Source organism: uncultured Chloroflexus sp. (assembly GCF_937951745.1).
Lineage (GTDB): Bacteria > Chloroflexota > Chloroflexia > Chloroflexales > Chloroflexaceae > Chloroflexus.
The window spans coordinates 1-57,671 of sequence record NZ_CALFBQ010000016.1 but is presented as its reverse complement, the minus strand read 5'-3'; the positions used below and the strand labels follow the sequence as shown (position 1 = coordinate 57,671).

At 59.2% G+C, this 57,671-nt stretch carries 45 protein-coding genes and 1 pseudogene (1 of these 46 running past the window's edge); 14 read left to right on the top strand and 32 right to left on the bottom strand.

Annotated elements, in window-relative coordinates; all coding sequences use genetic code 11:
- The 3 genes from nuoL to Q1A59_RS05220 form a co-directional block, all read left to right on the top strand.
- On the top strand, positions 1–1,047 hold the 3' portion of the coding sequence (nuoL, locus tag Q1A59_RS05230) for an NADH-quinone oxidoreductase subunit L (protein WP_298401113.1). 882 nt of this gene lie to the left of the window's left edge; the window shows 1,047 of its 1,929 coding nt (coding positions 883–1,929); its start codon lies off the left edge, out of view; the stop codon is at positions 1,045–1,047.
- A gap of 585 nt (positions 1,048–1,632) precedes the next feature.
- Positions 1,633–3,210 (top strand): NuoM family protein, encoded by a 1,578-nt coding sequence (locus Q1A59_RS05225; protein WP_299644221.1) that lies wholly within the window; start codon positions 1,633–1,635, stop codon positions 3,208–3,210.
- A gap of 362 nt (positions 3,211–3,572) precedes the next feature.
- The gene (locus tag Q1A59_RS05220) at positions 3,573–5,045 is read left to right on the top strand and encodes an NADH-quinone oxidoreductase subunit N (protein WP_298401119.1); all 1,473 of its coding nucleotides are present in this window, start codon (positions 3,573–3,575) and stop codon (positions 5,043–5,045) included.
- Between the two features lie 21 nt (positions 5,046–5,066).
- Here Q1A59_RS05220 and Q1A59_RS05215 read toward each other — a convergent pair whose 3' ends face one another.
- Both Q1A59_RS05215 and Q1A59_RS05210 read right to left on the bottom strand, forming a co-directional pair.
- Positions 5,067–5,423: a hypothetical protein gene (locus Q1A59_RS05215; protein ID WP_299644218.1), complete on the bottom strand. Its 357-nt coding sequence runs from the start codon at positions 5,421–5,423 to the stop codon at positions 5,067–5,069.
- 60 nt (positions 5,424–5,483) lie between these two features.
- The gene (locus tag Q1A59_RS05210) at positions 5,484–6,266 is read right to left on the bottom strand and encodes an enoyl-ACP reductase (protein WP_299644216.1); all 783 of its coding nucleotides are present in this window, start codon (positions 6,264–6,266) and stop codon (positions 5,484–5,486) included.
- 256 nt (positions 6,267–6,522) lie between these two features.
- Here Q1A59_RS05210 and Q1A59_RS05205 point away from each other — a divergent pair, with 256 nt between their 5' ends.
- From Q1A59_RS05205 to ybeY, 5 genes are all read left to right on the top strand, one after another.
- Complete coding sequence (locus Q1A59_RS05205) at positions 6,523–7,467, top strand: peptidylprolyl isomerase (RefSeq protein ID WP_298401126.1); 945 nt, start codon at positions 6,523–6,525, stop codon at positions 7,465–7,467.
- Between the two features lie 163 nt (positions 7,468–7,630).
- Entirely contained in the window at positions 7,631–9,340 is a 1,710-nt protein-coding gene (locus tag Q1A59_RS05200; protein WP_298401379.1) for a hypothetical protein, read from the top strand.
- 118 nt (positions 9,341–9,458) lie between these two features.
- Positions 9,459–10,010 carry an inorganic diphosphatase gene (locus tag Q1A59_RS05195; protein ID WP_012259161.1) on the top strand — a complete coding sequence of 184 codons (552 nt, stop codon included), beginning with the start codon at positions 9,459–9,461 and terminating at the stop codon, positions 10,008–10,010.
- Between the two features lie 11 nt (positions 10,011–10,021).
- Positions 10,022–10,480, top strand: coding sequence for an NUDIX hydrolase (locus tag Q1A59_RS05190; protein ID WP_298401144.1), 459 nt, complete (start codon positions 10,022–10,024; stop codon positions 10,478–10,480).
- An 80-nt stretch (positions 10,481–10,560) separates the two neighbouring features.
- The gene (gene ybeY, locus Q1A59_RS05185) at positions 10,561–11,022 is read left to right on the top strand and encodes an rRNA maturation RNase YbeY (protein WP_298401147.1); all 462 of its coding nucleotides are present in this window, start codon (positions 10,561–10,563) and stop codon (positions 11,020–11,022) included.
- A 44-nt stretch (positions 11,023–11,066) separates the two neighbouring features.
- On the opposite strand, the gene Q1A59_RS05180 is transcribed toward ybeY, so the two are convergent.
- The 12 genes and pseudogenes from Q1A59_RS05180 to Q1A59_RS05120 all read right to left on the bottom strand — a co-directional run bounded on the left by Q1A59_RS05180 (position 11,067) and on the right by Q1A59_RS05120 (position 28,810).
- Positions 11,067–11,252 (bottom strand): hypothetical protein, encoded by a 186-nt coding sequence (locus tag Q1A59_RS05180; protein ID WP_298401150.1) that lies wholly within the window; start codon positions 11,250–11,252, stop codon positions 11,067–11,069.
- Positions 11,253–11,255: 3 nt separating this feature from the next.
- Positions 11,256–12,398, bottom strand: a complete 1,143-nt coding sequence (locus Q1A59_RS05175) for a methyltransferase domain-containing protein (RefSeq protein WP_298401152.1) — start codon at positions 12,396–12,398, stop codon at positions 11,256–11,258.
- Positions 12,399–12,478: 80 nt separating this feature from the next.
- Positions 12,479–13,576, bottom strand: a complete 1,098-nt coding sequence (locus Q1A59_RS05170; RefSeq protein ID WP_298401154.1) for a M20 family metallopeptidase — start codon at positions 13,574–13,576, stop codon at positions 12,479–12,481.
- 354 nt (positions 13,577–13,930) lie between these two features.
- A complete protein-coding gene (locus tag Q1A59_RS05165) occupies positions 13,931–14,722 on the bottom strand; it encodes an SDR family oxidoreductase (protein ID WP_298401156.1) in 792 nt (263 codons plus the stop codon).
- Positions 14,719–15,612 (bottom strand): R2-like ligand-binding oxidase, encoded by an 894-nt coding sequence (locus Q1A59_RS05160; protein ID WP_299644209.1) that lies wholly within the window; start codon positions 15,610–15,612, stop codon positions 14,719–14,721. The genes Q1A59_RS05165 and Q1A59_RS05160 overlap by 4 nt, the downstream gene beginning before the upstream one ends.
- A gap of 117 nt (positions 15,613–15,729) precedes the next feature.
- Positions 15,730–19,389, bottom strand: a complete 3,660-nt coding sequence (locus Q1A59_RS05155; protein WP_299644206.1) for a HEAT repeat domain-containing protein — start codon at positions 19,387–19,389, stop codon at positions 15,730–15,732.
- 38 nt (positions 19,390–19,427) lie between these two features.
- The gene (locus tag Q1A59_RS05150; RefSeq protein WP_298401164.1) at positions 19,428–19,646 is read right to left on the bottom strand and encodes a Franean1_4349 family RiPP; all 219 of its coding nucleotides are present in this window, start codon (positions 19,644–19,646) and stop codon (positions 19,428–19,430) included.
- A gap of 1 nt (position 19,647) precedes the next feature.
- Positions 19,648–23,976, bottom strand: coding sequence for an adenylate/guanylate cyclase domain-containing protein (locus tag Q1A59_RS05145; RefSeq protein ID WP_299644204.1), 4,329 nt, complete (start codon positions 23,974–23,976; stop codon positions 19,648–19,650).
- A gap of 130 nt (positions 23,977–24,106) precedes the next feature.
- Positions 24,107–25,279, bottom strand: a complete 1,173-nt coding sequence (locus Q1A59_RS05140; RefSeq protein WP_299644201.1) for a radical SAM protein — start codon at positions 25,277–25,279, stop codon at positions 24,107–24,109.
- Positions 25,280–25,317: 38 nt separating this feature from the next.
- Entirely contained in the window at positions 25,318–26,850 is a 1,533-nt protein-coding gene (locus Q1A59_RS05135; protein ID WP_298401173.1) for an aldehyde dehydrogenase, read from the bottom strand.
- Between the two features lie 352 nt (positions 26,851–27,202).
- Positions 27,203–27,752, bottom strand: a pseudogene (locus Q1A59_RS18140) (hypothetical protein).
- A complete protein-coding gene (locus Q1A59_RS05120; protein WP_298401182.1) occupies positions 27,749–28,810 on the bottom strand; it encodes a homoserine dehydrogenase in 1,062 nt (353 codons plus the stop codon). Before Q1A59_RS05120 ends, Q1A59_RS18140 begins: the two are co-directional and overlap by 4 nt.
- Positions 28,811–28,975: 165 nt before the next feature.
- On the opposite strand from Q1A59_RS05120, the gene Q1A59_RS05115 reads away from it, so the two are divergent.
- Positions 28,976–30,433 carry a leucyl aminopeptidase gene (locus Q1A59_RS05115; RefSeq protein ID WP_299644194.1) on the top strand — a complete coding sequence of 486 codons (1,458 nt, stop codon included), beginning with the start codon at positions 28,976–28,978 and terminating at the stop codon, positions 30,431–30,433.
- Positions 30,434–30,800: 367 nt separating this feature from the next.
- On the opposite strand, the gene Q1A59_RS05110 is transcribed toward Q1A59_RS05115, so the two are convergent.
- Positions 30,801–32,993, bottom strand: coding sequence for an ATP-binding protein (locus Q1A59_RS05110; RefSeq protein ID WP_298401189.1), 2,193 nt, complete (start codon positions 32,991–32,993; stop codon positions 30,801–30,803).
- Positions 32,994–33,101: 108 nt separating this feature from the next.
- Between Q1A59_RS05110 and mce the strand changes: the two genes are divergently transcribed.
- Together mce and Q1A59_RS05100 are read left to right on the top strand one after the other, a co-directional pair.
- On the top strand, positions 33,102–33,521 hold the full coding sequence (mce, locus tag Q1A59_RS05105; protein ID WP_298401192.1) for a methylmalonyl-CoA epimerase: 420 nt from the start codon (positions 33,102–33,104) through the stop codon (positions 33,519–33,521).
- Between the two features lie 140 nt (positions 33,522–33,661).
- On the top strand, positions 33,662–34,642 hold the full coding sequence (locus Q1A59_RS05100) for a DinB family protein (protein ID WP_298401194.1): 981 nt from the start codon (positions 33,662–33,664) through the stop codon (positions 34,640–34,642).
- A 44-nt stretch (positions 34,643–34,686) separates the two neighbouring features.
- Here Q1A59_RS05100 and Q1A59_RS05095 read toward each other — a convergent pair whose 3' ends face one another.
- From Q1A59_RS05095 to Q1A59_RS05040, 12 genes are all read right to left on the bottom strand, one after another.
- On the bottom strand, positions 34,687–35,697 hold the full coding sequence (locus Q1A59_RS05095) for a rod shape-determining protein (protein ID WP_298401196.1): 1,011 nt from the start codon (positions 35,695–35,697) through the stop codon (positions 34,687–34,689).
- 287 nt (positions 35,698–35,984) lie between these two features.
- Positions 35,985–36,404, bottom strand: a complete 420-nt coding sequence (locus Q1A59_RS05090) for a F0F1 ATP synthase subunit epsilon (RefSeq protein ID WP_298401199.1) — start codon at positions 36,402–36,404, stop codon at positions 35,985–35,987.
- 68 nt (positions 36,405–36,472) lie between these two features.
- The gene (gene atpD, locus Q1A59_RS05085; RefSeq protein WP_298401201.1) at positions 36,473–37,888 is read right to left on the bottom strand and encodes a F0F1 ATP synthase subunit beta; all 1,416 of its coding nucleotides are present in this window, start codon (positions 37,886–37,888) and stop codon (positions 36,473–36,475) included.
- Between the two features lie 18 nt (positions 37,889–37,906).
- Positions 37,907–38,779: a F0F1 ATP synthase subunit gamma gene (locus tag Q1A59_RS05080; RefSeq protein WP_298401204.1), complete on the bottom strand. Its 873-nt coding sequence runs from the start codon at positions 38,777–38,779 to the stop codon at positions 37,907–37,909.
- Between the two features lie 63 nt (positions 38,780–38,842).
- Positions 38,843–40,411, bottom strand: a complete 1,569-nt coding sequence (gene atpA, locus Q1A59_RS05075) for a F0F1 ATP synthase subunit alpha (RefSeq protein ID WP_298401207.1) — start codon at positions 40,409–40,411, stop codon at positions 38,843–38,845.
- Positions 40,412–40,468: 57 nt separating this feature from the next.
- Positions 40,469–40,942, bottom strand: a complete 474-nt coding sequence (atpH, locus tag Q1A59_RS05070) for an ATP synthase F1 subunit delta (RefSeq protein ID WP_298401210.1) — start codon at positions 40,940–40,942, stop codon at positions 40,469–40,471.
- 44 nt (positions 40,943–40,986) lie between these two features.
- The gene (locus Q1A59_RS05065; RefSeq protein WP_298401213.1) at positions 40,987–41,481 is read right to left on the bottom strand and encodes a F0F1 ATP synthase subunit B; all 495 of its coding nucleotides are present in this window, start codon (positions 41,479–41,481) and stop codon (positions 40,987–40,989) included.
- Between the two features lie 30 nt (positions 41,482–41,511).
- The gene (gene atpE, locus Q1A59_RS05060) at positions 41,512–41,742 is read right to left on the bottom strand and encodes an ATP synthase F0 subunit C (protein ID WP_012258898.1); all 231 of its coding nucleotides are present in this window, start codon (positions 41,740–41,742) and stop codon (positions 41,512–41,514) included.
- An 82-nt stretch (positions 41,743–41,824) separates the two neighbouring features.
- The gene (gene atpB / locus Q1A59_RS05055) at positions 41,825–42,754 is read right to left on the bottom strand and encodes a F0F1 ATP synthase subunit A (protein WP_299644184.1); all 930 of its coding nucleotides are present in this window, start codon (positions 42,752–42,754) and stop codon (positions 41,825–41,827) included.
- A 298-nt stretch (positions 42,755–43,052) separates the two neighbouring features.
- The gene (locus Q1A59_RS05050) at positions 43,053–44,216 is read right to left on the bottom strand and encodes a response regulator (protein WP_298401232.1); all 1,164 of its coding nucleotides are present in this window, start codon (positions 44,214–44,216) and stop codon (positions 43,053–43,055) included.
- A gap of 104 nt (positions 44,217–44,320) precedes the next feature.
- Positions 44,321–45,454, bottom strand: coding sequence for a hypothetical protein (locus tag Q1A59_RS05045; protein ID WP_298401237.1), 1,134 nt, complete (start codon positions 45,452–45,454; stop codon positions 44,321–44,323).
- Positions 45,455–45,641: 187 nt separating this feature from the next.
- Positions 45,642–46,772 (bottom strand): L,D-transpeptidase, encoded by a 1,131-nt coding sequence (locus tag Q1A59_RS05040; protein ID WP_298401240.1) that lies wholly within the window; start codon positions 46,770–46,772, stop codon positions 45,642–45,644.
- Positions 46,773–46,926: 154 nt separating this feature from the next.
- On the opposite strand from Q1A59_RS05040, the gene Q1A59_RS05035 reads away from it, so the two are divergent.
- Positions 46,927–47,826, top strand: coding sequence for an NADH:flavin oxidoreductase (locus Q1A59_RS05035; protein WP_298401243.1), 900 nt, complete (start codon positions 46,927–46,929; stop codon positions 47,824–47,826).
- Here the strand turns inward: Q1A59_RS05035 and Q1A59_RS05030 are convergent.
- The 4 genes from Q1A59_RS05030 to Q1A59_RS05015 all read right to left on the bottom strand — a co-directional run bounded on the left by Q1A59_RS05030 (position 47,813) and on the right by Q1A59_RS05015 (position 51,447).
- Positions 47,813–48,982: a sodium ion-translocating decarboxylase subunit beta gene (locus tag Q1A59_RS05030; RefSeq protein WP_298401246.1), complete on the bottom strand. Its 1,170-nt coding sequence runs from the start codon at positions 48,980–48,982 to the stop codon at positions 47,813–47,815. The two genes, Q1A59_RS05035 and Q1A59_RS05030, sit on opposite strands and share 14 nt — an antisense overlap.
- Positions 48,982–49,389: a biotin/lipoyl-containing protein gene (locus Q1A59_RS05025; RefSeq protein WP_298401249.1), complete on the bottom strand. Its 408-nt coding sequence runs from the start codon at positions 49,387–49,389 to the stop codon at positions 48,982–48,984. Before Q1A59_RS05025 ends, Q1A59_RS05030 begins: the two co-directional genes overlap by 1 nt.
- Positions 49,390–49,476: 87 nt before the next feature.
- Entirely contained in the window at positions 49,477–49,839 is a 363-nt protein-coding gene (locus Q1A59_RS05020) for an OadG family protein (protein WP_298401251.1), read from the bottom strand.
- Positions 49,840–49,863: 24 nt separating this feature from the next.
- The gene (locus Q1A59_RS05015; protein ID WP_299644177.1) at positions 49,864–51,447 is read right to left on the bottom strand and encodes an acyl-CoA carboxylase subunit beta; all 1,584 of its coding nucleotides are present in this window, start codon (positions 51,445–51,447) and stop codon (positions 49,864–49,866) included.
- Between the two features lie 205 nt (positions 51,448–51,652).
- On the opposite strand from Q1A59_RS05015, the gene Q1A59_RS05010 reads away from it, so the two are divergent.
- Positions 51,653–52,876, top strand: a complete 1,224-nt coding sequence (locus Q1A59_RS05010; protein ID WP_298401256.1) for an MFS transporter — start codon at positions 51,653–51,655, stop codon at positions 52,874–52,876.
- Between the two features lie 147 nt (positions 52,877–53,023).
- Positions 53,024–53,218, top strand: coding sequence for a hypothetical protein (locus Q1A59_RS05005; RefSeq protein WP_299644173.1), 195 nt, complete (start codon positions 53,024–53,026; stop codon positions 53,216–53,218).
- A 303-nt stretch (positions 53,219–53,521) separates the two neighbouring features.
- On the opposite strand, the gene Q1A59_RS05000 is transcribed toward Q1A59_RS05005, so the two are convergent.
- Complete coding sequence (locus Q1A59_RS05000; RefSeq protein WP_299644171.1) at positions 53,522–57,247, bottom strand: right-handed parallel beta-helix repeat-containing protein; 3,726 nt, start codon at positions 57,245–57,247, stop codon at positions 53,522–53,524.
- Positions 57,248–57,671: the final 424 nt, after the last annotated feature.

The window sequence follows — 57,671 nt, the reverse complement described above, 5'->3', positions numbered from 1 at the left end:
ACCCAAGGCTGGGTAGCATGGATCGGCGCGCTGACAGCGCTGCTGGCCGGCACCGCCGCTATGGCGCAGTGGGATATTAAGCGGGTGCTGGCTTATAGCACCGTCTCGCAGTTGGGTTTTATGGTGGCGGCCTGTGGCATGGGGGCGTATGTGGCCGCGATCTTCCACCTGCTGACCCACGGTATCTTCAAGGCGCTGCTTTTCCTCGCCGCCGGTTCGGTCATTCACGGTACCCACGACACGCAGGATATGCGGCGAATGGGTGGGTTGAAGGATGCGATGCCAACCACCTTCCGCACGTATGTGATCGGCGCGTTGGCGCTGGCCGGTATTGTGCCGTTTGCCGGCTTCTGGAGTAAAGACGAGATTTTGGCCCATGCGATCAGCCACGGCCACACGCCGATCTTTGTTCTTCTCTTCCTGACATCGCTGCTGACCGCCTTTTATATGGGCCGGCAGGTAGCGCTGGTCTTTTTTGGTACGCAGCGCGATCCTAGCTATCATCCGCACGAAAGCCCGCAGGTGATGACCGTACCGCTGGTGGTGCTGGCGGTTGGCGCAACCATTGGCGGCGCGATCAATGTGCCGGCGCTGCACTGGTTGACCGATTGGCTCGAACCGGTGTTGCATGAAAAGGCCGGCGAATTTAACCTCTGGTTGGCGTTGATCGCGACAGCCGGTGCGGGAGGTATGGGTTATCTCGGCTGGTGGGTGTACACCTCCAACGCGGCCAAGATCAAAATTGGCGGCAAAGATCCGGCCTACCGCTACAGCGGCGATATCTGGAAAGGGATGGAAGAAGCATGGTATTTCGACCGGCTCTACCAGCGCACGGTGGTAGTCGGCTTCGAGCGGCTGGCCGATTTTCTGGCTCGCGTTTTCGACCCGCAAGGGGTTGATGGGTTGGTGATGGGAGTTGGCCGCTTCTTCGGCGGCTTGGCCAACGGCGTGCGTGCCTTGCAAACCGGGTATGTGCGCACCTACGCTCTGGTCTTTACAGTTGGGGTCTTGATTGTGCTGGGGGTGATGTTGTGGTTTGCCCGCTAGGCACAGCCCTCACTCCAACCCGCCCCCGCTGCGGGAGGGAGAAGACAGCGCCCTCTTCTCCAATGGGGGAGGGGGACGGAGGGTGGGGGTACGAACCAGCGCCTGCCCTCCGGCTGTGGTTACGCAGACGCCGCTCGACTGCAGCAATCTCCCGCTGGGGCGGGAGGTAAGGCTGAGGGGGATCGGGTCGTGCTCGAAGGCGATGACTTCGCCGCGCGCGGGCAGCACCTCGCTCTACCCCTGTGCTCAGCGCGCAATGACAATGGGGGAACGGGCAAAGGTGCCCGTATGTCATTGCGAGGGAGCAATGGCTGCCAACCGCGTTGGGTGCCGCCCGACCGCAGCAATTTCCCGCTGGGTCGGGAGGGAAGGCTAAGGGGGATCGGGTCGTGCTCGAAGGCGATGGCTTCGCCGCGCACGGGCAGTACCCCACTCTACCCCTGCGCTCAGCGCGCAATGATCACGGGTGCTGGTGCAACGCGGTGCAAACGTCCTACACAGACGGTCAAGGGTTCTCTGGTACGGGAAGGCCGGAGCGGCGGCTGGCGGTGATCTAGCCGGCACGTCGCTCCACGAGGGAGTGCTATGAATCAGCTAGGCTTTCCGCTCCTCTCGCTCGTCCTCTGGCTGCCGGCAGCCGGGGCGTTGGCGTTGTTGTTCGTGCCGCGCGCCAATGTCGAGTTGTCCCGCCGGATATCGCTTGTGACGATGGTGGCCGTTTTTCTCATTTCGCTGCTGTTGCCGCTGCGCTTCGAGACCAATCCGATGCAGATCGCAGTGGTGGGCGCGCCGCCAGTCATGCAATTTGTTGAAGAGTTGCCGTGGTTGCCAATCGTTGGCGCAACGTATAGTTTGGGGGTTGATGGCATCAGTCTCTGGCTGGTGATGCTGACTACCTTTCTCGGGCCGATTGTGGTGCTGTCAACGTGGGACTCAGTGCATAAGGATGTGCGTAACTTCCAGATTCTGCTACTCATTTTGCAGACAGCGATGCTCGGCGTCTTTCTGGCGCAGGATTTGCTGCTGTTTTATCTCTTCTGGGAGTTTACGCTCATTCCGATGACCTTTCTCATTGGGATCTGGGGCAGCCAGAACCGCATCTACGCTGCGCGCAAGTTTTTTCTCTACACGTTTGCCGGTTCAGTGCTGATGTTGCTGGCTCTGATTGCGTTGCACATTCTGCACCGCGACGCTATTGCCGCCGTCGAACCCGGTTTTCGCGGCACGTTTAGCTTTGGCCAGTTTGTTAGTGATCTGCGCTCTGGCCGGTTTACCCTTGATACATTAACCGAGCGGCTGCTGTTTGGCGCGTTTTTTCTGGCCTTTGCGGTGAAGGTGCCGCTTTGGCCGTTTCACACGTGGTTGCCCGACGCACACGTCGAAGCGCCAACGGCTGGTTCGGTGGTGTTGGCTGGGGTGTTGCTCAAATTGGGCGGCTACGGCATGATCCGCTATAACTTGACCCTTTTCCCGGCAGCGTCGCAGTGGGCGGCGCCGGCCTTAGCCGTACTAGCTGTGATCGGGATCATCTACGGCGCGGCGGTGGCCTTTGCCCAGTCAGACATGAAAAAACTGGTGGCTTATTCATCGGTTAGCCACATGGGATTTGTGGTGCTTGGCATCTTCGCGCTTAACACTGAAGGGATCAGCGGCGCGGTGTTGCAGATGGTCAACCACGGTCTTAGCACGAGTGCCCTCTTCTTGATGGTGGGGGTGCTGTATGAACGCCGGCATACCCGCGAGCTGGCCGAGTATGGCGGCTTGTGGAAGGTGATGCCGGTGTTTGCCGCCTTCAGTCTGCTAGTGGCGCTCTCATCGGCGGGCTTGCCGGGCCTCAATGGCTTTGTCGGTGAGTTTACCATCATTGCCGGCGCTTTCCGGTCGCCATTGCTCGGTTGGGTCTATGTTGCCATTGCCGTTGGTGGCGTAGTGTTAGCGGCGGCGTATCTGCTCAAACTCTTCCGGGCCGTCTTTATGGGCGATGTCTCACAGCCGGCCAATGCTAATTTGCCCGATCTCAATCAGCGTGAACTCACGACTTTCACTTTGTTGAGCATTCCAATTGTCGTGATTGGCATCTATCCCGCGCTCTTCTTTGCTGGCATGCAGCACAGTGTTGCAGCACTAGTAGCCGAACTAATGGCGCAGGTGGCGGGCGGGTAGCGATCTGCTAGATCCGGCGCGCTCACGCTGGCGCGAGGATAGGCACATAAAGCAATGAGGGGTGGGTGCGCCAGCCCACGAGAGCGGCAAGCGCTTCCCTGCTCCCCAGCAACGGGGAGCAGGGCCGGTGATAAGGGTGAAAAGTATTGTTACGTTCGCCAAAGCTAATTGCGGGCACGCTCGGCGATGCGCTGCCTTGGTCAACCCGCCCTCGTACTGGCATAAAAACTGCTTAGGTGTTAGCACAAACGTGAAATGATATCACCGCATACACGCATAACCCAAATGGCGCATCTGGCCGGCGCACAAAGTGACGTGGCAGAAACAAGCGGTATCGCCGGCGCAGGCGAGGAGGAGATCAGATGGATTCATTGATGATCCCGCCGGTGGATCTGACGTTAATGGCGCCCCTCTTGGTGGTGATCACGTGGGCGACCGTCTTGCTGTTGGTTGACGTGTTCTTTATTCCCGATGGTCGCAAGAAATTGACCGGTTACCTTGCGATCGGCGGTTTGGTGGTGGCCGGGTTGGTTGGTCTTCCCCTCTGGGGAGTGACCGGTACTACCTTCGACGGGATGCTGCGGCTCGATCCGTTTGCCCTCACGCTGACGTGGGTCTTCTTGCTAGTCGGCATTCTCAGCATTACGATGTCGCTGGAGTATTTGCCTAGCCAAGGGATCGAGCAAGGAGAGTTCTATCCGCTGATCATGTTTGCTGTCAGCGGCATGATCCTGCTTGCCCAAGGCACCGATCTGATCGTGTTGTTCCTCGGCATCGAGACGCTCTCGATTACGCTCTACGTTTTGACCGGCTTTGCCTACCCGCGTCTGACCTCGGAAGAGGCGGCGATGAAATATCTGGTGTTGGGCGCGTTTGCCGCCGGATTTTTCGTCTATGGCATTGCGTTGGTCTTTGGTGCCGCCGGTTCGACCCGACTGGCTGAGATTGGCGCATATGCAGCCAGCCGCGGGTTGGGCGATCTCAATCTGACCCTGTTGCTTGGCGGCGCGGCGATGGTGCTCATCGCTTTTGCCTTCAAGGTGGCGTTGGCACCGTTCCACATGTGGACACCCGATGTCTACGAGGGGTCGCCGACGCCGGTAGCAGCGTTTATGAGTGTTGGCACCAAAGGCGGTGCGCTGGCTGCTTTGGTGCGGCTGCTCTTTGAGGGCTTGCCGACGCTGAGCGAGTACTGGTTACCGGTGCTGGCCGGTCTGACCGCGCTGACGATGGTGGTCGGCAATTTGGGTGCCATTGCGCAGACCAACGTGAAGCGCATGCTGGCCTACTCGAGCATTGGCCATGCCGGTTATGTAATGCTCGGTGTGATGGTCGCCGGCGAGCAACGCGGGCCAGAAGCGTTTATCTTCTATCTGCTGGTGTATGCGCTGAGCAATCTAGGGGCGTTCGCAGTGCTGATCGCGCTTGAGCATCAAGGCGAGAATGCGTGGCGGCTCGACGATTTTGCCGGCTTGTACCAGCGCCAGCCAATGCTTGCGGTGGCAATGGCAATCTTTATGTTCTCGCTGGCCGGCGTGCCGCCGACTGCCGGTTTTATGGCCAAGTTCTACGCGCTCACCGCAGCATGGGAGGGGGGGCTTCCGTGGTTGGCGTTGGTGGGGGTGCTTACGAGTGCCGTGGCTGCTTTCTTCTACCTGCGCGTTATCATCCGCATGTTTATGACCGAGCCGGCAGGCGAGCCGGCCCCTGCCCTCAATCGCGGTCTTACCGTTGATATTGTGGTGGCAGCGATCGGCACGATAGCTATTGGCCTCATCCCGGCGCCGGTGTTCGCACTGGTTGAACGCTCGTTGGTGGCGTTAGGCGGGTCGTAACGACCCGCCCCTGCTACACAATCATCCCTTGCCTAAGAGGAAATTGATCGTGTCGATTAATACCTTCGCCTCGACTGGCTCCGGCACGATCGCGATCGTCCAATCGCTGGCGTAGGGAACCGACTGCAACTCGTTCATCGGCAATGCGCTCGCAATCACAATCGGGATGTTCGCCGTCGCCTCATCAGCGCGGAGGCGCTCGATCACCTGTTCTTCGGGCGAAGCCAGCACCGGCATCGCTACGATAAACAGGGCTGGCAGTTCTGCGGGTAGCGTATCAGGAGTATACGTCGTGACGCGGAAGTCAAGGTTAGCGATGAGCGCCGCTAACCGTTGCGCCGTTACGCCATCGGTTGAGACAATTGCAATCTCTACCATGCTTTCCTCCGCATTGCAGTGCGCATGTTGCCCCATTGTAGCACACTGCCACTCGATCCGCTACTCTTCGCTGCTTCCGGGTACGATGGCGTTAAAGCCGGCATCGACATAATGAATTTCGCCGGTGACGCCGGCAGACAATGGCGAGCAGAGGTAAAGCGCAGCATTACCGACGTCCTCGATAGTCACGTTGCGGCGGAGCGGTGCATATTCGGCGAAGTGCTTGTGCAAGCTGCGGAAGTTTGAGATGCCGCTAGCAGCGAGGGTGCGGATCGGGCCGGCGCTGATTGCATTGACCCGGATCCCGCGCGGGCCGAGACCGGCAGCGAGATAGCGCACGCTGGCTTCGAGCGCAGCCTTCGCGACTCCCATCACATTGTAGCTGCCGATCACCTGCCGCGCGCCGTGGTAGCTGAGCGTCAGCACAGTCGCGTTGGGTGCAAAGATCGGTTCGGCGGCCTTAACTAGCGCAATCAGCGAATAGGCGCTAATCTCAAGCGCAATACGGAAGCCTTCGCGGGTCGTGTTGAGTATCGTGCCACTCAATTCCTCTTTGTTGGCGAAGGCGATCGCATGGACGAGAAAATCGATCTGACCAAACGTCTCGTGGGCGCGTTCCATCAATGCGGCGATGTCTTCATCTTTTGATACATCGCACGGCTCGATCAAGGGCGCGTTGAGACTCTCGGCCAACGGGCGCACGCGCCGCTCAAGCGCTTCGCCAAGGTAGGTAAAGCCAATCGTCGCCCCTTCGCGATGCAGGGCCTGTGCGATGCCCCACGCGATCGAGCGGTCGTTGGCCACGCCGAGAATCAGGCCCTTCTTGCCTTCCATAAGGCCCATAGATTGTTCCTCCATCTCATCAGTTGGTGTAGCGCAGCTTGTAATCTAGGCAAACGTTGTTTCGCCTCACTAGCGCGCCATCTTACCACACTTTGATGCAAAGGTTTTGTTGCGTATGATCGCCGGGGCGCGTTGTCGTTCTGCATGAAATAGCATCCTTGTTCGTTTTGGTCTGCAATATGTGGTAGGATGAGAGCACACTGCGGCGTATTGCTTGTGATACGTCCACGACGTGGTTTTGGAGAGGAGTCTATTTGTGAGGCTAGATTGGTTTGTTCGTCGCGCTGCGTGGCTGGTCTTGGCCGCGAGCCTTTTGCTAACCGCCTGTGGTGGGTCGTCGGGGCCGACGGTGGCCGGTTCGCCAACGACCAGTGCGCCACCGGCGCCAACCGCTGCAACTACTTCAGCGCCGGAAGGGGTGATTGCGCGAGTTGGCGACGGATTTATCTTGCGGCGAGATTTTGATCGTTTTTATTTACCGGGAGCTGATCCAAAAACATTGCTTGATCAGATGATCGATGTTGAGTTAGTCGTGCAGGCCGCTATGCAAGAGGGCGCTACCGTCGATGAGACCAAAATCGACGAGCAAGTGACCCAGTTGCGGCTGGCGCAAGCTGGTGGCGATGAGGCGCAATTTATAGCGTTTCTGCAAAGCAACAACATTGCCGATGAGGCAGAGTTGCGCCGGTTGCTACGGCGTGATGCCTTGATCGAGCAGATGTTGCTCAAGCATACGACGGCCGAGCAGGTGCGTGCGCGCCACATTTTGGTGTCGGCCACGCCCGAAGAAGCTGAGAGCCGAAAAGCTACGGCTGAAGCGATTCTGGCTGAATTGCAAAATGGTGGTGATTTCGCTGCACTGGCCCGTACGCGCTCGGATGATCCGGGGTCGGCAGCCCAAGGTGGCGATTTGGGTTGGGCGCCGCGTGGTTTGTACGTCGCACCGTTTGAAGAGGCGGTGTTCAGTATGAAGCCGGGTGAGCTGCGCTTGGTGCAGACCGATTATGGCTGGCACATTATCGAAGTGACCGGCGGGCCAGAGGTGCGTTCGTTTGATGACCGGATGCTGCTCGATACGCCTGCCGGCCAAGAGGCGTTTAGCACTACCTTCTTGCCGTGGGTGACCGAGTTGCGCAGCGCAGCCCAGTCAGCCGGCAAAATTGAAATTCTGGTTGATCTAACAACGTTAACGCAGCCGTAACCGGTAGTAGGGACAGAGCAACGCTCTGTCCCTGCCGCTACCGCGGGAACTAACGATCGATCACGTTCATCTTTATAGTAAAAGGGATTGTTGCGTGCGTTCGGTGGTTGCCGCAACTCTCCAAGATGAGGATGTGTCTGCTTGCAGGAAGGACGTGATCCCGATGTTGCACCGTCTCTGGCTGCTCTGGCTGCTCGTTCTTACCGGGTGCGGCGCAGCGTCGCTGCCGCCAACACCAGCGCCGACTTCGCCGATTGCTTCACCCACCGCTGTGCCGGCGACCGCAACGGTCACGTTGCCGACGGCTGTGCCAACCTTGACGCCGACCATTTCAGCTACGCCAGCGCCGGTTTCGCCCACGCCGTTGCCTCAAACGCACGTTGTGGCGCCGGCCTATCCGGCTGAGATTCTCTTTTTGCGGAATGGGTCACTGGTGGCGCTCGATCCGGTGAGCGGGCGTGAGCGGGTGCTGGCCGCTGAGGTGCGCGATGTCGCCGTTGATGCTGCTGGCCGGCAGATTGCAATTGCGCATGGCCAAACTATTAGTGTGATCGATCGCCAAAGCGGTGAGGCGCAGGTGCTGGTGCGGGGTCGCGCGGCGTATGGTCTAAGTTGGACGCCTGATGGCTTGTCGCTCGCCTATGCTGCTGCCGCCGAATCGCCGGTTTTGCCGTTCGATTGGGAGCGCTGGAGTCGCTGGTGTGCAGCGGCGACGGTCACTATTGTCGATCTGCCCACCTTTACTGAACGCGCCATCGGCCCCGGTTGCGATCCGGTGTTCGCCTCTGATGGCCGTCGGTTGGCATATACGACGCCGCCAACTGCGCAACCTGACTTTTTGCCTTTCCCCGGCCAAACCAACACGATCCGGCTAGTGAATCGGGCTGGCGCCAATGCGTGGGACTTCGCCAGTGCCGATGGCTCGGTTGAGGCGGGCTATCTCGTCTATGGGCCGGCGTGGTCGCCCGATGCGCGTGAGGTGGCCTATCAACGGTTTCTCGGCTATCAGGCACTGGTTGATATTAATCTGACGATGATTGCCGGCAGCAGCGAGGGTGGCGGCATGCCCACACTGGCTGGCGCGGGTTGGCACCGTCCGCCTGTGTTTGCCCCCGATGGTCAGCGCTTGGCGCTGGTGGAGTATAACTTTAGCGATGCCCGTGGTTTCACCGGTTACGATATCTGGGGGCTGGCGCTGGTCGAGCTGCGCGGTGAGCGGCGCGAGACATTGCCGGGTGGTGATCTGACGCTGCGCGGCCAGTTCGTGGCCCGTATTCCGCGCGTGGCGGCGGCGGCATGGTCGCCTGACGGCAATACGTTGGCGGTGCTGGTACCCTCTGGCTGGAACCCAACCGCTGATCGCAATCAGCCACTCTATGCTGAGGCGACTGCCGGTGAGTTGTGGCAACTCTCGCCCACTGGCGAACCGCAACGGCGGTTGACGACAATCGTTGATTACGCCAGCCCGCTGATCTGGGCGCCAGTTGGGTTGGCAACGGCCCAGATCGATACCGGCGCAATCATGGTTCCGGCGGAATGGGAAGTGCTACCGGTCGCGCAACCCGGCGAGTTGGCGGCGACCGGCAATGGCCGGTTGGTGGGCCGGCGCGCGGTGGCCGATCCGGCAGTGCTAAGCGAGGCGGGATGGTCGCAAGCGGTCGCTGATTGGGTCACGGTTGCCCAAGCTGAAGCGCCGTACCAGCTCCCTGACGGTAGCCGCCTGATCACCTTCACTGGTCAAGCGGCCAACGGCAGCGCCATCGCCGGGGTCGCGCGGTTGGCGGCAAACGCGGTTATCATCAGCTACGCGTCACAAGCCGAATGGCCGCGCTATCGGGCCAGCGGGATTGCGCTGGCGCTGGCTGCTCGATAAGGGAATGAGCACAGCGGAGAGACGTTGTGGAGCCGGCGTCTCTCCGATTCTTTGCTGCCATGACGTGTTATAATCTTGCGGTAATGGGTCAAGTTACGTTATACGAGTGAGGCTACCAATGCAGAACCTGTGGCACGATCTGGAGCCCGGCCCAGACGTTCCGAATGTGATTCACGTCGTGGTTGAAATTCCAAAGGGATCGCGCAATAAGTATGAGTTCGACAAGCGGATCGGCGCGTTTCGCCTCGACCGGGTGCTCTATTCGGCGGTGCAATACCCCGGTGATTATGGCTTTATGCCGCAGACCTACTACGACGACGGCGATCCGCTTGATGTGTTGGTGATGACCAACCTGCCGACCTTCCCCGGCTGCATTGTCGAAGCGCGCCCGCTAGGTCTGTTCCGCATGCTCGATAAGGGTGAGCCGGATGATAAGGTGCTGGCAGTGTTGCAGTACGATCCCTTCTTCGCCGATTACCACAACTACACCGCCTTGCCGGCGCACTACTTGCGCGAAGTCGAACACTTCTTTACCGTGTACAAAGACCTTGAAGGCTCACGGGTCGAGCCGGTCGGCTGGGAGTCGGCGGATGTCGCTCGCGAGCGGATTCAGTACTCGATCGATCGCTATTGGGATATGCGGGCCGGTCGTGTGCTTAAGCGTGCCTGACTCGGACATCCATGACTTCACGCCGTTCTTTGTCACATCGCACAGCTTATTCGGCTGGCGGTGTTATTTACCGGATCGTCGCCGCGCAGATCGAAGTGGCGCTGATTGCCACCGATCGCGGCGAACGCTGGGGGCTGCCCAAAGGGCACGTCAATCGCGGTGAGACCGCTGAGGCCGCCGCCGTGCGTGAAGTTGCCGAAGAGACCGGTTTGGAGGGTGTAGTTGAGCGGCATCTGGCGACAATCGAGTATTGGTTTCGGTCGGGCGCGGGCCGGGTGCATAAATACGTCGATCTCTTTCTGCTGCGCTACGAACGGGGCGAGGTGCGGCCACAAGCGGGAGAGGTTGATGATGCCCGTTGGTTTCCGCTTGACGAAGCGCTGCGCCGCGTTTCGTTCGAGCGCGAGCGCGACGTGCTTTTGCTGGCGCAGCAGGCATTACAGCACGCTGCCGATGAATCAAAACCGTAAGCTGGCTTAGACGGCAGAGGGTCGCAGCCGTCAATAGCGCGATCCTCTGTGTCGTTTTTTTTGCGAGGGACGCGCGGGCTATGAGCTATACCATTGAAGTGCTGATTGATGAGGGGATCGAGGTTGATGCGACGTTGGTCGAACGGGCTGCGCACACGGCGCTGGCCAATGAACAAGCGCCTGCCGGGTGCGAGCTTGGCATTCGCATTACCACCGATGCCGAATTGCACCGGCTCAACCGTGATTTTCGCGGGGTTGACGCGCCAACCGATGTTCTCTCCTTCGCCGATGACGGTGATCGGGGGCCGTTTGTGGTTGCGCCCGATCAGCCGCGCTATCTCGGCGATATTGCGATCTCATACCAGCGCGTGTTGGCGCAAGCCGCAGAGTATGGTCACAGTCCAGCCCGTGAATTGGCCTACCTGACTGTGCATGGCGTGTTGCACCTGCTCGGCTATGACCACGAGCGCGGCCCCGCTGACGAGGCCGCTATGCGCGCCCGCGAAGAGGCGGTGATGGCGACGTTGGGATTGCCACGGTAAAGAGCGGCGGTAGGGTCATAGCGTCGCTATGCTCTACCTTGCCTTTACCGCCGTCGGCCAAACACCTGATCGATCCCGTAATCGATCACCAAATAGATCCCGATTGCCAACAGCAATAATCCCCACCACGGCATTTGCACCCAGATCACAATGTGCAGCCGCGACCAGATCAACCAAAAGACGAACACAATGATCAACGTGCTGGTCAGCGAACGGATTCGGCGCGTCATGTGTTACTCCCAGTCGTCATCTTCAGGGGACAGCAGTGGTGGCGGCGGAGTTGCCGTACCGGCCACGCGAATATGTTCGCAGATGGTCGCGCGGTGGCCGAGCACCAGCACCCGGTGGCGGGCGATAGCGCGCAAGACCGGTGCTGCCTGAGCGCGAGCGCGATCGAGCAGTTGTTGATCGGCGACGAGCGTCACCAGTCTTCCTCCCGGCTTGAGCACGCGGGCAATCTGATACAGTACATCACGGTACAGATCTTCAAGGTCTTCGCCCTCGCCGATCTGGGTGCCGAAGGGCAGATTCACCGCCACCTTGGTTACGCTTGCGTCAGGCAATGGTAACTTCGTCGCATTCCAGCGCCGTACTTCGATCTGGCCCCGCACGCTGCGCAAATTGGCCTGCATCGCCGTCACTGCCGCCGGGCTGATGTCACCGCCGTACAGCGCGGTAAACGGTCCCGCTGCCGCTCGTTCGAGCAACAAGGTGCCAACGCCGGCCATCGGGTCGAGAAAGATGTCATCTTCAGCCGGATGGGTCAACATCACCATCGCTGCCGCTAGGGCTGGGCGCAGCGAGGCCGGCAGGTGGGCAATCTTGCCGCGTAGGCGCAACGAGGCGTCAGAGAGCCGGATCGCTACGATCAGTTCTTGTTCGAGCAACGTTGCCCACACTTCCAGATCGGCCTCCTCCTCGATGGGCTGCCAGCGTCCCGGCCAGCCATCGCGCATTGCGTCGGCGACGGCGCGGCCCAACTCGCGGCGCTGAAAGCTGTGCTTGCCAACGATGCGCGTTACGACGCGAAAGGTGCCGTTGCGTTTGCCGCCATTCAACCGCCGCCAAACGTCGAGCGCTGGTTTAACCGCCTCTTCATTACGGGTGGCAGCATAGATCTGGCGCAGGCCGCGATCATCGGGCGCGATTTTAAAGCCGCGGGTGGCAACGACAAAGACATCCTCGATCGTGCGCAACGCCAACAGCGGGCGCGGTGAACCTTGATGGTCGAGCAAGATGAGGTCGTTGCGAGCCGGTACGCCACGGATGCCGACTTGGCGCGGCGCTGGTCGATCAGAGTCAGGCCGGATCTTTTGTTCAACTTCGCGCCACGTGAGCGCGGCAAGGCCGGGTAGGGTTTGTAATAGGTAAAGCATAGCTGGTGTGAACTTCTGATTCGATACGTTGTGAATTCGCTCTCTGTGGCAGCGCGAGCCGGTGGGAAGGCATTGTGCGTTTACCGCTCGTGCAGAGTGTCAATATAGCCGGTAATGATCTGATAGAGGGTCACCAGACTCGCGATTTCGACCCATTCTTCTGCTGAATGCAACCCTTTCCCCACTGGGCCGAGGCAAATGGCGGGCACGCCGATATGCGAATAGTAGCGCGCATCGGTAGCGAAATGTTCGCGGTAGAAGCGCGGCGGCTGGCCGGTGTAGCGCTCGATCAACTCGGCGATCTGACTGACCTCGTGGTGTTCGGGGTCAGTGCGGAGACCGGCGCTGGCCATCACGCTGACCAATTCGGCGGTAGGGAAGGCAGCTTGCAGATCGGCTTGAATCGCCTCCGGCGTCGTATCAGCAGTCCAGCGGATATCAAACGTCACCAGCGCTTCAGCCGGCACCTGATTACGTGAACCAGCCCCAACCCGAATTTCGGTCGGCGTGACTGAGGTGCGCCAATCGTGCGGGCCGGTTGGCGGCGGATAACGTTCGGTGATGGCGGTAATACCTTGGGTCAGGCGGTAGATCGGGTTATCGCCTTCCCATGGCCGCGAACCGTGGGCGGCGCGACCGGGGAGGCGCAACTGGGCCCACATGCCGCCTTTGTGCTCGAATAAGATACCGAGATCGGTCGGTTCAAGACAGAGCATAAACGCGCACTGCCAGCCTTCATCGCGCAGCCGGCCAGTGCCGTTGCGTCCACCAATCTCTTCATCAGTCACGAATTGAAAACCAACGTCGGGCGGGTTAGGGCGGGTGGCCAAATCGCGGATCAGGCGCATCATCACCGCCACGCTCCCTTTCATATCTTGGCTGCCGCGTCCATAGATCCGGCCATCGCGCACCTCCGGCGCGAATTGGTGCGGCTGACCAACCACCACGTCCAAATGGCCGTTCAGCATCAGGCGCGGCGTGCGGGTTGGCTGCAACGTGACCACTAACGCCGGTTTGCCTTCGGCGCTGCTTTGTTCGAGATAAATGCCCGGCACATTGGCCAAATAGTTAGCAACGTAGTTAATCGCTGCCTGCAACTGATCAGGCCGTCCGGCGATGGTCTCAAACCGGATCAGGTCGCATGTCAGGCGGGTGAGTTCTTCGGCAAGCTCGCTCATACACTCAATCCTGATGATGAGGAGCGCGCAGACACTACGTACCCAAGCGTTGGGGCGTCTGCGCGCTAGTACGTCTTGGTACTCTCCCTAGTGTACCACAGACACAGCGCAATACGGTGCTGTTAAGATGTTTTGCCGGCAACAATGCGAGTGATTTCCGCTTGTCATGGCGAGCACGGGTGGAGCCTGCTCAGGGGCTTTGGTCGCTCGCTGCTAGGGAATAGTCCTACCCTCCGTCACCGCCCCTAGCGGGGGTCTGGGTGGAGACTGCGCTCTCTCGTAATCACTGCGGAACGTATGGCGTGCGGCAGTTTAACTACCGCACGCCAACATCGGTTGCGCATTGTATCTGCTTCATCCTGCGACCAACCGGCTGAAGGGCGGTAAGATATCAGGCGCGATGGCCGCGACCACTGCGTAGAGTCGCGCTTTCCAACTGGGGTAGATTTGGCGGCGGCGGGCAGCGATACCGGCGAGGCTAGCCCGTACTACTGGCGGCGGCTGATCGACCAACCATCCCGGCACGCGCCGCTTTGGCCCGCCACCGTACTGGGGTGCATCGAGAATATCGGTTTGGGTGAAGAAGGGGTAGACGGTACTAACACTATACCCCTCGGCGGTGAGGCCGCTGGCAAAACCGCGCAAACCGAATTTGGCCGCACTGTAGACGCTAATGTTAGGGAGCGCGGCCCGGCCAAGGATCGACGAGATGAAGACGATTTGGCCGTTGGGCCGGTTGCGCAAGACGGGCAAGAGCGCTGCTGTTAACCGGATTGGGGCATGCAGATTGATACGCAGCAGCCGGTCGGCGGCGTCAGCCGGTATGGTGTTGAGCGGCCCGTAGAGGCCGATGCCGGCGTTGTGAATGATTAGATCAAGATCGGGAGCGACTTGTATAACCTGTTGGGCCAGCCGGTCGCAACTTGCCGGATCGCTCAGATCGGCGGGCAACAGCGCGCGGATGCGGCCGGCCTTCCCGCTAGATTGGCCGTGAGCGGCAAACTCAGCCGCAGCAGCCAAACGCTGTGGGCTATGGCTGCTCAAAATGAGTTCAGCGCCGGCGGCCAGCAACTGGTGGGCAAACTCGCGCCCTAACCCGCCGCCGGCACCGGTCAGTAACACAACCCGCCGGGCAAATGCACTCATACGGCATCCTCGTCGTCAGTCGCCAGCCCTTCAATCTCAGCGAGGCTCTGCTGACACGCCATCTCAAGCCGGTTCAAACGGCGCTGGAATTGGTTGAGGGCGAAATTGCTGAACATTTCTACTTGCAAGCCGAATGGCATCTCGTTGTAACTGGCAAAGATTTCGTCGATCACACCCATCGCATGCAAAAGCAGCTCGTTCATCCGTTCGACAATGTGATCCCAAATCCGTTGATCGGTTGCGATCAGGCGCGAAAGGAGATAGATGCCGTAGGCGATATGGCGTGATTCGTCTTGCTTGAGCAGGCGAATGCCCTCGCGTATGCCGGGCATGAGGTTGTGGGTGTCGAGAATGGTAAAGTAGCCGTGGTAGCCGGTCTCGGCCAGCACTCCTTCGACGATCATGTTGTAGGTCAGCGACGCTTCGGCGAGGTTGAAGGGCGAAGGGTCTCGCTCAAGCCGGTGCATCGCTGTCGGCAGCGCCTCGTAGATTAAGGCGCGGTAGCTTGGCGTGTGGTAGCGGCTGAGATCGGGGTTGGCGCGCGCCACTTCGTCGATAAAGCGGGCGAAGAAATCGGTATGCTTCGCCTCTTCAAACAGAAATGTCGTGAGGTATAACTCCTCTTCCAACCGGCCATCGCGGGCGACAGCGCTGATCAGCGGCAGCAAGTCGAGGGTGACGGCCTCTTCACCCGCTTGGAAGAGTGCGGTCAAGCGCAGCAGCAGGTCGCGCTCTTCGTCGCGCAATTGCTCCCAGTCGTGGCGATCGCGGCTGAGATCGATGAGCGAGGGGTTCCAGATGCCAAACTGTTTGGCCTTCTCAAACAGGCGCATCGGCGGGCTATTGCGGCGCAAGCCGCGGCTAGTGGTGATGAAATCGGTGTGGGACATCCCGTTCTCCTCTCATTGCAACGGCATTGGTGCGGCGGGATCCATCGCAAAGGTATGATGGCAGGCTTGGTCGCCATTATACCGCTGCCCGCTCAGCATGCTTTTATGTCGTTACGTTTACAAACTCGCGCTTGCTAACCGATCCAGCAGTGCTTCGCCCGCCCATAGCGCCACCTCCGGGTTAGGCGCAGTAGCCAGTGCTGCTAGTGCCTGCAATGCAGCGACGTTGGTCAACTCTGCGCAGTGCTGGTCGAGCGCCGTCACCGCGACGTGGCGCACCTTAAGCGGTTGGCCGCTGGCCACAGCCAAATGGGCCAAGCACTCGATGACATCGTGATCGGTGTGCTGGCTCAGCGCGACAATCGCGTGGCAACGGAGTGGTTCTGCGGCGTTTGGATCGATTGCCACCGCGCGAATAAGCGGATCGGCCGGCGCCACGCTTCTGAGATGGTTCAGAGCGAGCAATTTCAATACATCAGGGGCATGCGGATCGATGAGTAGTTGCCGGAGCGTCGGGTGGTACGGATCGGCGGCGGCGAGCAGCGTGAACGCTTGCGTTTGCAGGGCGGGGTATGGCGTGAGCAATGCTTCGACCAAGACCGGTATCGTGTCATTGACGGCGGTTGGGTTGAGTGCAGCGGCAGCGGCGAGGCGCACAGCCAGATCGGGATGACTCCGCATAACGCGGGCTAAAATGGGCGTTGTAGTTTCGGCTTGGCTGGCGAGCGCGTTGACGGCAGCGAGCGCACAAACCCGATCAGCGTCAAATGCTAGCCGGTGCAGCATGTTGGCTGGAACTGGGCGATCGCTCCGGCTAAGCGCGCGCAGCGCCGCGCTGCGAATGGGGTCGGGTTGCATGGTAATACATTCGATGATCTGTTCTACCGGTGGGGCGACTGCAGCATCGAACGCCGCGGCACGGATGGCTGGCGGCTCCTGTTCGTTGGTGGCGATGGCCATCAGCGCCGGCGTTGCAGCGGGGTCGGCGCTGCGGCCCAACGCTTGCAACGCTGCCAGCCGCACCGGTTCGGTGCTGTCTGCGCCGGCAAGGCACAACAGCCTCTCGATCATCGGTGCGGAGCATGGCGGCCCAATGCGGTCAAGCGCGGCACAGGCAAGGTCTGCCTCAGTTTCTTCTGCGAGGCGTAGCAACAGAGCTGCACCATCAGGCCATTCGGCAATCGCTTGCAGCGCCGCAGCGCGCAAGGGGGTATCGTACTGGGCGTTACGCGCAATGGCGGTTAGATCAGTGGATGGATCGGCAGCCAATAGCTCACCCAGCGGGCGCGGCGCGCTGGTGTCGTGTAAAGCGACGCTGATCAAAGCGTTGATGGCTGGGGCCAGTGTGGGTTGATTGCGTCCGATCATCCCGATAGCGTGTGCTGCTGCGCTGGTAATTCGTAACACGTGGCGGGTGATTAGGGCCGAAGGCCGGTCGAGCGGGATTGCCATTGCACCGGCTAAGGTGTCGGTTGTCACTATCACATCGGCCAAGAGGGCGCGCGTGGCCGGCTCTTCAGCTTGGGGCAGCCATTGATCGGCTGGCCCGATCAGCGCCGGTAACGCGGTGATCCACGTTTCCAACAAGTCGACGCCATACGTGGGCGCGAGCAAGCGACCCAGTGCGGCCAACGCATGCTTGCCACCGTGTTGGCCAAGCGCCATGATGATGGTCGTGGTTAACGTGGCGTCAAGATCGGGTCGATCGAGCGCAGCGAGGAGGGTGGTGCGCGCGGCTAGCACTGATGGATGGTTATGTGTAGCCAATGCGCTCAGCGTGTGGGCGACTGCCCGGCGCACCAGCGGTGGGTGTTGCTGGCCTAAGAATGGGCTGATCAGCCCAACGGCATGTGGATAGTGAGCCAATTGGCGAGCCGCAGCAGCCCGGATAATTGCCGGTTCATCGACTGCGTGCAACAAGCGGGTGAGCAGGTCAACACCGTGTGGCAAGCGATGCAGCCGGCTAATAGCGCGCAAGCGCAGATCAACCGGCAAACGGCTGCTCAATGCGAACCCAGCTAGAAGTGGATGGCCGGCAGGGGTTGCAGCCAGATCGGCGAGCGCTTCATCACGGGCCAGCCACGGATGATTCGGTTGAATGACAAAGCGGGCTAGTTGATCAAGATGGCCGGTGCGCAACCAGACTGCGCGGGCCGCTTGTCGCACCTCGGCGGTTTGATCAATGGCGGCCTGTGGCAATTCGGCGAGGGGTAGCGCTGCTGGCGCAAGTGCGCGCAGGCTGGCTGGCAGGGTTGTTTGCCGCAGCACATAGTGCGCAATGAGCTGTTGCCGCTCCTCACCGGCTGCGCCGCTGAGGAGCAAGCGCAGGCCAAGATGCACTGCCGGATCGGCTAACTGATCAATGGTGCTGGCGCGACTCACAGCGAGGAGGCAGCGACCGGCTTGGCTGATCAGATCGGCATAGGCGGGCAGGGGCGGTGGTAAAATCTGTTGCCGGCAGAGTAGATCGATCGCGTGCCAGCGCAAGGTCGGCGGGGCATCACTAGTGTCGAGCAGAGTAATCAGCAACGCTATGCTATTCGCCGGCGCGAGCTGGCTTACGATCCGTTCCAATAATGCGTTACGCTGATCTGGTTGGGTGCGGCTAATATCTATCAGGATCACCGGCAATGCTGGCGCAAGCATGTTCAATGCCTCCCCGCCGTGCTGGCAGATCTCGTCGATCAAGGGCCGGCTCAGGGTTGGATCGAGCCGTGGCCGTTCACGGAGGGAGCGGGCCAATAACAACAACCGTTCTGCTGGCGCCAGATCGCTGTTATAGAGGCTGGTGATTAGGGGGCGCGGATCCGGCGCGGCGCCAAATGCTAATGGCACAACCAGCGCGTGCTGGTGCGGGCCGGCATCGGAGAGGGGGGTGGGGTCGAGGCGCGGTCGGGCCGCTAGTTCGATCGCCTGTTGGTAATGCTGATAGGCGGTGCGCCCAATGCGCCAGCTCTCCTGATCGGGGAGGGTAGCCAACAATGGCGCGGCAAAGGTTGCCGCTCGTTCATACAGCGCAGCGCGCGAGACGGGCCAACCACTGAGCGGCTGAGTCAGCGCCAACAACAGCAATTCAGCCGGACGCTCACGCAGCAAGATCAGCGGATCGCGATCAAACAAGGGCAGGATGGCTTGTGGATCGCTATGGGGAAAGAGGTGCCGGATCCACCCAATCAATCGCTCAGCGGGCAATGGTGCGATGGCGTGATGGCGAAATCCCGGCCACAATTCGCCCGGCGGCAACGCAATGACCACTCGTGCTTGCGGCCAACGTTCGGCGAGGCCGGTCAAGAAACGTTGCCAGATTCCGCGCCGAGCAGGCGGCAAATCTTCCCAATCATCGATCAGCAGCAGACAAGGTAGGTTGTGTTCGAGTGGATTCGGCGCCAGATTCAGCTTGGTCAACGCGCGCACCGTAATCGCGCGCGGCGTCAAGCTCGGTGTGTCAAGCGCAGCGAGCAATAATCGCACGAGCGGTACGCTTGGCTGATCGTTGAGCCAACGCTGGGCAATTTGCGCAAGGACAAGGCTGCGCCCGCTGGCCGGCGGCCCGACGATCGCGAGCTGGTTTGGCTCAGCAAAGATAGTAGCTAGATCGAGATCGAGTCTGAATGGTGCCTCCAACGCTGCCGGCAGCAATTGCGCCAATGGTTCGCCCTTGAGCCAATGTTCGACGGCTGCGCGTATGTTACGCGGCATCCGGCGCGGTAAAAATAATTCACGGAGCGCGCGCGGCACAAAATGGAGTTCAGGACGTTCGGCGCTCCGCTCGTGCATATCGTCATTCCTTGACAGTGGCACTCACCTTGGATTGTTTAGAAAAAGCCGCGACCGGCGCTCTTCGACAGGCGCGGGTCAAGTTTACCGGCAAAGGCTTGCAAGCTCTCGGCATCAAGCCGTTCCAGCGCTTCCAACTCTTCTTCCGTGAGATCATAGCCGGCGCAGGCTACACGGGCATCAGCGATCAGTTGGGCACGAAACTCAGCATCAATGACAGCGCGACCAATTACCTGCTCAACGGCTGACTGTGACATGTTACACCTCCCCTGCTTGTTTGGCCAGCCGGCGAAGTTCACCGTTGGCGCCAATTGTGGTCAATTCATTTCGGGCCAATTCTAGATACGGATGAGCTGCTGGAAGGTTGCGACGTTGCAAGGCATTGCCAAAGCGGGCCGCAGCGCAGGCGTGTTCAAAGCGACAATTAATCGTCGCAAAGATATCCATCGCGCGCGTGAAGTAGTCGCTAAATGGTTCATTGCGTTCAGCGGCAATTTCACCGCTCAGGCGCAAAGCTACCGCATGATCAAACCGGCTACCAATCTGTTCGGCGAGTGCCGCTGCACGTGCCGCATGATCGGCGGCGGTTTGCAGCAATTGCTCGCGTTCATCGCTCTGCCCAGCTTGGCAGGCTTGGGCCAAGAGCGCTTCCCCCGTTGCGCAGAGGGCTTCGACCGTTAACTGCGGCACTTGAATCTGATTGCCGATGTGGTAAGCCTGATTGGCGTAAGTAAGACCGGTTGCGGGATCGCCGTTGGCAATGGCGGCCAGCGCCGCCATTGCGAGCGTATTCCCGTATTGGTACTGGTTGTCCTGTTTGGCATAGATGGGTAATGCTTGCTGATAAACCTGTAGCGCGCGCTGATAATCGCCGCGCGCATAGGCAATAATGCCGAGCGTATCATCGGCTTGGGCCATCCCTAGCTGATCACCCATCTCTTCGCACAGCGCTAGCGCGTCGTGGCACGCTGCTTCGGCGGCATCGTAGTTGGCCAGCCGGTAATGAGCGTAAGCCACATTTAATAACGCGCTGGAAAGGGCGTATTTCGCGCTGACCTTGCGTGCCAGCTCTTCAGCGTGGGCATAGAGTTCGACCGCTGCCGCATAGTTGCTCTGCAACTGCTCTAAGTAGCCGAGATTGTTGTAGGTGCGAGCGCAGCCGTAGATGTCGTCAATCGCTTCTTGCACGCTTAACGCATTCAAAAAGTGGTAGCGGGCCAGATCGTAGCGTCCGCGCATGCCATAAATCACACCCAATTGCTGCTGAAGTTCCGCCTCGATCCGTTCATCCTCGATGCTGCGTTGATCGTTGCGGATACGGGCCAAACCGGCTTCGCACATCGCCAGCGCTTCGTCAAATGCTGACAGCCGGGTGAGGGTCTGGGCCAGATCGGCGGCAATCGCCGCTAGCAACAACGGCGGCGTGTGGTTGATCGCCGCGCTAGCGATCGCTTCTGCGCTACGCAAACGCTCCAGCGCCTCTTGATAATGTCCTTGCTTTTCGAGCGCCGCTCCCCACGAACGCAACGTCTCAGCCTGTACGACTGGCGGCAAGCGATCGTTGCCTAACGCTAGTAAACGTTGGTACGTCTGCTGTGCTTCATCGTACTGGCCAATCGCCGCCAAGGTGTCGCCGAGCGCCTCCATCGCTTCCCACAGCCGCGGATCGTCGCCCCGTTCACCAATAATGTCAAGCGCCCAGCGATAATAGGTGATTGCTTGTTCGTTGGCGTATTCGTCGCGGGCCAAATGACCGGCTAGCAAGAGGTATTGAATCGCCCGTTCCGGGGCGTCGCTCAACCGGTAGTGATGTGCCAACAGGAAGATCGGGCTCGCAATAGCGCGGACGGCGCGGGTCGCCATCGGTCCGTTGCGCCCGATCTGCACATACTGGAACTGGCGCGCGTTGCTCACATCGTGCCGGAGCTGGTTCAGCTCACGTGCATACCGTTGTTCAAGATATTCGCCGATTCGCCGGTGCAGTTCACGCCGGCGAGCGAAGAGCATACTTTGATAGGTGACTTCGTGCAGCAACGCATGGCGGAAGGTGTGAACCCGTTCAGGAGCTTCGCGTTCGAGCAGGGTCAATTCTTGCGCGTCGAGCTGGCTGACATGTTCGATCAGCCAGCGCGTGTCTTCGCCATAAACCGATTGCAGTACCGGCAGTGGAAAGCGCTGGCCGACCACGGCGGCCACCCGCAGCAATACCCGTGAACGTTCGTCAAGCTGGTCGATGCGAGCTAATAGCAAGCCGCTCAAGCTGTCGGGCAGCTCGTCGAGCGCTGTGTTACCGTGTTGCACGGCCCGCACCAATTCTTCGATGAAGAGCGGATTGCCGGCGGCGCGGGCGATGATCTGCGCTTGCACCTGCGGATCGATCTGAGCGCCGGCGGGAATAGCGGCAATCAGCGCTGCGCTATTGCTGGCCGGCAGTTCGGTCAGCGTGAGCACCTCGGCTTTGTCGGCTAGCGGATCGTTATCCCAGTACAAGGTGTCGCGGTGTAAGCCGAACAAGAAGATCGGCGCTTGCGCTACCGCACTTGCGATATAGCGCCAGAGATCAAGTGAGATCCGGTCGGCCCATTGCAAATTGTCAAACACGAGGATCAGGCCGCGTGTAGCAGCCATAGCGAGGATGATGGAACGGATAATCTCAAATCGGCGTTCCTGCCGTTGTTTTGGGTCAAGCGTGCGCGTTAACGGGTTGTCATCAATATCCAGCTTGACCAAATCGGCTACAATCGGCATCCAATCATCGGCGATTGCAGCGGCGGCGAGGGCCTGTCGCAACTGGGCGGCCCGCGTTGCCTGATCGGCGCCGGCGGGGATCGAGCACAGCGCCTGCATCGCATCGCTCCATGGCGCGTATGGTGTGCTTTGCTGGTATGATAAGCAACGTACCGTCACGATCTTGGCCGTGCGGGGTGCCCCTGTCACCAATAGCTCGGCGGCAAGTCGCGTTTTGCCAATGCCTGCTTCGCCGCTGATACGCACGACACGGCCGTAACCGGTTAACGCCAGTTCTAGACGTTCGCGCAGCCACACCAGTTCGTGCCGCCGGCCAACAATCGCATGGTGGAATTGCGGCGTAGGCGCTTCACGTTCGCCGATCAAGCGCAATAGTTCGAGCGGTTCGCGTTTGCCGCGCGCGCTGACCGAACGTGAGTCGGCAAAGACCATCGTGGTGCCGATGCTAACCGCAAATGGAGTTGTCGCTCGGATTTCACCCCAATTGCTATGTGCCATCACCCGCGCCGCGACATTCACCGCGTCACCCATGACGGTGTATTCTTTGCGCTCAACATCGCCAACATTGCCGGCAAAAACGGTTCCACTATTCAAGCCGATCCGTAGGCGCAAGCGATTGAGCGCGATGCCGGCCGGTTGGGCGGTGGTCAGGGTATGGAAGGCGCGCTGCAAATCGAGCGCAGCCCGCGCCGCGCGTTCGTGATGATCTTCTTGGGCAACTGGCGCGCCAAAGGTAGCCAGCAGCTTGCTGCCTTCGGTCGCTAAGTCAATTTTATTGACAGAACCGCCGTAATGTTCGATCGCCGTGAAACAGACGCGCCAAACGGCGTCGATGACCTGCGCCATGGTGGCGGGCGGCAACGACTCGACCAGTGGCGCTAAGCCTTCAATCTGCGCAAACAAGATTGAGACTGGACGCAGATCGGCTTCCAGTTGAGGCCGCCGTGGTTCTATCATGATCCGGTCAACCAGAGTCGGCGGTAAGTATGGACTGGGCCGTTCCAGCGTCCAGATCAAATGAAGGGCGGTATCACGGCTCGGCGGCGGCGGATTGGCATGGGAAGGCGGCGGTGTGTGGGGTGTATCGCCACTAATCGCATGCAATTTTGCATAACCGTCGGTAAGCATCTCACCTTGGGCGCGCCCCTCAATCATCGCCCATGCCTGCGGGCCGAGCACAATCTCACCGCGTCCACCTAACTCCTCAGCGCGAGCAACTCGCTCAACGCAGGCTCCCATCGCGCTATAGCGCAGCGACTCTGGCCGTCCGGCGCTGACGAGCGCCACCCGGCTACTCTCGACCCCGATGTGCATCGTGAACGGAAACGATCCGATTCCCGGCACTTCGCGCACGAAGCCGGCTTGCGCCTCTAGCATGTCACGGGCTACCACCGTTGCCGTGTTGGCGTGATCGGGGCCGGTAAAGAGCACGAGCAGCGCATCGCCGCCAAACGTGATCAGATCGCCGCCGGCCTGTTGGATGCGGCGAATCAAGGCCCCGAAGTAGGTGTTGAGCGTGTCGGTGACAATCTCGGCCCCTTCGCGGCCAAGGCTGCTCAGTCGTTCGGCCAAGGCGGTGGAACCGCTCACATCAGCGAAGAGCAGCGAGCCGTCAACCCATTCTACCCACGGTTGGTCATCAGTCGTGGCTAACCGATACGCAACTAACCGGCGCGGGAGGTAGGTCGTCAGAGCGTATTGGACATTAGCAAGGTAGGCGCAAGCGGCATACAGTTCGTGGGGCCGCATGTTGCCATCGAGCAGCGCCTGTGCCTGCGCAGCGCCGAGGTAGCGGGCAATGCGGTTGCGATCGATCTGGATGAATCGGTGCTCAGACATCGGCAGGCCGATCCTGTGTATGGATAGCTTAGTTAGCAAGCGATCATTACTGCGTATCGCTTTCATTATAGCAGAGGCAAGCCGGGATTGGCAGCCCAATTGGTGAGTTGCAGTAATACGCCGATGCTTGTCAATACACAAATTCTTCGATATGGTAAATCACTACTTTTGTGCCGGGGCTGACCACCGCGCGCGCGCCGCGTTTGAGTTCTTCGAGTTGGCGGTTGATGGCGGTTTCGGGCAACGGGGAGCTGCCATACGCCTGTAGTTGGGCAAGGTACGGGCTGTCAGGCGGGACGATCAGGGGTGAAAGATAGACGATATCATCCGGGCCGAGCGGCATCGCTGCTAGTACCGCTAGCGAATGCTGCACGTGTTCGGCGGCAAATCGTTCGCCGCCGGCCCCGACCAGCAAGATTATGCCGACCGCAATCCCGGCAGCTTTGATCGTGCGCACCGCTTCGATCGCTTCCGCCGGTGAGCCCGGTTTGTTCAAGAGGCGAAAGACCGTCTCGTCACCGCTCTCTAGCCCAAGGTAGATCCGGCGCACGCCAGCGGCGGCCAGTTCGCGGTATTCGGCCAGCATTTTGCGTTCTGCGCCAAAAATGTCGAGAAAGGCGTAAATGCCTTTGAAGTTAGCCTCAGGGCCGATGGTAAATTCCTCATGCACGACCTGCAACAGCTCGCGCAGGCGCGGCTGCGGGATAATCAACGCATTGGCATCACCGAGAAAGATCGCCATCCGTAACCCTAAACCGGCCCCGACAAACTCTTTCACCCGCTGAATATGGTCGCGAAACGAGGCCGGTGCATGAATGCGAAAGGCGCGATCGCGGTAAAACGTGCAAAAATGGCAGCGGTTCCAGCTACAACCCTCAGTCGCTTGCAACACCAGTGCGCGATACTGATCCGGCGGCAAGATACTGATTGGCTTGTAGACGGAGCGAAACCGCTCGCGCTCAGCTTCGAGCCGCTCAACATCCCAGCGCCGGATCCGCTCAAGCCAGTTGCACGCCTCCAGCGGCGCTGTGGTTTCGATCTGCTCGATCATCCGTTCGGTCTCAGCCAGCAGTTCAGCCAAGATCGTGCGTCGCTCGGCGTCGTCGAGCTTGCGCCGTTCTTTTTGGCCGGGGGCGAGCACCCGCTTGCGCAAGACCTCGCCGCTGAGACCGCGCATGTAGTTGGCGCCGTGGCGAAACGCCACGATCGGGCGGCCCTCGCCATCGAATGAGATAATCGTGCGCATGTGCTCGGCGATGGTGAGATAATGGCGTTGCAAGTTGAGGGTGATACCCGTTGTCATGGTGATATGATTACCTCAATTGAGCGTGACCGTCGCGGTCATTCGGGCAACAACGTATCCCACCATAGCCGGCCTTGCCGCCGTTGCATCAGATCGACGTGAATATGCTTCACTTCAGTATACTCATCGAGACCGTATTGGCCCATTTCGCGACCAAACCCGCTCTGGCGATAACCGCCGAACGGCGCACGCGGGTTGAGCACGTGGTGCTCGTTGATCCAGACGGTGCCGGCGCGGATGCGTTGGGCGACGGCTAGCGCCTGTTGCAGATCACGTGACCATACCGAGGCGGCAAGGCCGTAGATACTGTCATTCGCGATCCGGATCGCCTCGCCGATCTCGTCGTAGGCGAGCACGGCTAGCACCGGCCCAAAAATCTCTTCGCGGGCAATACGCATCTCGGGCTGCACGCCGGTGAAGATGGTCGGTTCGACATAATAACCGTTGACAAACACTTCACCCAACGGTCTACCACCGCCGATCGCGACCGTCGCCCCCTCTTCGCGGCCAATCGCGATGTAGCGCTCAACCTTCTCACGTTGCCGTTCGCTGATCAGCGGGCCAATGTCGGTCTCCAAATCCATCGGATCACCAATCTTCATCCCCCGCACCCGCTCAACCAACCGTTCGACCACCGTGTCGTGCAGGCTGCGCGGCAAAAGCAGGCGTGAACCGGCTTCGCACAATTGGCCAGAATGGTAAAACGCACCCCACAACACGCCATCAACTACTAGATCGAGGTCAGCGTCGGGCAGCACAATCATCGCGTTCTTGCCGCCCAATTCGAGCGTCACCCGTTTGATCTGCGGCGCTGCCAGCGCCATAATCTTGCGCCCGACTTCGGTGCTACCAGTGAAGGCGACTTTGTCAACCGCTGGATGGGCGGCCAAGTACTCGCCAACTTCGCTGCCGGGGCCGAGTACGAGATTGACGACCCCTTTCGGCAGTAGGTTCAGTTCGTGAATGGTCTGGAAGATGGCGATGGTACTGAGCGGGGCTAGCGACGAGGGCTTAAAGACGACGGTATTGCCGGTGGCCAGCGCCGGGCCGAGCTTCCACGCCGCCATGCAGAAGGCATAGTTCCACGGAATGATCTGGGCGCAGACGCCGATCGGTTCGCGCCAGACAAAATTCCACGACACCGTGGGTAAATCAGTCCATGGCAGTGGTTCATACGGGTGCTTGCGCGCCATCTCGGCGCAACCGCGCAAGATTTCAAGGCCGAGGGTAATGTCGTTGTAAGTCGTTTTGCGCAGCGGTACGCCGGCATCGCGTGATTCGATCTCGGCTAGCTCAAAATTGCGCGCTTCGAGTGCATCGGCAATCGCATGTAAAATGTCGGCCCGGCGCGCCGGGCTGGTATGTGGCCACGGACCCTGATCAAACGCGGCGCGAGCGGCGGCAATCGCTCGATCCACATCGGCATGAGTCGCGCTGGCGCAGATGGCCAGCGGCTGGCCGTTTGCCGGATCAAAGACGGTGAAAGTCTGACCGTTGCTCGCCGGCTGCCAGTCGCCGTCGATGTACTGGTCATAGTGGGGTAACCCTTCCGGGGAGTGTTCGTGCCTCATTGCAAGACTCCTGTCTGGCGGGAGTGAAAAAAGATGCCGCTGTGCGTCACAGTGTAACACGCCGCGTCATAAAACTCAAGTAGGGTTAGGCCAACTCTGCCGTGAGAGCATGCTTGATGATACGCGCCACCCCCTGCCTGTCATTGTGCGCTGCCCAGAGGGGCAGATCGCTGCTCTGTCCGCGCGCGGCGCAGCGATCCTCCGTGCGAGCAGAACTACACCGCTCAGGCATTCATTCCGCTAAAACGGGAGATTGCGTCGGTCGGGCGATACCTAGACGCGCTGGGTGCCGCCGCTCCCTTGCAATGACAGCTTGGTGCGTGAACCTGAACCATAAGCCGGTAGTGCGTATTCATCCGCGGTGCTGCGCGTTGGCCGGCAATGCTGCCCAGTGCTCATCGTTAATGAAAGCTGCCGCAAGTGCGTTGGCTTGCACGGTGTGTAATTCGGCGGTGCTCAGGCCGAGCCGGTCACGAGCTACTCGATATTCGTGCGGCACATCGATTGCGCTGATGCCGGGATCATCGCTGTTAAGGGTGATGTGCAGACCGGCGCGCAACAGTTGCGGTAACGGGTGTGTATCGTACCTGCTGACGGTTGGGGTTTGCACATTACTGGTCGGGCACCCTAATCCGAGCAACGGTATCTTCGTCAACGCAGATCAGCTTGAGCAACTCAAAGCGGGCGATAAAGTCCATCACCGAAGCGGCGACGCCTTGGATGTGCGCATACGGACGCAACCCTTCGACTGTATCTGCCGGCAGGTGAATGCTATAGGCGCCGGCTAGATCAAGGATCGTCGTCAGCCGGACATTGCCATCGAGATGGCGATGCAGGTCGATCAACGGCAGATCGCGGGCAATCGGTTGTGGGCTAGTGGCAGTTTCGGCAAGCGAATTCATAATTCTCGCGCAGTAGCAATAATGTCACTCAACACGCCGGCTGCCGTGACTTCGACGCCGGCCCCCGGCCCGCGCACGACCAGTGGCCGGTCGTGATAGCGGCGGGTGGTAAAGCTGATCAGATTATCTGGGCCGCTCAAGCTGGCCAACGGATGGTTGGCGGCGATTTCGCGCAACCCGACTTCGACGCTCTCTGGCGTAATCCGCGTGATGTACCGCAAGACGTTGCCGTTGGCGCGCGCTGCAGCCAATCGACTCATCATCTCCTCTTCCGCCTCGCTGAGGCGCTGGAGGAACTCGGCGACACTCACGTTAGCCAGATGGGGCGGGAAGAGCGGTTCAGCGATCACCGCCTCAGCCGGCAGATGGTTCCCACAGGTGCGGGCCAGAATCAACGCTTTGCGCGCTACATCAGCGCCGCTCAGGTCATCGCGCGGATCCGGCTCGGTATAGCCCAAGCGGTACGCCGTGCGCACCGCGTCGGCAAAGCTGCTTCCCGCTTCCAGCTCGCTCATTAGAAAGCCGAGCGTACCGCTCAGTGCCGCCTCAATGCAGACCACTTCATCGCCGCTATCGAGCAGGCTTTGCAACGTGCTTATCACCGGCAACCCGGCGCCAACAGTTGCTTCGTAGCGGGTTGCGCCTCGCTCGGTCAAGGCGGCAAAGAGATCATATCCTTCGCACAGTGGCCGTTTGTTCGCCAACACCACCCGATGCCCAGCCGAGATGGCTGCCGCCAATGGTGCAGCATGGCCACTAGCTGCCGTCACATCTACGACAACCGCCATCGCGGCGGGGAGTAGCTCGATCCAGTGCCGGTCAACGATGGCGCCGGCAAGGCTATCAATCCCGTTGCCGGCCTCTTTCACGGCGAGAATTTGGCGCACCTGCTCTTCACTTAAGGCCGGATCGCCGGCTATTGCGCCGCGACTGTCTACCACAGCCACATAACGAAGATCAATCCCGTACCGACGGCGAATGGCAGGCGCTACAGCGAGGATCTGGCGTGCTAGCGCGCGCCCTACGCCGCCGAGACCGAGTTGAATGATGGGTGTCATAGTTGCCCCTCTGCACTGCCTGTATGTGTTTGCCTATTCTACCATAGGCTTTGGGTGGCGTATCACGGCCCTCTTCTCGGTTTCTGCCGTCATTTGACGCTCGGCCCGCTCCACCGTACAATACCATTCTGAAATGAATGACTTGTCATCTTTTTCGAGGGCACTATGCAATGTGAAGTTCAGAGCGGCAGCCTATTCGAAGCCGCAGCCGATCTTGCCGTTTTGCTGTACGCTGAAGACGAGTCGATCCCCGCGCCGGTCGCCGAACTATGTGAGGCGGGTGATACAACCGGACGCTGGAAGCAGCAAACGCTGCTCTATCCGCGCGGCACGCTGCCGGCCCGCCGCCTGCTGCTCCTCGGTATGGGCAAGCGTTCGGCGATAACCGCCGATACCGTTCGCCAAGCAGCGGCGCTGGCAGCGCAGCGGGCGCAAGAGCTGAAGGTTACGACCTACCACCTTGGTTACAATGGCAATCTGCCGTTAGCGCCGGCTGTGTTCGGCCAAGCGTTTGCCGAAGGCAGTGTGCTCGGCTCGTACCGCTATCTCCGCTACAAGAGCGATCGCGAAGAGCCGCCGTCATTGACTCCTATTTTGCAGGCTGGCGCTGATGCCGAAGCTGCCGTTGCCGGCGTCCGGCGAGGTCAAATCATTGCCCGTGCCACCGCGTTTGCCCGCGATCTCGCCAATGGCCCCGGCAATGAGGTTACACCGGCCTTCCTCGGCCAGACCGCGCTTGAGTTGGGTGAACGCCTTGGCCTTAAGGTGACGGTGCTCGATAAGCCGCAACTTGTCGAACAGGGTTTTGGCGGTATTCTCGCTGTCGGCCAAGGTTCGGCCAATGAGCCGCGCTTTATCGTTATGGAGCACGGTGTTGCCGGCAATGGCCCCACCATCTGTCTGGTCGGGAAAGGGATTACCTTCGACACCGGCGGGATCAGCATCAAACCTGCCGAGAAGATGGACGATATGAAGATGGATATGAGCGGCGCCGCAGCGGTGTTTGGCGCGATGCAAGCTGTGGCTGAGTTGCAGGTGCCGCTCCACGTCGTCGGTATTGTCTGCGCCGCCGAAAATATGCCGAGCGGCACCGCATATCGGCCCGGCGATATTATCCGCACGCTGAGCGGTAAGACGGTCGAGGTGCTCAATACCGACGCCGAGGGCCGGATCGTGCTCGCCGATGGTCTCTATTACGCGCAGCGCTACCAACCTGCCGCGATTGTTGATCTAGCCACCCTGACCGGTGCCATCATGGTTGCGCTTGGCCCGCACGCGGTTGGTTTGATGGGGAACAACCAAGAGCTAGCCAACCGTCTTATCGCTGCCGGCGAAACCACTGCCGAGCGGGTCTGGCAGTTGCCGTTGTGGGATGAGTACCGCGACGCGATGAAGAGCGAGATTGCCGATCTGAAGAATACTGGTGGCCGCTATGGTGGGGCAATTACCGCCGCCGCTTTCCTCGCCGCCTTTGTCGGCGATTATCCGTGGGCGCATCTCGATATTGCCGGCACGGCATGGGTGGAAAAGCCGGCGCGCGCATATCAATCGCGTGGCGCTACCGGCATTGGCGTGCGGTTGCTGGTTGAGTGGTTGCAAGGCTATGTCGGGGCGCAGGGGTAATGCCGGCTGTGAGGGTGGGTGAATATTGTTCCCCACCTCAACCTTCCCCCCGAAGAGCGAAAGGCAGCGTACCCTTCCTATCTCCCCTCCCTTAGCGGGGGTAGGGGCGTCCCATCGGGAGTGGGGCGCTGCCGCGTTCCCCACCCACACCACCGTTAACCGAATAGAATGCAGCTCCCCCTTCTGCCGTTCGGTAAGATTGGGGGCCGGGGGTGAGGGCACGCGATCCTCTACGCACCGGTTCGCCCTTACCCCCAGCCTCTTCACCCTCTGCGTTTGTAGCGCCCTCTGCGGTAACACCCGCTCCCGCGGCAAGGTAGGAGCGAGGGCCGGGGGTTGGGGGCCAACAGCCTGCGCTTTCTCCTCGCTACTCCCTATCTCCCCCCTCATCGCCGGCAAGCTCGCCGCGTGGCGCCGACCAAATTGGCAGGGTAAACGAGAAGCTACTCCCCTTTCCTACCGCACTCTGCACCCAAATCCGGCCTCCATGCAACTCAACCAGCAAGCGCGTAATGTACAATCCTAGCCCAACACCGCTCTTCTGGCGCGTATTGCTGTTATCGACCCGCTGAAACCGCTCGAATAGCTTGGCTTGGTTTTCAGGGGCAATCCCAATGCCCTGATCACTCACGACAATCAACATCCACTGGCCGGGTGGATGGTTAGCCGGCAAATCACTCATTTCTGCGCAACGCACCGTCAATTGAATTTCGGTGCCTTCCGGACTATACTTGATGGCATTGCTCAGCAAGTTGAAGATAATTTGCTTCACCTTGTCGCGGTCGGCGGATACCGGCGGCAATGGGGAGCGCATATCAATCAGGAGCTTGTGCTGCACGAGTTGGGTGTGAAGCTGAAGAGTCAACTCCTCGATAATGTTGCCTAGCCGAACCGCCCACCGGTTCAGCTTCACCACCCCGGCTTCAAGCCGTGAAACATCGAGCAGATCCTTCACTAACTTGTGCAGCCGCTCGGCTTCGTTCGAGACGGTGGTCAAAAACTCGCGCTGGCTGGTTTCATCAAGATCTTGTCGGTTCAACAAAATTTCGGTGTAGCCAAGGATCGATGTCAACGGCGTGCGCAACTCATGCGACACAATACCGATAAACTCATTCTTCAGCCGGTCTGACTCGTGTTCGCGCGTGCGATCACTCACCACCCACAACCGGCCCGTCAATTGCTGCTGGCTGTCGCGGGTCGGCACCGAAAGCACGTGTAATGCTTGGTAGGGCTGGCGGAGTTGCAGACTCGTTTCAAAGACTTGATCGGGGGCGCGCTGGCCAAGATTGCAGAACTCGCTCAAGCGCAACGGATCTTCCAGCCGGGCCAGCAAATGATCAACCAAATCAATCCCAACGTAAAAGAAAGGTTGTTGCGATTGTTCCGGCAAGCGCCAGACCTGATACCACGCTGGGTTGGCGCGAATGACGCGACCTTTCAGGTCAATCAGCGCTAATCCGATGGGCAAGCTGCTAAACACTTGACCAAGATGGTATGACGTTTCATACGCGACTTGGTACGCCGCGGCGCGGGCCAGCGGTCTCCCCGCTCGCTCGCGGAGCGCATCAATAAACGCGAGCACCTCTTCGTTGAAGGTATTGGCTCGCTGGCTGTGCAGGATCAAGACCGCCAGCACCTGATCATCCGCAATGATAGGCGCTGCCAGCTCGGCTCGCAACGGCATGCTGTGCGGCAAACCCGGCTCGCGCCCGGCGTCGCGTACCAAGAGCGGGCGCTGCGTCTTGACGGCCTGTCCGGCCAACCCAATATCCCAGCTCCAGCGCTGGCGCGGCATAACCGCCAATGCTGCGCCAGTGCGTTCGGCTTCATACCCTTCGTAGAGATGAAGCACGAGTTCGTGCCGATCGGAATCGACCAGCGTGATTGCGCCGGCTTCCGCGCCGCTGCCTTCTAATGCCCGCCGTAAGATGATTCCTAACAACTCGTGCAAGTCGAGCGTGCGGTCAAGCTGTTCATTGAGGGCGATGATCTTCTGGCGCAGCGAAGGAGCAAGCGTAAGGCCAAGCGGCGTCTCGCCGGCAAAGCGCGGCGTGGGCAGACGTGGCAACCGTGCTCCTTCTTGCGCAATGGCTGCTGCTAGTTGCGGCTTGAGCGACTCGATCACTTCGCTAATCCGGCCGTCTAGCCGGCGCTGATCGTCGCTGCGTAGTTCAAGAATGCCCCAGAGTCGCCCACCCCAAAAAATTGGCGCCCCTAGATACCCTGCCGAAATAACCGGCAAACTCTCAGTTTGGCGGCCGTTGCCTAGTGCAATCGTTTTGGTAACAGTCTTGCCGCCGAGCGCCACGGCCCGCGTCAGGCTGTCGTCCCAAGGGTAGGCCCATGACTCTGGCGAGTAGATTTGCTGGCGGGTTGCCCCCGGCCGGGCCGATTGCAGCCAACACGTCAACCGGCCGTCACGGTAACGGGTGGCGAAGCGCAACAAGCCAAAGAGACGGTGAATACGCTGCACCAGCGGCTGCTCTTCCTGCAAGATGCGGGAGGCTGCCGCGACCACGAACAGCATACTCGTTGTCGGATCATCTGTTTCGTGTGTCATTATTGTTCATTGTAATCAACCCCGAGTGGCTGTCAATGATCTTGTGCTACGCTTGTGCTATGATATGCTATATCCATCGGTGTACCGGTGGAAGTGAAGGAGTATGCCATGTTTACTGCGGTCGATCACATTGGCCTCGTAGTAGCTGATCTCGATGCAGCGATCGATTTTTACCGCACTGCCTTCGATATAACGGAATGGGAGCGGATCGAGCTGCCCGAGCGCCACGCTGCGATTGGGGTGGCCCGGTTTGGCGATGTGTTGATCGAGTTGATTGCGCCGACCAGTGATCAAGCCAGTTTTGCCCGCTTCTTGCGCGAGAAGGGGCCGGGGATGCACCATATTGCTTATCGCGTCGATGATATCAATGCCGCGTTGGCCACACTTCAAGCGCGGGGCATTCCATTGATCGACCGCGAGCCGCGTCTCGGTATTCACGATACGCTCGTGGCTTTTGTCCATCCCAAGGCTGGCGGGCAGGGGGTGCTGGTTGAATTGGTTCAGCATCGCTCATCCCATCATGCATAGTTTAGGCCATTGTGGCTTGAATGTAAGATGGCAAAGCAAGCTTCTACCGCTTGACGGGCGCCTGTTGCTGGTCAGTAGTATGCATAGACATACTGCAAACAGGTTGGAGGAGGCTAATTTTTTCATGCGGAGCAGAACGTATGACAACCAACGACGCAGATGATCGCCGCCTGTTGGTGAGTATGAGCGTTGGCCAGACGGCCTATGCGGTGTGGGCCAAACAGGCGCGGCGTGAGCGCTTCTTCAACATTGCCCGTCTGCTCGAAGCATCGGCGGCGGTCAAACGGGTGCGCGCCGAACAGGCGATGCGTCGATTGGGTGAAGTGGCGCAGACGCTGACCAATATCAATCATGCGCTGGCCGGCCTTGAACCGGAAGCGATAGCGACCGGCCCAGTGACTGGCACCAGCGCCTTTCAGCGTGAATACCTCGAACGGGCCGCCCTTGCGTTGGCCGCTGGCCGTGATCTCACCTATACCGAGCTGGGTGACCTCTTTGTATGTAGCACGTGCGGCCGGCTGATGGAAGGCGATCCGCCGGCATTCTGCCCTGAATGCGGCACCGTGCGCGAGGGCTTTCTCGAATTTCGGATTGTTGATGGCATGGGCACGCTGGGGCCGCACGCTATCGTGCGCCGGCTTGAGCAAGGTTTGAAAACCGTGCCAGCGCTGGTGTCCGGTCTCAGTGAAGAACAATTGGCCACGCCGGTCAACGGGTTCCCGGCTTTCAAGGATTTGATCGGTCATCTCACCGACATGGATATTGTCTTCCGCGAGCGCGCATGGATGATCTTAGAGACAAACCAACCTAAGTTGTCGATAGCACATCCGCCGACGCTGCGAAACGCGGTGAAATATCGTACCGTACCAATTGACGAGTTGCTCGAGCAATATACCACGAGCCGCCAGCAGACGTTAGGGTTGCTGCGCGGCCTAACTCAAGCAGCATGGCAGCGGATCGGCCATCACGAGATTTACGGGCCGGTACCGCTCTTGCATCAGGGGAATTGGGTCATTGCGCACGAGCAGGGACATTTGATTGAATTAGCCCAAATGCGCCATAACATATTGTACGGGCATAACCGTTCTATCGACATTGTGCAAGAACTATTACACCCGTAGTCGCTGTACGGCGTGCGGCTCCAGAAGCCGCACGCCATGGATCATCACGTCAGATCTAACCCGCTCAGACTGTCGTACAGCACATCAAGGTTTTCCAACGCCAAACCGGTGCCGATTGCCACGCACGATGCCGGCTGATCGGCCACATAGCAGGGCACCCCAGTCACCTCAGTCAACAGATCATTGATCCGGCGCAACATTGAACCGCCGCCGGTCATCACCATCCCCTTATCGATAATGTCTGAGCTGAGTTCTGGCGGTGTTTCAACCAGCACCGCACGCACCGCATTGACAATCGCCTCCAGCGGCTCTTGGATCGCCTCGGTAATCTCGTTGCTGTCAACTTGGATCGTGCGCGGCAAACCGGTGACTTGATCGCGCCCGCGCACCTGTGTTACCAGTGGCTTATCGAGCGGCAATGCTGAGCCAATCTCGATCTTCACCGCTTCGGCGGTACGTTCGCCGATGAGCACGTTGTATTTCCGCTTGATGTACGAGGCAATTGCCTCATCGAACCGGTTGCCGCCGACCCGCACCGAGGTGCTCACCACAATGTCGTTGAGAGAGATTACGGCCACTTCAGTCGTGCCGCCGCCGATATCGATGATGAGATTGCCCGATGGTTGTGCAATCGGGATGTTGGCTCCAATCGCGGCAGCTAGCGGCTCGCGGATTAGGTAGGCCTTGCCAGCCCCCGCCTCAAGGGCCGCGTAGCGCACGGCCCTCATCTCGACGCTGGTGACGCCAGCGGGAATACAGATCATCACTTCAGGCCGCGAGAAGCGAAATCGTCCAGCCGCGCGCCCAATAAAGTGGCGGAGCATCTCTTCCGTCACCACATAATCGGCGATCACGCCGTTGCGCATCGGGCGCACGACCTCGATACTCTCTGGTTCGCGGCCTAACATTGCCATCGCTTCGGCGCCGACGGCGCGCACGCGCCCGTCGCGGGTGCTCAACGCCACCGCTGACGGTTCGGAAAGGACGATGCCTTTGCCTTTGACGTACACTAACACATTGGCAGTGCCAAGATCAATCCCGATTTTGCGGGCCATAGATGTTCCTATTGATGAATGTTGGAAACGGCAGCGTGTGCTGCTATTTCAAGATAGTCGTGATGCATCAGAGTTTAGCATGCCATTGCGCGGGAGCTCTGCACCCGCATTCAGCTCTGCTGAGCGCAGCATTGTCGGATCCTATTGGCAAAAAAGCCGCTTCAGCATAATCGCGGCGTATTATAACAAATGATGAGGGATACTGGCAATTGACAATAGGGACACAGCCCTGCTGTGTCCCTGCCCAGTTACCGTCTTTGCGTTCCGCGCCATGCACCGTTAAGTGATTACGATTGGCGTCGTTTAAGTTTATTGAGTTGGGCCACGCGCAGGCGCACCATCTCTTTGCGCAGTTTAGCTTCGGCCAGCGCCATATCGCGCTCACTCTGCGCTTCGCGCCGGCGCGCTTCAGCTTCGGCTCGCGCCTGCTCGGCCCGCGCTTCGTCGATCTCATCGGCCCGTTCGACCGTATCGGCGAGAATGGTCACCCGGTGCGGCAACACCTCCATAAACCCGCCTGACACGGCAAACGGCGTGCGCTCTCCATTCTTGATAATATCAAGCTCACCCGGTTCGAGGATCGTCATCAGCGGCGCGTGGCGGGGCAGAATACCAACCCGGCCGTCTTTGGTCGGTGCGCTAATCATGTCAACGTCATCCGACAAGATCACGCGTTCGGCAGTGACAATCTCTAGATGGATGGGCATAGCCTGCTCCTTCCCCTGCCGTTCATCGAAGCCGGCGGTGACGAACGGCCGTTACCGCCGGTCTATGCCTACTTCTGGCTGGCCTGATATGCGGCCAGCACGTCGTCGAAATCGCCCTGCATGTAGAAGAACGACTCAGGAATGTGATCGCCTTCGCCGTTGAGCAGACGGGCAAAGCTCTCAACCGTCTTCTTCACCGGCACATACTTGCCGGGTCGGCCAGTGAACTGTTGTGCCACCGTGAATGGCTGCGAGAAGAACAGCTCAATCTTGCGTGCGCGCTGCACGGTCAGCTTGTCCTCGTCGCTCAGCTCTTCCATGCCGAGAATGGCAATGATGTCTTTAAGGTCTTTATAGCGCTGCAACACGCGCTTCACCTCTTGCGCCACCCGGTAATGCTCCTCGCCGACGATGTTCGGATCGAGAATGCGCGAGGTTGATGCTAGCGGATCGACCGCCGGGAAGATCGCGCGCTCGGCGATGCTGCGTTCGAGCGAGATCGTCGCGTCGAGGTGGCTAAACACGGTTGCCGGCGCCGGGTCAGTGTAGTCGTCTGCCGGCACGTACACCGCTTGCATCGAAGTAATCGAACCGCGCTTGGTCGAGGTGATCCGCTCTTGCAGTTCGCCCATCTCGGTACCGAGCGTCGGCTGGTATCCCACCTGTGATGGCATACGCCCGAGCAGCGATGACACCTCGGAACCGGCCTGCACGAAGCGGAAGATATTGTCGATAAAGAGCAGAATGTCACGCCCCTCATCGCGGAAGTATTCAGCCATCGTCAGCGCAGTCAAGCCGACGCGCAGACGCGCTCCCGGTGGCTCGTTCATCTGGCCGAAGACCATCACCGTCTTGTCAAACACGGTGGTGTTCTCGTCAATACGGGCCTCGCGCATTTCGTGAATGAGGTCATTTCCTTCACGCGAGCGCTCACCCACACCGGCGAAGACTGAGAAGCCCGACTGCTCTTTGGCGATATTCGCAATCAGCTCTTGGATCACCACCGTCTTGCCCACGCCGGCGCCGCCGAAGATGGCCGTCTTGCCACCGCGGGTAAACGGTGCGATCAAGTCAATTACCTTAATCCCTGTCTCGAAGATTTGCGCTTGAGTATTCTGCTCTTCAAAGCTAGGCGGATCGCGGTGGATCGGGCGACGCTCCACCTCTGGACCAATCGGCGCCTGACCATCGATCGGATCACCCAGCACGTTAAACACACGGCCCAACGTTGCCGGGCCAACCGGCACCGCAATCGGGCGACCGGTATCGATAATCTCGAGCCCGCGTCGCAGGCCATCGGTCGAACCCATCGCGACCGCCTTCACCACGCCATTGCCGAGCTGCTGCTGCACCTCGCAGACGAGGCGGCCGCCGTTTTCCAGCGGAATCTCAATTGCGTTATAGATTTCCGGCACCTGATTTTCCGGGAACTTGGCCCGGATGACGACGCCGATAATCTCTTGAATAACCCCCTTTGCCGGCATCGGCTCCTCCTCTCAGCATTAACTGGCGAGGGCAGCGGCGCCCGAAGCGATCTCGCTGACCTCTTTCGTAATAGCGGCTTGCCGCGCCTTGTTGAATGAAAGCGTCAGGTCGCGCACCAGATCCTTCGCGTTATTGGTAGCGTTGCGCATTGCCACCATCCGCGCGCTATGCTCGCTGGCGATGCTCTCAAGCACCGCCTGATAGATCTGGGTCTCGACATACCGCGGCAGAATGCTATTCAATACCTCTTCTTCACCCGGCTCGTAGGTATAATCGACGTTGGTGGTCGTTGAGATATCGGGGCTTTCTACCGGCAACAACTGCTTAATCGCCGGTCGCTGCACCAGCGTATTAATGAACTCACTGTAAATGATGTAGAGTTCGTCGTACTTGCCTGCTTGGAATCCGCTAATTGCGCTGATCGCCACGCCGAGGATCGCCTCAAGCTTTGGCGCATCGCCGAGACGTGTGGCTTCGCCAGCGGGCGCAAAGCCGGTGCGCAGGAAGAAATCGCGCCCTTTGCGGCCAAAGGTGTAAATATCGACCGTGCGGCCCATGGCGCGCTGCTCAGTGATAAAGCGCCCAGCGCGGCGCAAGACATTGGCGACAAGGCTGCCGCAGAGACCGCGATCGGGTGTCACCACCAACAACGCCACACTCTTGACCGTTTCGCGCTTTTCGAGCAGAGTGCCGCGGCGCGCTGCTCCTACCACCCGCGCCGTCAAATTGGCCATCACCTCCCGCATGCGGTCAGCATACGGGCGGGTAGCTAACACATTCCGTTGGGCGCGCCGCATCTTCGAGGCCGATACCATCTCCATCGCCCGCGTGATTTGGGCGACGTTCTTCACGGATCGGATGCGGCGCTTAATCTCGCGACTACTCGGCATATCGAACCCTTTGCAGTCATGCGACCGGCGAGCGGGCCTGCGCCCGCCCGCCGGTGGAGCCTGCTAGCTATAATTGCTGGTTGCCTTAAACTCCTTAATCGCCGACTCCAGCGCCTCTTTCACTTCCGGCGTGGGGAACTTGCGATCAAGGCGATTGTCGTAGATCAGCTTCCGCACCTCTGGATGAGCGGTGCGCAGGAAGGCCAGAAAATCGTCGCGCCACTTGGTGATCATCGGCACCGGCACATCGTCGAGGTAGTTGTTGGTGGCCGCATAGAGCACAGCGACCTGATCCTCGACTGCCAACGGTTGATACTGCGGCTGCTTTAACAGCTCTTGCAGGCGCTGACCACGCTCGATCTGCGCCTTAGTGGTCGCATCGAGGTCGCTGGCAAACTGGGCAAAGGCGGCTAGATCACGGAACTGGGCCAACTCGCCTTTCAGCTTACCGGCCACCGCGCGCATAGCCCGCGTCTGCGCCGCGCCACCCACGCGCGACACCGAAATACCGACGTTGAGCGCCGGGCGCTGGCCGGCGTTGAACAAGTCGGACTCAAGGTAGATCTGGCCGTCAGTAATTGAAATGACGTTGGTCGGGATGTAAGCCGATACGTCGTTCGCCTGCGTCTCGATTACCGGCAGCGCGGTCAGCGAACCGCCGCCGTATTCCTCGCTGAGGCGGGCAGCGCGCTCGAGCAAGCGCGAGTGCAGGTAGAACACGTCGCCGGGGTACGCTTCGCGGCCCGGCGGGCGGCGCAGCAAGAGCGACACCTGCCGGTAAGCAACGGCGTGCTTGCTCAAGTCGTCATAGACGATTAGGGCGTCTCGCACCAATTGCCCATTGAGCATCACGCCATTCTCCATAATCTCTTCACCCATCGCACAGCCGGCATAGGGCGCAATGTACTGGAGGGCGGCGCTTTCCGAGGCGGTCGCCGACACCACAATCGTATACTCCATCGCGCCGAACTTCTCGAGGGTGCCGACCACCTGCGCTACCTGTGCGCGGCGCTGACCGATCGCAACGTAGATACACACCATCCCTTGGCCCTTCTGGTTGAGGATGGTGTCAATTGCGACAGCCGTCTTACCGGTCTGGCGGTCGCCGATGATCAACTCGCGCTGGCCACGCCCAATCGGAATCAGTGCGTCAATCGCGATAATCCCGGTTTGCACCGGCGTATCAACTGATTTGCGGGTGATCACACCGGGGGCGATGCGCTCAATCGGGCGCGTCTTGTCATACGGGATCGGCCCTTTGCCATCGATCGGCTGGCCGAGCGGGTTAACCACACGGCCCAACAGACCCTGCCCGACCGGGACTGAAATCACGCGCCCGGTCGAGGTCACCATATCCCCTTCCTCGATCGTCTCGTCATCGCCGAGAATAATCGCCGCGACGCTATCTTGTTCGAGGTTAAGGGCAATGCCATAAATCGATTCATTCCGGCCGGCCTTGGGCGGGAACTCGACAATCTCAGAGGCGACGACCTGATCAAGGCCGGACAGCCGCGCGACGCCGTCACCGACGGCAATCACCGTTCCGACATTGACCTGACGCGGCTGAAGGTCGACGCCGCTGGTGATCCCCTGCTTCAGCCGGGCGATCAATTCTTCAGTAATCGTCGTCATGCTCTACTCCGTCGCGCTGGCGGTCGGCGACACCGGGCCAGCGAGCTGAGTGCTACTCTAACTTGCCTGCAATACACGCTGAATGGCGCTGAGGCGGGCGCGCAGGCTATTATCAAGCACCTGATCGCCAACCCGAATAATCAACCCACCAATCAGCGTTGGATCAACATAATACGTCACGTGGACGTCACCGTAGCGCTGGCGCAATTCGCTCGCAATGTGCTCTTTCTGCTCACTGCTCAGCTCGATCGCGCTGGTCACACTCGCGTCGATTACACGGCTGCCGCTCTCGAGATAGCTCTGCAAGGCGGTTGCCACGGCGCCCAACTCGCCGGTCAGCCCCTCTTTGGCCATTGCGAGCAAGAAATTACGCACTTGGGGCAGCAGATCGTCTGGTAGGGCTGCTGCAGCATCGCTCGGCGCACGGCCGGCGATCCGTGGCGCCGCGGCCCGAATCTGCTCAGCGGCAGTGGTAAGCAGCGCTTCTACCAGCGGGCTGGCCAGCTCCCGTGCATCAATGGTCGTTGCCATACGTTCTGTTTCCTCTGGCAGACTAGTAGCGCCGGTCTGCGACGTTAGTTGCGGCGATCAAGCGCCTTCAATGACTCGGCAATCAACGCATCGTGGCCGCGGGCCTGCAATTCGGCACCGAGCACGAGGCTCGCCGTCAATGTGACCAGATCGGCGATCTGAGTCTTGGCTTCGCTCATCATCCGCGCCCGCTCTTGTTCAGCCTGCGCGCGGGCCTCTTCCTTTATGCGCTCGGCTTCGCGGCGCGCTTGGGCAATGATCTCAGCCTCCTGCTGCTTGGCCCGCTCTTGCGCCTGCGCCACGATCTTGGCCGCCTCTTGCCGCGCCTTGGCGATTTCCGCCTCATAATCGCGCTTGGCGTTCGCCAACTGCTCGCGCACCTTCTCAGCGTCGCGGACGCTCTCTTCGATCCGCTTGGTGCGCTCATTCAGCAGGTTCATTACCGGCCGGTACAGCAGCGCGCGCAGAATGAAGATCAGCAACAGAAAGTTGATCAGTTGCGCGATCAATAGGGTCGGATTAATACCTAGTGCTTCCACCCTGCAAACCTCCCGTAAACGCGCAATACTTTACTGCAACACGCCGAAACCGATCAAGAATGCAATCACCAGACCGAAGATGGCAAGCGCTTCGGTAAAGGCGATACCGATAAACATGTAGGTGACGACCCGGTTCTCGATTTCAGGATTGCGACCGATCGCCTGCACCGCACCCGACACGATGATGCCAATGCCAACACCCGGCCCAATAGCGCCCAGACCAACGGCGAGCGCGGTTGCGACGAGATTCAGACCCTCCATGATTGAGATGCCTCCTTAAAGCAGACTCTGCAACGATCCCAGCATTATCGAACAATCGCGGAGTATTCCGCGCGAACCCGCGTCAATGCGCATGCTCCTCATCGTGGCCGGTTACGGCAATGTTGAGGAAGGCGTAGGTTAGCAGCGCGAAGATCAACGCCTGGATAAACCCAACGAACACCTCGAAGCCATAAAAGGGAAGTGGGAGCAATAACGGCACGAGGAAGGCCATTACCACCAGCAGCACTTCGCCGGCGAAGATATTGCCGAAAAGACGGAAGGCCAGCGCGAAGGGCTTCACTAGCTCAGAGATAAACTCGATGATACCGACGAACGACATAATACCGTTCAGGTTGAAGAACTTCTTCAAATAGCCCGGCCCGAGGGCGCGGAAGCCCCAGTACTCGATGAAAACGAACGAGATGATCGCAATGGCAAAGGTGAAGTTGAGATCAGCTGCTGGCGCGCGGAAGAGCGGGATCAGCTTCTTGCCCTGCCAAGCGCAGGTGTCATACATCTCTTCGCTCTCGGCTGCCAGTACGCTAGCCGGCCCGGCGATTGCTAACCGCTCCTCGGTGACTACGCCATGCTTCTCTTTTTTCTCGTGGCAGACGCCGATCGAGCCAACCCCCGGTAACAAGCCAAACCAGTTGCCAAACAGTACGAAGAGAAAGATCGTCGCTACCAATGGGAAAGCGGTTGCGACATACTTCGCGTTGATGTTGCGGAAGAGATTGTACAACGTTTCGAGGATAAATTCCATCACATTCTGCAACCCGCGTGGCACCATCTGCAGATTGCGAGTGGCAGCAAACGCCAGCGCAATCACTAAGATGTCAATAATGATGGTGACGACAAACGAGTTGGTGATGGGAAAACCGGGGATGCCGTCAAAGATGACTTCGGCGGCGACTTCGACGTGTGGCGGGCCTGTGTACAGGAAAAAGCGGCTAGCAATCGAAATGATGAGCGCCCCTACAATGATCAGAATGTTTCGAGTCCGCGTTGACAACGCCTACCTCCTGCTCGACAACGTCGGGCATTGCTCAGCGCCATATCCTGTGCGCGCTGCAGCCCGGAGCGCGAACGACCACTTTTTTGTTCCGTCTTTCACAAGCAGTATAGCGCACCTCGCAAAATTTCGCAAACAACCCGCTTGGTGATAGAGATTGTTACGGTTTTGCGAAGCCGTCGCGAGTATACCATAGCTATGCGGTACGGGCAAACGACGGGGCGAGAAGGGGAACAGGACCGGCATACGGTCGTCATAGGGTCGGTAGGGGCATAGCGACGCTATGCCCCTACCGACCCTATGACGACCGCGCCAATACATCACGCAATTCGCGAATGGCGCGTTTGGCATTCACCCACACCGCGCCGATCTTCGAGCTTGCAACCCGCTTGTTGAAGATCAAGACCAGCAAAAACCGCTGTGCCACATCGAAGCAGTAGAGGTCAATGTTGACGCCTTCGTGGATATAGACGCTGGTTGCATCTTCCTCACGCAATTGGCGTGCCACTTCGCCAGTCGTCGAGAACCCGGTTGAGAGCAGCGGCAAGACAATCATCAGCGGTAAGTTGCTTTTGTCGCCGGTCTCGACGAGTATCATCCCGGCCCGGTCGGTGAGCATAATGCTCTGCGTGCCGAGATCTTGGCCTAATTGGCTCATGATGCTGCGGATCGCCGCAATATTTTGCTCGGTGACAATCAGGTTCCGACCATCGCTGCGCCAAGTTAGCGGCGGCTCAGCCGCAGCAGGGGTGGCTGCCGGGGAAGCTGGTGTACTGGCTCGTCGCTCGGCAGCTGCACGCGAACGGGCAGCCAAGCCGCCTTTATACGGCGGCGTTTCACGGGCAGCCGCCTCGCGTGCGGCACGCTCAACTGCTTCTCGCTCAGCCGCCTCGCGTGCAGCGCGTTCGGCCGCTTCGCGTTCAGCCCGCGATGGCAGCACCACTCGTGCCGGGGTAAAGGGGCGCTGCGGCAGGGAGGTAGCCGGCGGTGCTGGCGGCTCTTCCTTCGCGACCGGGGCGGGCGGTTCGCTACGTGGCGTCTCAGTGGTGGTGCGCGTTGTTGCCGGTGCCGGCGGTGGTGGGGGCGGTGCCGGCGCAGCGCGCGGCATGTCGAGCGCGCTGCTAACGGCTGCACGCACCGCATCCAGACTCACCTCGCCGCTTAGCACCGTGCTCACGCCGGCTGCCTTAGCCCGCTCGCGGTCAGCATTGCTTAGGCCAGCGCCCCACAATACTACCCGGGTATGCGGGTCAAAATTCGGCACAATCTCGGCGAGATCGAGGCCGCTCATCTCGTCGAGTTCGAGTTCGCTCAACACCAGATCGGGCGGCTCGGTGCTAATGGCCCAGAGCGCGTCATTGGCTGAGTCGAAGATTTGCACCGTTGCATCGCCGGCCATGGCTGCTGGTAAGCTTCGCAAGATAGGATTAGCGCGGGCGACCACAACAATACGATAGGTCATTGAATTCTCTCGCGGTATCGCTTATCGGGTAACCGTCTACCACTGCCCATAAGTATACCCGAAATAGCTACGACTTGAAGTAAAAATTTTAGGTAGGAACGTAGTCAGGCTATTACTTCAACACAACTGCGCGGCAGCCAAATCGCTTCGCCGCTGTTCAGCAGTACTTCGGCTGCTGCAGTACGCACTCCCGAAGGCAAGCGTTGGGGCAAGGCCGGCAAACTGCGCACAACGCCGGTTTGGCCGAGATGGTCATGATCGAGCAGGCGCACAAGCGCGCCGATGCGTAGCGGCGGTCGTGGCGGTTCAAGCGATGCTGCACTACTGCGTGATAGCGGGATGATCACTCGCGGGCGGCGATGGGGTTGGCGCAGGCTGGTGTTGCTCTCGATAAAGACTTCACGGCGGTCGTTGTTGGCGAGCAATTCAAACAGCGGCGCTGCCATAGGCGCATTGCCGATGCCTTCCGTCAGCACGATGGTCAGCGGTGCGGCAATGTTGCCTAACCATTGCCAATTGCGCACGCCGATAGGCCATGGTACACGTTTGGCCCACTGAAAGAACGCACGCAGTTCGCGTTCGGCAATGCTGCCGATGACAATCCCGCGCACCTGATGCTCAACCGCTTTTCTGAGTGCAGCCGCGCTGATCCCGCTGCCGCCGATAATGATGGCGAACATGCTCTGGGCGTCAATCATCTGCTCAGTGATCGGTTCGCTCGGATCGAGCGTGAGCAAGCGGGTGACGCCGTTGCAATCGCTGCCAAATCCGCCGGCGCCGTACAGTTGCGCAGCAGGCGTTTCAATCACAATCCGCCGATTGTCAATAATCTCCATCACAATGCCGCGGATGCCGGCGGTAAGTGTTATCTGGCGCGGTTCAGGTACAATAAACGCATAGCCAGTGGCCGGATCAACTGCGCGTAATGTGCCATTGACCGGGCTTAGCACGCGGCGGCCAAACAGGCCGCCGCGCCGGGCCAGCACGGCGCCGGCATTGATCGGTTGGCCGATCGGCGCTACAACCGCTCGCGTCGCCTGCGCTGGCGGCAGGTTGAGCGCGCGGGCGAGATTGATGATGTGCGGCGCACTGACCACTACTCCGCGCGCAATAACATCATCTGGCTCGACGCGCCCGCCTTGCCTGACTTGTATCTCGCCGGGTTGCGGTAGGGTGCGTTCGACGCGGGCCAGCGCGCTTTTGATGAGTGGAGGAACGCCATCGGGTACGTACAGCATAGTGGATGTGCCTGTGCGTGACGGTATTCATTGCACCATTATAGCACGGAATAATTCGAGACTGTTGTCTCGCCGGTGAGCTTTGCCTCATTGCGATGCGGATGCGCCAGCGAGAGCGCGGCGGGCGCAGCGAGAAGAGTTGCGCTGCGCTGTCGAAACGGGGATGTCGTGGAGTGACTTCCACTGCTCAATAAATCTGTACCGGTACGCCGAGATCGGCCCATTCATACAACCATTGGGCGTCATCAATCCGCAAATTAATGCACCCATGCGACATACGCGCTCCGCTGCCGTGGGCATTGTGCCAATAGGTGCCGTGTAAAGCGACACCGCCGACCACGTATTGCACCCATGGAACGTTCGGAACATACCAGCACTCGCTGCCGAGGCAACCGGTCATCGTCTGTTCGGGTAAGCGGTAGTAGATTGCGAAAGCGCCGCGCGGCGTGTTAAAGCCATCACGTCCGGTTGCGACCGGTGCCGTGAAAACGAGTAACCGGTCTTCGTAGGCCAAGAGTTGCTGGCGGGCCAGATCGACTTCGATCCGGCGCTCCCATAGCGCCGGACTCCAATCAACTGCTCCGGGCAGGCGCGCAACGGGCGCGGTATTGATGCCGAGCAGGTTGGCCAATTGGCGGCCTACGTCGTCGATCGCCACTTCGTGCAGCGCATCGAGATCGAAACCATAAATAGCCTGTTGCTGGCGGAGAAAGGACGAGAGGGCATCGGGCCGGTAACGCAAGCGAGCGCGCTCGAAATATTGGATAACGCTGCCATCGCTAGTGTGTTCGGCACTGATCGGGAAGCCAAAGATCGGCAACCCGCCCCACCGTTCCCAAAACTCAAGAAACTCGCCGCTCAGGGTATAACCGGTTTCAGGGAAGAAAGCACCGGCTACGCCAGCGGGTTCCGGTGGCAGTGCGATTGGTTGGCGTTCAAGCCATTCTTGCCCGATCAGACCGAGTTGGACTTGCAGCGGTGTGCCGGCATATTCGGGATGATACTCAAAGCGAGCGCGCTCGAAATATTGCACGATCCGGCCATCGATCACCAATTCTTCGCTGATTGGCATGCCAAAGGTGTGCAGTTGGCCGTTGGCGCGCCAGAAATCGAGAAAACCAACCCGATTGGAGAGGTGATGGCCGGTGGCCGGGAAGTAGACGGTGCGCACGATCGGCAACCGGTTGAACTGGGCAATAGGGCGAGCCGCCGCCGTGGTATTCCAGTAGAGCCACGTACCGAACAATAAGAGTCCGCTGCCCAGCATCAAGAGCACATAGCGCAGACGAGCGGATGGCAAATCATCGATGGGTGACATACAGGTCTCAAGAACTAGGCAGCGACATAATGCATAGGCGCATGATACCGTCATTATAGCAAACGCCGTCAAGATTCCGCTTTGCGCAGCGCCTTGCAGAAGAGTGAACTCTCTGGCTATACTACGGTAAGTAAGGTTGCAATGCGAGCGTGGTATGGCAGATCTCTTTACACCGCTACAAGTGGCCGGCCGGCGACTGGCAAATCGGATTGTGATGGCGCCGGCACCGAGTGGGCTAGCCGGGCGCGATGGATTCTGTCATGCTGCGCTCGTGAGCTATTACGAGCGACGGGCGCGGGCCGGGGTTGGTCTCATCGTCACTGAGCCGCTATTTATCTGTGAACCGGGTGAAGCGGCAGCGCACCTCGGCATTTGGCACGATGGCTTTTTACCCGGTTTACGCCGACTCTCGGCGGCGGCGCATGCCTTTGGCAGCCGGATCGTCTTTTTACTGGAAGTGCCGGCGGTTGGCGTGCCGGCAGCAAGTTTGGTTGAGCTGTACCTTCAAGCGACATGGCGCGCATTAGCTGCCGGCGCTGATGGGGTCTTCCTCTCGATTGCCGACGATGGCGGGCTGGCGCAACTCGTCTCGCCGCTCCATACGTTGAGCAATGGCGGCGCTGCCAGCGATCGGATCCAACCGGTACTCGCCATTATTGAGCACATACGCCAGCGCTTTGGCCGGCGGCTGTGGGTTGGTCTGCGCATGCCGGCGGCTGAATTGATCCCCGGCGGGTTGAGCCATCAAGACGCGCGCCTGATTGCGCGGCGGGCCGTCGCCGCCGGATCGCAGATCCTCGATTTGACGGTCACTCGTTACACACCTGATGTGGCCCGGTTTCCGGGGTGGACAATCCCATTGATTGCGGGCATTCGCCGGATCGCCAGCGAGGCGGTGGTGATCGGTTCCGGCCAACTCAGCGATCCGCTGCTAGCCGATGCAGTCATTCAAGATGGGAGCATCGATCTGGTGATGCTCTGCACCGCGTTACGGGTGATGCCGGAATGGCCACAGATAGCGCGCCGGATTCTCTTTCCGGTTAGCGTAGAATGACCAACAGGACGCCAGCAGCGACGGCGGAGCCGATCACGCCGGCCACATTCGGGCACATCGCTTGCCAGATCAAAAAGTTCTGATTATCTTCCTCTTGGGCGATCGAATGGGCAACGCGGGCTGCCATTGGCACGGCCGATACGCCAGCCGCGCCGATCAGCGGATTGATCTTGTTTTTGGTAAAAAGATTATAGAACTTGGCAAACAAGACGCCACCGGCTGTTGAGATTGCAAAGGCTAATGCACCAAGCGCGAAAATAGCAATCGAGCGTGGGGTGAGGAAGTTGCTGGCTTGTGTGCTCGCACCAACCGTCAGGCCAAGCATAATCGTCACGCTATCGATCAAGGCGCTGCGGGCAGTTTTCGCCAATCGCTCGGTAACGCCGCTCTCTTTAAGCAGGTTGCCGAAGAAGAGCATGCCAAGCAGCGGCAAGGTATCGGGTACGATCAGAACACAGACAATCAGACCGATAATCGGGAAGAGAATGCGCTGCGTGCGGTTGATCTCGGCGGGTGGTGGCATCCGAATGAGGCGCTCTTCGCGGGTGGTGAGTAAGCGCATGATTGGCGGTTGAATCACCGGCACCAATGCCATGTACGAGTAAGCTGACACAGCCACGGCACCGAGTAGATCGGGTGCTAACCGTGACGTGATAAAGATGGCGGTTGGGCCGTCGGCGCCGCCGATGATACCAATTGAGGCTGCTGCACGCAACAAACGGAGTGGGTCATCGGCGCTAGCCAGATCAAGAAACGGTAATCTTGCACCAAAAAAGATCGCTGCAAGCAGCGTGAAAAAGATACCGACTTGAGCCGCTGCACCGAGCAAGATCAGACGCGGCTGCGCGATTAATGCCGAAAAGTCGGTCATTGCACCGATACCGAGGAAGATCAGCGGTGGAAAAATACCGGCTACCACGCCAAAGTAGATATAATTAAGCACGCTCCCCTGATCGTAAACGCCTTGCCCCATGCCCGGCTCGAACGGCATATTCCCGAGGATGATGCCAAATCCAATCGGGACGAGCAGCAATGGCTCGAAGCCGCGAGCGATTGCAAGATAAACGAACACACATCCGACGATGATCATGAGCACGTTGCCCCATGCCAGATGGGCCAACCCGCTCGCTTCAAAGAAGCCGATCAGCCATTCCATCAGGCAAACTCCAGTAATGGTTGGCCTTGCCGCACCGAATCGCCGACCTTAACGTTGATCGCGCGAATCGTGCCGGCTACCGGCGAACTGACATTCGAGTTCATCTTCATCGCTTCGATCACGACCAGCGGATCGTTCTCTTTAACGTGATCGCCAACGTTGACCTTGATTTCAGCCACAATTCCGGCGATAGGCGACACCAGTACGCCCGGCCCGGTTGGGTGAGCGTTCGGGGACGAGGCGGCTGGAGTGGGGGCCGGTGCTGAACTCGGCGGCGTCGATGCTCTCGGCGGCGGTAAGGCATTGATACTGGTTGGCGCGTTGAGCATGGGATCGTCATCGTCGGCTAAGACCTCGACTTCGACTTCGTAACTGACACCATTGACAGTAATACGCAGGCGTTTCATAGCGACTCCGGTTTGTTGATGCTGGGGACGCTGTGCCGCAGCGCCCCTATCGGTTACGGAGACGACGGGCCGTTGCGTGGTGACGGGTTAGCGGCGCAGTTGGTGGGAAGCCATAATGCTCACCCGGCCTAGTCGCGTCCACATTGTTGAAGGTTGGCGATAGTAGCGCACGCGCAGCACCCGCACCGGTTTGTGCAACGTTGCGACAGCGGCTGCCGTCAACACAGCAACCAGTTGGGGGTCAAGGTGATCGGCGGTCGCCGGTTGTGAAGTTGAGGTGGCCGGCACCGATGTTGGCGGCGCAACCGTCTTAGACTGGAACAGACGTTGGCTGGCGCTCAGCGCGCCAAGCGCCATAGCGACGATCGCCAGTACGATAAAGACAATACTCACCCCTGTGATTGTAATTTGCAGACCGACAATGAATGGATCGGCAGTCGGATCAATCATGCAGCCTCCCTACATCGCTACTCCTTACATTGGCACCAATCCATGCTTCTTCTGTGGGCGGAACTCGCGCTTGGTACGAAGGGATGCAAGTGCGAGGCTGAGGTAGCGCCGAGTTTCGCTCGGCGCAATGATGCTATCGATCAGGTTGCGGGACGCGCCAACGTAGGGTGACGCGAATTCAGCCCGATAGAGACGCAAAAATTCGGCGCGGGCGGCAGCCGGGTCTTCCGCTTGCTTAATCTGCTCACGGAAGATAATATTGACCGCGCCTTCCGGCCCCATCACCGCGATCTCGCTGCTCGGCCACGCTGCCACGCGATCAGCGCCGAGGTCTTTGCCGCACATCGCCAGATACGCGCCGCCGTAGGCTTTACGCAAGATGATCGTGATCTTTGGTGAAGTAGTCGCCGAATAGGCAAACAGCATCTTCGCGCCGTGACGGATAATGCCGCCGCGTTCTTGGGCGACGCCGGGCAAGAAGCCGGGGACATCAACGAACGTGATCAAGGGAATATTGAAGGCATTGCAAAACCGTACAAAGCGCGCAATCTTGTCAGAAGCGTCAATATCGAGGACGCCGGCCATCACCATCGGTTGGTTGGCGACAATCCCTACGGTGTTGCCGTCAATGCGGGCAAAGCCGATCACGGCGTTATCAGCGAAGCCGTGCTGAATTTCAAGAAAATCACCGTCATCGACCAGCCGCTTAATGATCGGAATAACATCGTATGGTTCACGCGGGTCATCGGGAATGATGGTATCGAGCGCCGGATCGGAAAAAAAGCGCAATTCACCATCACCGCGTTCCGGCGGATCTTCGAGATTATTCGACGGCAAGAAGCTGAGCAACCGCTTGCAGATAGCGATCGCTTCTTGATCATTCTCGGCGATAAAATGCGCAACGCCGCTGCGCACTTGCGCTTCCGGCCCGCCCAGCTCTTCACCGGTCACGTGCTCGCCGGTCACTTGTTTGAGCACCTCAGGGCCGGTGATGAACATCTCGCTGCCGCGCACCATAATGATGAAATCCATCAGGGCTGGTGAATAAGCAGCGCCGCCAGCGCAGGGGCCGGCGATAATCGCGATTTGTGGCACCACGCCTGACAGCAAAACGTTGCGATAAAAGATGCGCCCATAGCCGCTCAGTGCGTCAATACCCTCTTGAATGCGGGCGCCGCCACTGTCATTGATGGTAATGAACGGCGAACCACACTTCAGCGCGAGATCCATCGTTTGGCAAATCTTATCGGCATGCATCTCGCCAACCGATCCACCGGCAACGGTAAAATCCTGTGCCGCCACAAACACTTGCCGGCCATCAACAGTGCCACAGCCGGTAACGACACCTTCACCGGGCATCTCTTTGTCGGCCATGCCGAAGGCAGTGCAGCGATGACGGGCAAAGAGGTAAAGTTCCTGAAATGTATCGGGGTCAATCAGCAGGTGAACTCGTTCGCGGGCAGTCAGTTTGCCTGCCTGATGCTGGCGAGCGATCCGGTCGGGGCCGCCGCCCTGTTCGAGCCGGTGGCGCTGCTGGCGGAGAGCCTCGATCCGGGCGCGTATGGTTAACGGGGCGGTAGCGGATGATTCCGTATCGCGCTGAGCCATAGTCGTCCCTCCCTGTGAATGAACGGTCGTGCTCGCTCGCGGTATCATCACACGCAGAGCGGCGTTGTGGGTAGTGGGTGGATCGATTGATAGATCGTTTCGGGTATTGACAGATGTTAGTATAGCACGTGCAATAGTTGCGTGCAGTAAAATAGGGTCATTCTTTTGCAACCGTACATTGTCGTTTGGTTTACGGAGTAAACGCATGACAACCATCCCCACTCAACCGGCTCGTCCGTGGCCGGTCATCCTTTGGCTGGCGCTAGCAGTGTTGTTGGCAAAAGGCACATGGTTTTCCGCTTCAGCAGTAATGCCGGTATTAACCGCCGAATGGAGGTTAGACGATACGGGGCGGGCGTGGTTGACGATGTCGGTTCAATTGGGCTTTGCAGTGGGCGCATGTGCTTCAGCGATGCTGGGGTTAGCCGATCGCTGGCCCACCCATTGGTTTTTTGCCGGGGCGACGGCACTCGCGGCCCTCTGCACAGCGTTGATTGCGTTGTTTGCCGAGGGGCCGGCGCTGGCGTTGCCGTTGCGGTTTCTGACCGGCGTAGCGCTAGCGGGGGTGTATCCGGTCGGCATGAAGATCATGGCAACGTGGACACAGCGCGGGCGGGGGTTAGCGATTGGGGTGTTAGTCGGCGCGCTAACGATCGGTTCGGCTTCGCCGCACTTGCTCAATGTGTTAGGCGGAGTTGGCGATTGGCGGCGCACGCTGCTGTTGGCCGCCGGATTAGCAGCATTGGGCGGTGTGATGGTGGCGGCGGTGGTGCGGGAAGGGCCATTGCGGGTGGCTGCGCCGCGCTTTAGCTGGTCTCAGGTGGTTGACGTGGTGCGCGAGCGGCCCGTGTTGTTAGCGAATCTCGGTTATCTCGGCCACATGTGGGAATTGTATGCGGTGTGGGCATGGTTGCCGCTCTTCCTGTTGGCCAGCTTCGAGGTAAGTGGCGTGGCGGCGCATTGGGCTGGCTTTGCAGCCTTTGCCGCAATTGCTATGGGCGGTCTCGGTAGTGTGCTGGCCGGCGCGCTCGCCGACCGGCTGGGGCGCACCACGATAACGATTGCGGCGATGGTCATCAGTGGCGGATGCGCGCTGGTGATTGGCTTGGCGTTTGGTGGCAATCCGTGGCTAGTTACTGCCATTGCCCTGCTCTGGGGCTTGACCGTCGTTGCTGATTCGGCCCAATTCTCGGCGGCGGTGAGCGAACTCTCACCCGCCGGACGCACCGGTACTGCTTTGACCTTGCAAACCAGTTTGGGTTTTCTGCTGACCCTGATCCCGATCTGGCTGGTGCCGCCAATGGTGGCGCTGGTAGGTTGGCGGTGGGCGTTTGCCGGGTTGGCAATTGGTCCGGCGATTGGGATCTGGGCGATGGCGACCCTCAGGCGCTCGCCGGCAGCGGCGCGCTTGGCCGGCGGGAGAGGGTGAGTAGGAAGTAGCGGTACGTGTGCTACGATGGGGTAAGTGTGTCCGAATAGGTGTTGCAGTGAGACGGCAGGACTGATGACAACAAAGAAGAGGCTGCGATGGCGGTACTGGTGGCATATTAGTTGGCCCTTCTGCTGGTTTTTGGCTTTGACCATTCTCTGGACGTGGCCGTTGGCGATGCGGATGACAACCGTCTTGCTCGGCAGCCGGGCTGATCCATTGTTGCAGACGTGGATTCTGGCGTGGGATAGCCACGCACTGTTGCACCATCCGGCGCGCATCTGGGATGCGCCGATCTCTTTGAAATTCTCGGCGCAGAAGCGGGCACCGAGCGGCCGGTGATGCTGGCGCGCGGGACATTACCGGTATCTGCGGCGGGAGCGGTGGACGTAACGATCGCCACGCGCCAGCCGTAGGCGGCGTGGCTGAGCCAATCACGGGCTGCGGTGGATGGCCGGTAGATCGCTTACGTGATGCTCAGTCCTGACACTGATGGTATTCCAATTGCTCAATTTCAGGTGTGCAACGGTGAGGTTGTAACCGCGCAACCGGTGCCGCTGCCGTTGACAATCTTGCGGTGAAGCTACTCTCTTGTCAACCGGTAACGGGGGGCAAACCGAAGGCGTGCCCCCCGCTCCACCAAGATTACCGTTGGATCATCGGTACAAAGACCTGTCGTGGCGGAACGCCAATGGTAAGGCTGGTGGTGTACGGCGCTGCCAGCGTATTGTTGGCTATATCCTTCACCCCGGTGGTGACTGTCACGCGATAAGTGCCATTGCTCAAGGTTTCGCGCGGCATAATAGTGATCTGGTTGCTGGATGGCGTATACGAAACCCTGATCGGTACTTCGGTGCCATTGGCGCGCAAGAGCTTCACTGTGCCGGTCGTCACCGTCGTGCCATCGAGCGCCTCTGATGCGCCGAGCATAATGGCCGGCGCGAAGACGGGGCCAACGGTATCGGTATAGACCGGCGTCGTGCCGGCAACCAATCCGCTCGCATTGTTGGCTGGACTGCTCCAGAGGATGGTGGGCCGGGTAGTGTCGCCGCTAGCGTTGATGGTGATCGTGACTTGCGCGACGCGGCTAGCCACGCTGCCGCTGCGTACCCGGAAGGTAAAGGCATCGGCGCCAGCTACGTTTGCTCCCGGCGTGTAGGTGAGGTTCGGCGGGGCGCCGGTGAGGGTGCCGTGGCTTGGCTGATCGACGATCTCGTAGATCAACCCGCTCGCGCCGAAGCCGCTGAGCGTGATCGTCCGTGCCGTTTGGTAGTTGGTGGTCACGGCTTGTGGCACGGCGACCAAGGGATTCACGATATTGATCCACGTGTTGGTGGGTGTCTCTTCGCGTGCACTGGGGAAATAGACCGTTGCCTGCTGGACAACCACTGTTCCGGTGGTCAGATCGCTGCGCAGCCGCACCGTCATCGTTACCGAACCGGTCGAACCGATTTGGCCGTTTGGTGCTAGTTCGCCGATGTCCCACACCATCAGCCGTTGGTCGGGGTAAAAGGTTGCATTGCTGCCAAGTTGCAGCGTTGCCGGATCGAAGACCGGTGCGAGCTGCGCGCTGACAAAGACGCCATACGCGCGCCCGCTACCCATATTCTCATAGTCAATCGTGTAGCTCATCCACTGGCCGGGCACAACATCGCCGGCAAGACCGCGGATCTCGTTCGGGTCGTGGGCTTGGCCGATCAATTCTGGCCGGCAGTGCCCGCCGTTGGCGACATTGCCGCAACCGACGCCGGGAATGCAGCACTGGTCGAACGCGCAGGTAACGAATTGCGGCACGTTGCTGTAACAGCCATTGTAGCAGCGCCATACGGTATAGCTTGGCACGTCGAGCCAAGCATAGATGTTGTACCATGCAGCGTCACAGGTGATCTGATCCTGCTCGCAATCGTATTCGGTTGAACCGCCGGCGCATTTGCTGGCGCACTCGACGACGTCCATCATTTCACTAAGGATGGGGTAGATCTTCTCTACCTTTTTTATTTCGCTGAGAATATTTGCGGCACAGTTTGCTGTATCATCGACGGCGCCCGTTTCGAAAGCTTTGTAGCAACTAACCGCCGTGAAACCTGCCTCGATGATCGTTGACACCTTCCCGATCAGATTCTTGACAACCGCTTGGGTAAGGCAATTATTCGCGCAACAACCAAGGCCGCACGGACTTATCAAGGTTCCCGGTTGGGGGGCGTGGTTTGCGCTATCCCAACTTCCCCACATCCATTGTTCATCGGTAGCGCGATACCATTCGTACCCGCCGGCACCATCGGTGACTGTAAAGCGACCGGGGGCGAAGGTACTGGCGACTGCCTTGCTACCGTCGTAGGAGAGTAATTGGATGCGCCGGCTGGAACCGTCGAGCAAGATGGCTTGGGTATAGGTTTTGCCATTGTTGAGTGTAACGCGATCAGCTCGTATCCAGCGGAAGCTGTCAGCAGTGGCGGCGGTGAATAAGTTATTGAGCTGGCTAACGCTGGCGACGACACTGTCCCATTGGCTGCGGGTGAGCGATTGCTGCGCAGTGACGATCCTCGGGACGTATGAGAGATAAGGGGCCGGATCAAGCTTATCGTTGAGGTAATTCGTGCCGATCAGAAATGTTGCCGTATTATCAGCTTGCATATTGGGGATGCCCCAATCGTACTGCACGCGCACCCAGTGCTCGCCTTGCGTGCCGGGGGCAAGATCGCCGAGTTTCCAAAAGACTTGCTGGCGTTCCGGCCAATAGATGCCGCCGGCGCTGCTCTCGACATATGTGGCGAGGTACGGCAGGCGCACTAGCAACACTGCGTTTTGCACGGTCAAGTTTGTGCCATTTTCGTGCGTCACCCGGTAGTCAACCTGCTCGCCAGAGCTGACAGTGGTGGGGCCACTGGTGTTGAGTATCACGTAGGTGGGAGTAGGAATTGTTTGCTCGACCGTGCGGGTATCATTCCACGGGTAAAAAAGGACGCCATCGCTGACCAGATTGCCTTGACCGCTAGGATTGATGGTGGTATGGCGTGGGCCGCTGGCGTGCCCCCACCAGTTATAGCGGGCCAACACCGTTGCGGAGTCTTGATTCAGCACACCATATTCGCTACTGTTTTCGATCAAATTGTTAGTCAAAACAATCGTACTCGGTTGGTTTTGCACCATTACGCCGACCCGATTGCCAGTAAAGAGATTACGGCTAATCTCGTGCCGGCCAGTGCTGTTCGTGATGTACAGGCCAAAACGGTAGGCGCTGATGGTCGAATTGCGCAAGGTAAGATTACCGCTACCTAATTTGCTCAGACCAGCATTGTAAAAATCACCTGCATATTCGATGGTAGCGTACTCAAGGATTGCCGAACCAGCTTGTTGCACCTGAATGCCCTGCCAAGCCCCAGCCTCCCTATTGACGCCGGTGAACACAATCGGCTGCGTCGCAGTGCCGGCAGCGTTGAGCGCACCTTCAACAAACATCTTCTTGTAGTCGGCAAACTCCAAGCGTGTTCCCGGCGAAATGGTCAAGGTTGCGCCGGCTAGCACTGTAAAAGAATTCAAGACACGCACCTTGGCGCCGGTTGGCCCCAGCGTGAGGGTACGGCTCAAATCACCGCCGTTGATGCCAATATCGGCCAACCCATTGCCGGTGAAAGTATGACTCGTGTAAGTAAGCGGCATATTGATGGTATCTTGGTAGATGCCATATTCTGTGTTGTTCTGAAACGTACAACCGGTCAGCGTGATGGCACCGATTGGGCTTGTGTTGCCCACATTGTAAACCGCAAGACCCCAGCGATTGTTCGCGAAGGTTACTTGTTCAAGCACAGTCGTACCGGTTCGGTTGAAGAGGCGTAGTCCTTCGCCGGATGATTGGCGAATTGTCACATTGCGCAGAGTCAGATTAGCGGCGCCATCGGCATAGACGCTGCCGTAACCGCCGCCGTATTCAATCACAGCCTGCTCGATCTCGGCCGTGCCAGTGCCGCTCACGTCCAACTCGCGCCACCAGCCGGCTTCAGCGGTGCTGCCGGTAAAGGTGATGGGTTGGGCAGCGGTACCGATCGCGCGCAAGGTGCCTTGCCAAACACTGACACTGCCATTTTGGGAGAACACTACCCGCACCCCCGGTTCTATGGTTAGAGTAGCGTTGTTATCAATGCTCAGTGAGGCGACATAATACGGACTGTTGGCCAACGTCCATGTGGTGTCAGTGGTAATGTTGTAGCTATTGGCGAGAGTTGCCGGCGGTATATCGATTAATACTCGCAGTGCGCTGCCTGCTTGATAGTCCGGCACCGGTTGCGCCGTTGCAATCCCGGCTGACAGGCCGATCACGAGCCACAAACAGATGATCCCGCGCCAAAGCCGTTGTAGAGAGGGGCTAAACATGGCAGTGCTCCTTGTGATAATGGGGCGAAAAGGGGATCCTGCTTGACGCCTTGGGAAAGAGTGAGGCAATGCGGTTTGGTAGCGATACGGTACTCTATGCGCTATAAGGATTGGCCAGCGAGGGGAGATGCTGGAAGCGCGTTAGCAACCGGCAAGCCGGCGAGGCGCGGTCTCGTGAAGAGAGGGCATCATAGATAGTGTTAATGGACAAGTTAAATATTAGCCTTATTTTGTCATAAAAATTTGTATTGATAATAAAAAATTGTCAAATCATATTGAAAGTTTGACAACAATGTTTTTAATGGTTAATGAATTGTAAAATGTGAAAATTAGAACTCAAATAAGAAGTTTAACTTATACAAATCACATACATAATCTTAACCCATTGCTTATAAATGATGCATTGAATCGATACAAAAATTTT

Bases quoted from the DNA above. Each gene is read 5' to 3' on its own strand.
- Q1A59_RS05225 (WP_299644221.1), top strand. From the start codon at position 1,633: ATGAATCAGCTAGGCTTTCCGCTCCTCTCGCTCGTCCTCTGGCTGCCG.
- Q1A59_RS05220 (WP_298401119.1), top strand. From the start codon at position 3,573: ATGGATTCATTGATGATCCCGCCGGTGGATCTGACGTTAATGGCGCCC.
- Q1A59_RS05215 (WP_299644218.1), bottom strand. From the start codon at position 5,423: ATGGTAGAGATTGCAATTGTCTCAACCGATGGCGTAACGGCGCAACGG.
- Q1A59_RS05210 (WP_299644216.1), bottom strand. From the start codon at position 6,266: ATGGGCCTTATGGAAGGCAAGAAGGGCCTGATTCTCGGCGTGGCCAAC.
- Q1A59_RS05200 (WP_298401379.1), top strand. From the start codon at position 7,631: ATGTTGCACCGTCTCTGGCTGCTCTGGCTGCTCGTTCTTACCGGGTGC.
- Q1A59_RS05195 (WP_012259161.1), top strand. From the start codon at position 9,459: ATGCAGAACCTGTGGCACGATCTGGAGCCCGGCCCAGACGTTCCGAAT.
- Q1A59_RS05190 (WP_298401144.1), top strand. From the start codon at position 10,022: ATGACTTCACGCCGTTCTTTGTCACATCGCACAGCTTATTCGGCTGGC.
- ybeY (WP_298401147.1), top strand. From the start codon at position 10,561: ATGAGCTATACCATTGAAGTGCTGATTGATGAGGGGATCGAGGTTGAT.
- Q1A59_RS05180 (WP_298401150.1), bottom strand. From the start codon at position 11,252: ATGACGCGCCGAATCCGTTCGCTGACCAGCACGTTGATCATTGTGTTC.
- Q1A59_RS05175 (WP_298401152.1), bottom strand. From the start codon at position 12,398: ATGCTTTACCTATTACAAACCCTACCCGGCCTTGCCGCGCTCACGTGG.
- Q1A59_RS05170 (WP_298401154.1), bottom strand. From the start codon at position 13,576: ATGAGCGAGCTTGCCGAAGAACTCACCCGCCTGACATGCGACCTGATC.
- Q1A59_RS05165 (WP_298401156.1), bottom strand. From the start codon at position 14,722: ATGAGTGCATTTGCCCGGCGGGTTGTGTTACTGACCGGTGCCGGCGGC.
- Q1A59_RS05160 (WP_299644209.1), bottom strand. From the start codon at position 15,612: ATGTCCCACACCGATTTCATCACCACTAGCCGCGGCTTGCGCCGCAAT.
- Q1A59_RS05155 (WP_299644206.1), bottom strand. From the start codon at position 19,389: ATGCACGAGCGGAGCGCCGAACGTCCTGAACTCCATTTTGTGCCGCGC.
- Q1A59_RS05150 (WP_298401164.1), bottom strand. From the start codon at position 19,646: ATGTCACAGTCAGCCGTTGAGCAGGTAATTGGTCGCGCTGTCATTGAT.
- Q1A59_RS05145 (WP_299644204.1), bottom strand. From the start codon at position 23,976: ATGTCTGAGCACCGATTCATCCAGATCGATCGCAACCGCATTGCCCGC.
- Q1A59_RS05140 (WP_299644201.1), bottom strand. From the start codon at position 25,279: ATGACAACGGGTATCACCCTCAACTTGCAACGCCATTATCTCACCATC.
- Q1A59_RS05135 (WP_298401173.1), bottom strand. From the start codon at position 26,850: ATGAGGCACGAACACTCCCCGGAAGGGTTACCCCACTATGACCAGTAC.
- Q1A59_RS05120 (WP_298401182.1), bottom strand. From the start codon at position 28,810: ATGACACCCATCATTCAACTCGGTCTCGGCGGCGTAGGGCGCGCGCTA.
- Q1A59_RS05115 (WP_299644194.1), top strand. From the start codon at position 28,976: ATGCAATGTGAAGTTCAGAGCGGCAGCCTATTCGAAGCCGCAGCCGAT.
- Q1A59_RS05110 (WP_298401189.1), bottom strand. From the start codon at position 32,993: ATGACACACGAAACAGATGATCCGACAACGAGTATGCTGTTCGTGGTC.
- mce (WP_298401192.1), top strand. From the start codon at position 33,102: ATGTTTACTGCGGTCGATCACATTGGCCTCGTAGTAGCTGATCTCGAT.
- Q1A59_RS05100 (WP_298401194.1), top strand. From the start codon at position 33,662: ATGACAACCAACGACGCAGATGATCGCCGCCTGTTGGTGAGTATGAGC.
- Q1A59_RS05095 (WP_298401196.1), bottom strand. From the start codon at position 35,697: ATGGCCCGCAAAATCGGGATTGATCTTGGCACTGCCAATGTGTTAGTG.
- Q1A59_RS05090 (WP_298401199.1), bottom strand. From the start codon at position 36,404: ATGCCCATCCATCTAGAGATTGTCACTGCCGAACGCGTGATCTTGTCG.
- atpD (WP_298401201.1), bottom strand. From the start codon at position 37,888: ATGCCGGCAAAGGGGGTTATTCAAGAGATTATCGGCGTCGTCATCCGG.
- Q1A59_RS05080 (WP_298401204.1), bottom strand. From the start codon at position 38,779: ATGCCGAGTAGTCGCGAGATTAAGCGCCGCATCCGATCCGTGAAGAAC.
- atpA (WP_298401207.1), bottom strand. From the start codon at position 40,411: ATGACGACGATTACTGAAGAATTGATCGCCCGGCTGAAGCAGGGGATC.
- atpH (WP_298401210.1), bottom strand. From the start codon at position 40,942: ATGGCAACGACCATTGATGCACGGGAGCTGGCCAGCCCGCTGGTAGAA.
- atpE (WP_012258898.1), bottom strand. From the start codon at position 41,742: ATGGAGGGTCTGAATCTCGTCGCAACCGCGCTCGCCGTTGGTCTGGGC.
- Q1A59_RS05050 (WP_298401232.1), bottom strand. From the start codon at position 44,216: ATGACCTATCGTATTGTTGTGGTCGCCCGCGCTAATCCTATCTTGCGA.
- Q1A59_RS05045 (WP_298401237.1), bottom strand. From the start codon at position 45,454: ATGCTGTACGTACCCGATGGCGTTCCTCCACTCATCAAAAGCGCGCTG.
- Q1A59_RS05040 (WP_298401240.1), bottom strand. From the start codon at position 46,772: ATGTCACCCATCGATGATTTGCCATCCGCTCGTCTGCGCTATGTGCTC.
- Q1A59_RS05035 (WP_298401243.1), top strand. From the start codon at position 46,927: ATGGCAGATCTCTTTACACCGCTACAAGTGGCCGGCCGGCGACTGGCA.
- Q1A59_RS05030 (WP_298401246.1), bottom strand. From the start codon at position 48,982: ATGGAATGGCTGATCGGCTTCTTTGAAGCGAGCGGGTTGGCCCATCTG.
- Q1A59_RS05025 (WP_298401249.1), bottom strand. From the start codon at position 49,389: ATGAAACGCCTGCGTATTACTGTCAATGGTGTCAGTTACGAAGTCGAA.
- Q1A59_RS05020 (WP_298401251.1), bottom strand. From the start codon at position 49,839: ATGATTGATCCGACTGCCGATCCATTCATTGTCGGTCTGCAAATTACA.
- Q1A59_RS05015 (WP_299644177.1), bottom strand. From the start codon at position 51,447: ATGGCTCAGCGCGATACGGAATCATCCGCTACCGCCCCGTTAACCATA.
- Q1A59_RS05010 (WP_298401256.1), top strand. From the start codon at position 51,653: ATGACAACCATCCCCACTCAACCGGCTCGTCCGTGGCCGGTCATCCTT.
- Q1A59_RS05000 (WP_299644171.1), bottom strand. From the start codon at position 57,247: ATGTTTAGCCCCTCTCTACAACGGCTTTGGCGCGGGATCATCTGTTTG.